At 44.1% G+C, this 57,671-nt stretch carries 47 protein-coding genes (1 of these 47 running past the window's edge); 16 read left to right on the top strand and 31 right to left on the bottom strand.

Annotated features, from left to right (window positions below; translation table 11 throughout):
- The 4 genes from PLE34_RS13795 to PLE34_RS13780 form a co-directional block, all read right to left on the bottom strand.
- On the bottom strand, nt 1-16 hold the 5' portion of the coding sequence (locus PLE34_RS13795; RefSeq protein WP_324557890.1) for a DUF1501 domain-containing protein. It extends 1,439 nt beyond the left edge of the window; the window shows 16 of its 1,455 coding nt (coding positions 1-16); its start codon is at nt 14-16; its stop codon lies off the left edge, out of view.
- A gap of 6 nt (nt 17-22) precedes the next feature.
- On the bottom strand, nt 23-2,344 hold the full coding sequence (locus PLE34_RS13790; RefSeq protein ID WP_324557888.1) for a PSD1 and planctomycete cytochrome C domain-containing protein: 2,322 nt from the start codon (nt 2,342-2,344) through the stop codon (nt 23-25).
- 325 nt (nt 2,345-2,669) lie between these two features.
- Nucleotides 2,670-4,460: a DUF1549 and DUF1553 domain-containing protein gene (locus PLE34_RS13785; protein WP_324557900.1), complete on the bottom strand. Its 1,791-nt coding sequence runs from the start codon at nt 4,458-4,460 to the stop codon at nt 2,670-2,672.
- A gap of 8 nt (nt 4,461-4,468) precedes the next feature.
- The gene (locus tag PLE34_RS13780; RefSeq protein WP_324557887.1) at nt 4,469-4,978 is read right to left on the bottom strand and encodes a c-type cytochrome domain-containing protein; all 510 of its coding nucleotides are present in this window, start codon (nt 4,976-4,978) and stop codon (nt 4,469-4,471) included.
- Nucleotides 4,979-5,303: 325 nt separating this feature from the next.
- Between PLE34_RS13780 and PLE34_RS13775 the strand changes: the two genes are divergently transcribed.
- Nucleotides 5,304-5,531 carry a hypothetical protein gene (locus PLE34_RS13775; RefSeq protein WP_324557885.1) on the top strand — a complete coding sequence of 76 codons (228 nt, stop codon included), beginning with the start codon at nt 5,304-5,306 and terminating at the stop codon, nt 5,529-5,531.
- 84 nt (nt 5,532-5,615) lie between these two features.
- On the opposite strand, the gene PLE34_RS13770 is transcribed toward PLE34_RS13775, so the two are convergent.
- The 4 genes from PLE34_RS13770 to PLE34_RS13755 form a co-directional block, all read right to left on the bottom strand.
- Entirely contained in the window at nt 5,616-6,260 is a 645-nt protein-coding gene (locus PLE34_RS13770) for a hypothetical protein (protein WP_324557883.1), read from the bottom strand.
- 331 nt (nt 6,261-6,591) lie between these two features.
- Entirely contained in the window at nt 6,592-7,002 is a 411-nt protein-coding gene (locus tag PLE34_RS13765; protein WP_324557881.1) for a hypothetical protein, read from the bottom strand.
- A gap of 59 nt (nt 7,003-7,061) precedes the next feature.
- On the bottom strand, nt 7,062-10,142 hold the full coding sequence (locus tag PLE34_RS13760; RefSeq protein WP_324557880.1) for a PVC-type heme-binding CxxCH protein: 3,081 nt from the start codon (nt 10,140-10,142) through the stop codon (nt 7,062-7,064).
- Nucleotides 10,143-10,155: 13 nt separating this feature from the next.
- Complete coding sequence (locus PLE34_RS13755; RefSeq protein WP_324557879.1) at nt 10,156-11,742, bottom strand: 3-keto-alpha-glucoside-1,2-lyase-like domain-containing protein; 1,587 nt, start codon at nt 11,740-11,742, stop codon at nt 10,156-10,158.
- A gap of 620 nt (nt 11,743-12,362) precedes the next feature.
- Between PLE34_RS13755 and PLE34_RS13750 the strand changes: the two genes are divergently transcribed.
- Nucleotides 12,363-13,232 (top strand): serine hydrolase, encoded by an 870-nt coding sequence (locus PLE34_RS13750; RefSeq protein WP_324557877.1) that lies wholly within the window; start codon nt 12,363-12,365, stop codon nt 13,230-13,232.
- A gap of 81 nt (nt 13,233-13,313) precedes the next feature.
- On the opposite strand, the gene PLE34_RS13745 is transcribed toward PLE34_RS13750, so the two are convergent.
- From PLE34_RS13745 to PLE34_RS13735, 3 genes are all read right to left on the bottom strand, one after another.
- Complete coding sequence (locus PLE34_RS13745; protein WP_324557875.1) at nt 13,314-16,508, bottom strand: efflux RND transporter permease subunit; 3,195 nt, start codon at nt 16,506-16,508, stop codon at nt 13,314-13,316.
- A gap of 80 nt (nt 16,509-16,588) precedes the next feature.
- On the bottom strand, nt 16,589-17,710 hold the full coding sequence (locus PLE34_RS13740; RefSeq protein ID WP_324557874.1) for an efflux RND transporter periplasmic adaptor subunit: 1,122 nt from the start codon (nt 17,708-17,710) through the stop codon (nt 16,589-16,591).
- Nucleotides 17,711-17,862: 152 nt separating this feature from the next.
- Nucleotides 17,863-19,182, bottom strand: a complete 1,320-nt coding sequence (locus tag PLE34_RS13735; RefSeq protein ID WP_324557872.1) for a TolC family protein — start codon at nt 19,180-19,182, stop codon at nt 17,863-17,865.
- A gap of 316 nt (nt 19,183-19,498) precedes the next feature.
- On the opposite strand from PLE34_RS13735, the gene PLE34_RS13730 reads away from it, so the two are divergent.
- From PLE34_RS13730 to prmC, 4 genes are all read left to right on the top strand, one after another.
- Entirely contained in the window at nt 19,499-19,708 is a 210-nt protein-coding gene (locus PLE34_RS13730; RefSeq protein ID WP_324557871.1) for a hypothetical protein, read from the top strand.
- 131 nt (nt 19,709-19,839) lie between these two features.
- Entirely contained in the window at nt 19,840-20,187 is a 348-nt protein-coding gene (locus PLE34_RS13725; protein ID WP_324557870.1) for a hypothetical protein, read from the top strand.
- Nucleotides 20,188-20,208: 21 nt separating this feature from the next.
- A complete protein-coding gene (locus PLE34_RS13720; RefSeq protein WP_324557868.1) occupies nt 20,209-20,685 on the top strand; it encodes a UPF0236 family transposase-like protein in 477 nt (158 codons plus the stop codon).
- 120 nt (nt 20,686-20,805) lie between these two features.
- Complete coding sequence (prmC, locus tag PLE34_RS13715) at nt 20,806-21,720, top strand: peptide chain release factor N(5)-glutamine methyltransferase (protein WP_324557866.1); 915 nt, start codon at nt 20,806-20,808, stop codon at nt 21,718-21,720.
- Here the strand turns inward: prmC and PLE34_RS13710 are convergent.
- The 4 genes from PLE34_RS13710 to PLE34_RS13695 all read right to left on the bottom strand — a co-directional run bounded on the left by PLE34_RS13710 (nt 21,713) and on the right by PLE34_RS13695 (nt 24,355).
- Nucleotides 21,713-22,108 carry an ExbD/TolR family protein gene (locus PLE34_RS13710; protein ID WP_324557865.1) on the bottom strand — a complete coding sequence of 132 codons (396 nt, stop codon included), beginning with the start codon at nt 22,106-22,108 and terminating at the stop codon, nt 21,713-21,715. The genes prmC and PLE34_RS13710 overlap by 8 nt on opposite strands.
- A gap of 173 nt (nt 22,109-22,281) precedes the next feature.
- The gene (locus tag PLE34_RS13705; protein WP_324557863.1) at nt 22,282-22,983 is read right to left on the bottom strand and encodes a MotA/TolQ/ExbB proton channel family protein; all 702 of its coding nucleotides are present in this window, start codon (nt 22,981-22,983) and stop codon (nt 22,282-22,284) included.
- Between the two features lie 144 nt (nt 22,984-23,127).
- Complete coding sequence (locus PLE34_RS13700; RefSeq protein WP_324557862.1) at nt 23,128-23,643, bottom strand: DUF7935 family protein; 516 nt, start codon at nt 23,641-23,643, stop codon at nt 23,128-23,130.
- A 211-nt stretch (nt 23,644-23,854) separates the two neighbouring features.
- Nucleotides 23,855-24,355 (bottom strand): Lrp/AsnC family transcriptional regulator, encoded by a 501-nt coding sequence (locus tag PLE34_RS13695; RefSeq protein ID WP_324557861.1) that lies wholly within the window; start codon nt 24,353-24,355, stop codon nt 23,855-23,857.
- Between the two features lie 156 nt (nt 24,356-24,511).
- Between PLE34_RS13695 and ahcY the strand changes: the two genes are divergently transcribed.
- Nucleotides 24,512-25,837: an adenosylhomocysteinase gene (ahcY, locus tag PLE34_RS13690; protein WP_324557859.1), complete on the top strand. Its 1,326-nt coding sequence runs from the start codon at nt 24,512-24,514 to the stop codon at nt 25,835-25,837.
- A 96-nt stretch (nt 25,838-25,933) separates the two neighbouring features.
- On the opposite strand, the gene ytxJ is transcribed toward ahcY, so the two are convergent.
- From ytxJ to PLE34_RS13650, 8 genes are all read right to left on the bottom strand, one after another.
- The gene (gene ytxJ / locus PLE34_RS13685; protein WP_324557857.1) at nt 25,934-26,269 is read right to left on the bottom strand and encodes a bacillithiol system redox-active protein YtxJ; all 336 of its coding nucleotides are present in this window, start codon (nt 26,267-26,269) and stop codon (nt 25,934-25,936) included.
- 152 nt (nt 26,270-26,421) lie between these two features.
- A complete protein-coding gene (locus tag PLE34_RS13680) occupies nt 26,422-28,101 on the bottom strand; it encodes a RagB/SusD family nutrient uptake outer membrane protein (RefSeq protein WP_324557856.1) in 1,680 nt (559 codons plus the stop codon).
- 12 nt (nt 28,102-28,113) lie between these two features.
- On the bottom strand, nt 28,114-31,095 hold the full coding sequence (locus tag PLE34_RS13675; protein ID WP_324557853.1) for a SusC/RagA family TonB-linked outer membrane protein: 2,982 nt from the start codon (nt 31,093-31,095) through the stop codon (nt 28,114-28,116).
- Between the two features lie 427 nt (nt 31,096-31,522).
- The gene (locus PLE34_RS13670; RefSeq protein WP_324557851.1) at nt 31,523-32,332 is read right to left on the bottom strand and encodes an N-acetylmuramic acid 6-phosphate etherase; all 810 of its coding nucleotides are present in this window, start codon (nt 32,330-32,332) and stop codon (nt 31,523-31,525) included.
- A gap of 57 nt (nt 32,333-32,389) precedes the next feature.
- A complete protein-coding gene (locus PLE34_RS13665) occupies nt 32,390-34,894 on the bottom strand; it encodes a DNA gyrase/topoisomerase IV subunit A (RefSeq protein WP_324557849.1) in 2,505 nt (834 codons plus the stop codon).
- Between the two features lie 77 nt (nt 34,895-34,971).
- Complete coding sequence (locus tag PLE34_RS13660) at nt 34,972-35,337, bottom strand: DUF4260 domain-containing protein (protein ID WP_324557847.1); 366 nt, start codon at nt 35,335-35,337, stop codon at nt 34,972-34,974.
- 1 nt (nt 35,338) lies between these two features.
- Nucleotides 35,339-36,172 carry a DUF1835 domain-containing protein gene (locus tag PLE34_RS13655; protein ID WP_324557845.1) on the bottom strand — a complete coding sequence of 278 codons (834 nt, stop codon included), beginning with the start codon at nt 36,170-36,172 and terminating at the stop codon, nt 35,339-35,341.
- A 104-nt stretch (nt 36,173-36,276) separates the two neighbouring features.
- Nucleotides 36,277-38,178 carry a toprim domain-containing protein gene (locus PLE34_RS13650; RefSeq protein WP_324557844.1) on the bottom strand — a complete coding sequence of 634 codons (1,902 nt, stop codon included), beginning with the start codon at nt 38,176-38,178 and terminating at the stop codon, nt 36,277-36,279.
- Between the two features lie 427 nt (nt 38,179-38,605).
- Here PLE34_RS13650 and PLE34_RS13645 point away from each other — a divergent pair, with 427 nt between their 5' ends.
- The 6 genes from PLE34_RS13645 to manA all read left to right on the top strand — a co-directional run bounded on the left by PLE34_RS13645 (nt 38,606) and on the right by manA (nt 43,966).
- Complete coding sequence (locus PLE34_RS13645) at nt 38,606-38,923, top strand: peptidase associated/transthyretin-like domain-containing protein (protein ID WP_324557842.1); 318 nt, start codon at nt 38,606-38,608, stop codon at nt 38,921-38,923.
- Nucleotides 38,924-39,259: 336 nt separating this feature from the next.
- A complete protein-coding gene (locus PLE34_RS13640; RefSeq protein ID WP_324557841.1) occupies nt 39,260-39,640 on the top strand; it encodes a Dabb family protein in 381 nt (126 codons plus the stop codon).
- Nucleotides 39,641-39,668: 28 nt separating this feature from the next.
- Nucleotides 39,669-41,297: an acyl-CoA carboxylase subunit beta gene (locus PLE34_RS13635; protein WP_324557840.1), complete on the top strand. Its 1,629-nt coding sequence runs from the start codon at nt 39,669-39,671 to the stop codon at nt 41,295-41,297.
- 98 nt (nt 41,298-41,395) lie between these two features.
- Complete coding sequence (locus tag PLE34_RS13630) at nt 41,396-42,184, top strand: PhzF family phenazine biosynthesis protein (RefSeq protein ID WP_324557838.1); 789 nt, start codon at nt 41,396-41,398, stop codon at nt 42,182-42,184.
- 60 nt (nt 42,185-42,244) lie between these two features.
- Nucleotides 42,245-42,718, top strand: coding sequence for a ribonuclease HI (gene rnhA / locus PLE34_RS13625; protein ID WP_324557837.1), 474 nt, complete (start codon nt 42,245-42,247; stop codon nt 42,716-42,718).
- 21 nt (nt 42,719-42,739) lie between these two features.
- Nucleotides 42,740-43,966 carry a mannose-6-phosphate isomerase, class I gene (gene manA, locus PLE34_RS13620; RefSeq protein ID WP_324557836.1) on the top strand — a complete coding sequence of 409 codons (1,227 nt, stop codon included), beginning with the start codon at nt 42,740-42,742 and terminating at the stop codon, nt 43,964-43,966.
- A 326-nt stretch (nt 43,967-44,292) separates the two neighbouring features.
- Here the strand turns inward: manA and PLE34_RS13615 are convergent, their stop codons facing one another.
- The 5 genes from PLE34_RS13615 to PLE34_RS13595 all read right to left on the bottom strand — a co-directional run bounded on the left by PLE34_RS13615 (nt 44,293) and on the right by PLE34_RS13595 (nt 49,773).
- A complete protein-coding gene (locus PLE34_RS13615) occupies nt 44,293-44,874 on the bottom strand; it encodes a pentapeptide repeat-containing protein (protein ID WP_324557834.1) in 582 nt (193 codons plus the stop codon).
- A 392-nt stretch (nt 44,875-45,266) separates the two neighbouring features.
- On the bottom strand, nt 45,267-47,462 hold the full coding sequence (locus tag PLE34_RS13610; RefSeq protein ID WP_324557832.1) for a phosphocholine-specific phospholipase C: 2,196 nt from the start codon (nt 47,460-47,462) through the stop codon (nt 45,267-45,269).
- Nucleotides 47,463-47,768: 306 nt separating this feature from the next.
- Nucleotides 47,769-48,158, bottom strand: a complete 390-nt coding sequence (locus PLE34_RS13605; protein WP_324557831.1) for a hypothetical protein — start codon at nt 48,156-48,158, stop codon at nt 47,769-47,771.
- A gap of 388 nt (nt 48,159-48,546) precedes the next feature.
- Nucleotides 48,547-49,086, bottom strand: coding sequence for a YceI family protein (locus tag PLE34_RS13600; RefSeq protein ID WP_324557830.1), 540 nt, complete (start codon nt 49,084-49,086; stop codon nt 48,547-48,549).
- Nucleotides 49,087-49,185: 99 nt separating this feature from the next.
- The gene (locus PLE34_RS13595; protein ID WP_324557829.1) at nt 49,186-49,773 is read right to left on the bottom strand and encodes a Crp/Fnr family transcriptional regulator; all 588 of its coding nucleotides are present in this window, start codon (nt 49,771-49,773) and stop codon (nt 49,186-49,188) included.
- 331 nt (nt 49,774-50,104) lie between these two features.
- Here PLE34_RS13595 and rbfA point away from each other — a divergent pair, with 331 nt between their 5' ends.
- The 3 genes from rbfA to PLE34_RS13580 all read left to right on the top strand — a co-directional run bounded on the left by rbfA (nt 50,105) and on the right by PLE34_RS13580 (nt 53,711).
- Nucleotides 50,105-50,476: a 30S ribosome-binding factor RbfA gene (rbfA, locus tag PLE34_RS13590; RefSeq protein WP_324557827.1), complete on the top strand. Its 372-nt coding sequence runs from the start codon at nt 50,105-50,107 to the stop codon at nt 50,474-50,476.
- 147 nt (nt 50,477-50,623) lie between these two features.
- Complete coding sequence (locus PLE34_RS13585; RefSeq protein ID WP_324557826.1) at nt 50,624-51,844, top strand: FtsX-like permease family protein; 1,221 nt, start codon at nt 50,624-50,626, stop codon at nt 51,842-51,844.
- A gap of 58 nt (nt 51,845-51,902) precedes the next feature.
- The gene (locus tag PLE34_RS13580; RefSeq protein WP_324557825.1) at nt 51,903-53,711 is read left to right on the top strand and encodes an ABC transporter ATP-binding protein; all 1,809 of its coding nucleotides are present in this window, start codon (nt 51,903-51,905) and stop codon (nt 53,709-53,711) included.
- A gap of 356 nt (nt 53,712-54,067) precedes the next feature.
- Here the strand turns inward: PLE34_RS13580 and PLE34_RS13575 are convergent, their stop codons facing one another.
- The 3 genes from PLE34_RS13575 to rocD all read right to left on the bottom strand — a co-directional run bounded on the left by PLE34_RS13575 (nt 54,068) and on the right by rocD (nt 57,364).
- Nucleotides 54,068-54,640 carry a hypothetical protein gene (locus tag PLE34_RS13575; protein WP_324557823.1) on the bottom strand — a complete coding sequence of 191 codons (573 nt, stop codon included), beginning with the start codon at nt 54,638-54,640 and terminating at the stop codon, nt 54,068-54,070.
- The gene (locus PLE34_RS13570; protein ID WP_324557822.1) at nt 54,640-56,055 is read right to left on the bottom strand and encodes an FAD-binding oxidoreductase; all 1,416 of its coding nucleotides are present in this window, start codon (nt 56,053-56,055) and stop codon (nt 54,640-54,642) included. Before PLE34_RS13570 ends, PLE34_RS13575 begins: the two co-directional genes overlap by 1 nt.
- A 73-nt stretch (nt 56,056-56,128) precedes the next feature.
- Nucleotides 56,129-57,364 carry an ornithine--oxo-acid transaminase gene (gene rocD / locus PLE34_RS13565; protein WP_324557821.1) on the bottom strand — a complete coding sequence of 412 codons (1,236 nt, stop codon included), beginning with the start codon at nt 57,362-57,364 and terminating at the stop codon, nt 56,129-56,131.
- Nucleotides 57,365-57,671: the final 307 nt, after the last annotated feature.

The raw sequence follows: 57,671 nt of genomic DNA, 5'->3' as shown, positions 1-57,671 counted from the left end.
ATAATTCTTTATCCATCACACTTTAGGTTTTTGTAATTGCTTCATCCATATTATAAATTACCTGCACCAGGCGCGCAAGGGCAGCTACTTCAGGGGCAGGGGCGCTCTTTATTTTGTATTCTCCTACTTTGGTAACTTTTTCTATAGTGGCAGGATTGGCTTTAAACCAGGCCTGCTGCTCACCCAGATATTCTAATAAAATAGCCTGTTCCTGTTTATCGGGGTGCCGGTTAATGATGCGTAAAAAAGCGTCGGTAACGGCGGCTTCAGGTTTTTCTTTCTTTTGTACTAATTGATCTGCCAGCGCAACCGATGCTTCTAATATAGTAGGATCGTTCATCATGATCAGGGCCTGCAAAGGCGTATTGGTCCTTGATCTTTTTACTTCGCACTGATCGCGGTTGCTGGCATCGAAGATCATCATTGCAGGCGGGGGAACCGTTCTTTTAATAAAGGTATACATACCTCTCCTGTACAGCTTGTTGCCATGATCCTGCTTGTAGGTGGCCAGCAAACCTCTTCCCGATGTTGCCAGTTCCCACAATCCAGGAGGCTGGTAAGGTTTAACGCTTGGTCCGCCTATGATGGGTTGCAATAAGCCGCTGCTGGCTAATGCCATATCGCGGATCATTTCTGCGTTCATACGGATGCGTGGCGCATAGGATAAATAAATATTCTGGGGATCGGCTTTTAATTTCTCGGGTGTTATTACTGACGACTGGCGATATGTAGCCGACATATATATTTGCTTCACTAATCTTTTGATATCCCACCCGTTTTCCCGGAAATCAACTGCCAGCCAGTCTAATAATTTAGGATTGACAGGTAATTCTCCCTGCATGCCAAAGTCATTGGATGATTTTACAATCCCTCTTCCAAAAATTTCCTGCCATACCCGGTTTACAAAAACCCTGGCGGTAAGCGGGTTTTTTGCATCAAAAAGCCATTCCGACAATCCCAAACGGTTTTCAGGAAGCCCGGAAGGGAAGTCCATGATCGCTTTAGGTGTGCCCGGTTTTACTTCTTCTGCATGCTGGTCGTACACGCCGCGGGAGAGGATATAGGTTTTTCTTGCCGTGTCCATATCCTTCATTACCGATACCTGCAGTCCCACCGTATCCGAGCTGGTTATAAAGCTCAGCACGCCTTTCAGGTCTTCCTGTGTAATATCAATCCGCGGATTTTTGGCAAAAGTTTCATGTCCTCCAACGGTAGATTCCAGTCCAACTTCTTTAATACTATTGAAGAAAGCCGAAAGCTCGAAAAAATCCTTTTGTGAAATGGGGTCGTATTTATGGTCATGACATTTGGCGCATTCAATGGTCATGCCCAGTATGGCTGTACCCAGTGTATTGGTTCTGTCTACCACATATTCCACGCGGTATTCCTCATCAATTACGCCGCCTTCTTCGGTAATTTTATGGTTACGGTTAAAGCCAGTTGCCAGTATCTGCTCTTTTGTAGCATCCGGAATTAAATCGCCGGCTAACTGCCAGGTAACAAATTTATCATAAGGTAAATTTTCATTAAATGCATGAATGACCCAGTCTCTCCATGGCCATTGCGACCTGTAATTATCATCCTGGTAGCCATGCGAATCGGCATAGCGGGCCACATCTAACCAGGGAATGGCCATGCGCTCTCCGTATGCCGGTTGCTGTAACAAAGCGTCAATCGTTTTTTCATACACATTGGGGTCTGTGCTGTTTATGAAGCTGTCTATCATACCGGGCGTTGGCGGCAAACCTGTAATGTCTAATGCAATACGCCGGAGCAGTCTTTCTTTATCAGCTTCCTCATTAGGTGTAAGGCCATGCTCCTCCATCTTGTTTAAAACAAAATGATCAATTTCATTTTTGGGCCACGTTTCATTTTTTATTTTCGGGAGCGCAGCTTTCTGCGGGGGCACAAAGGCCCAGTGCGGCTCATATTTGGCGCCTTCTTCGATCCATTTTTTAATAATACGAACTTCGGCTTCGGTAAGCGTGGGTAAATTGCTTGAAGCAGGAGGCATCATGATGCTGGTATCTGTGGTGGAAACGCGGAGATAAACCTCAGATAGGTTTGGTTTGCCCGGCACTATGGCATGTGCCTGCGGGTTCTCTTTCAGCGCCTTGTAAGCTTCTTCCTCGATGTCTAATCTCAAACCTGCTTCGCGTTTATTGGCATCGGGTCCATGACAGGCATAGCATTTATCGGACAGGATAGGACGAACCTGGAAATTATAGCTAACGGTTTCTGCATTGCCATCTTTACCTGTTTTGTCATTGTAAAAGTATCTGAAAGTAAACAAAACTATTGCACCGGCTATGCAGAACAGCGCAACTATATAAAACTTCTTCATAATGCAAGTTTAACAACCGGGTTTAGTAAGTTGTTTAAAAAGATGGGGCTGTCTAAAAAGTGATATTTTGCCACGAAGTCACGAAGAAAATAAAACCTGAAGATCAGGACTTTGTGTCTTAGTGTGTTAGTGGCATATCTTCCATATCGGCCCTTTTGAAACAGCCTCATTCCTTAACTGATATTGTTTAAGGATGAATTATCATGGTAAGACCAGGTGCTTTACAAAATAAGCCTAAAGTTAAAGAATTCTTTGCAGTATCGTTAAGATTTTAAAAGTAGTATAACCTTGTTTGAACGAATTGCGATAATCCATTATCTGTTACTTATGTTTTTGTTATAGCTTCTTCCATATTATATATAACCTGCACCAGCCGTGTTAATGCAGCTATTTCAGGGTCAGGTTTATTTTTCATTTTATATTCCCCCGCTTTGGTAACTTTTTCTATATTGGCGGGATTGGCCTTGAAGTAAACTTCCTGTTCTTTATAATATTGCATTAGAATACCCAGTTCCTGCTTGTCGGGCTTGCGGTTTATGATGCGTAGAAAAGCATTGGTAACAGCCGCATCCGAAGTCATTTTCTTTTCGGCCAGGTCATCGGCAAGGGCAACAGATGCTTCCAGTACAGTAGGGTCGTTCATCATGATCAGGGCCTGTAAAGGTGTATTCGTTCTTGATCTTTTTACTTCACACTGATCGCGGTTGCTGGCGTCAAACATCAGCATAGCAGGAGGCGGCACGGTACGTTTAATAAATGTATACATTCCCCTCCGGTAAAGCTGCTCGCCATGATCCTGCTTATATACTGTTAGCGTACCCCTGCCCGCTGTAGCCAATTCCCAGAGGCCTGGAGGCTGGTAAGGTTTAACGCTTGGACCGCCTATTGCGGGTTGTAATAATCCACTGCTGGCCAGCACCAGGTCGCGGATCATTTCGGCATTCATACGGATACGCGGCGCATACGATAAATAAATATTTTGCGGGTCGGCTTTTAATTTTTCAGGTGTTATTACCGATGACTGGCGGTAGGTGGCCGACATATAGATCTGTTTTACCAGTCTTTTTATATTCCATCCGTTTTCCCGGAAATCTACAGCCAACCAGTCTAATAATTGGGGGTTGGTGGGTAATTCGCCCTGCATGCCAAAGTCGTTGGATGATTGTACGATGCCTCTCCCAAAAATTTCCTGCCACACCCTGTTTACGAAAACCCTTGCAGTAAGTGGGTTTTTTGCATCAAAAAGCCATTGAGATAACCCCAGCCGGTTTTTAGGAAGATCAGCCGGAAAGACCATGATAGCTTCGGGGGTACCGTGTTGCACTTCTTCTGCATGCTGATCATATGCGCCTCTTGAAAGGATATACGTTTTTCTGATGGTATCCATATCCTTCATTACAGACACCTGCAATCCTGCCGTATCTCTAAAAGTGGTAATAAAGCTCAGCACACCTTTCAGGTCTTCCTGTGTAATATCCATTCGTGGATTTTTGGCGGGAGCTATGGCATCTAATCCAACTTCTTTAATACTATTGAAGAAAGCCGAAAGCCTAAAAAAATCCTTTTGTGAAACAGGATCGTATTTATGATCATGACATTTGGCGCATTCAATAGTCATACCTAAAATAGCTGTTCCGAATGTATTAGTCCTGTCTACTACATATTCCACGCGGTATTCCTCATCAATTACGCCACCTTCATCGGTAATTTTATGGTTGCGGTTAAAGCCTGTTGCCAGTATCTGTTCTTTAGTGGCTTCAGGCATTAAATCGCCTGCCAGCTGCCAGGTTAAGAACACATCATATGGTAAATTTTTATTAAAGGCATAGATCACCCAATCTCTCCACGGCCATTGCGATCTGTAAAAATCATCCGTGTAGCCGCCCGAATCTGCATAACGCGCCACATCTAACCAGGGAATAGCCATACGTTCGCCGTAAGCCGGTTGCTGCAGCAAGCTGTCAATCATTATTTCGTAGGCCCCGGGATCTGTGCTTTTTACAAAACGGTCTATTTGAGCAGGTGTTGGCGGAAGTCCCGTAATGTCTAATGCAATACGCCTGAGTAATCTTTCTTTATCCGCTTCTTCGTTTGGCGCAAGCCCGTGTTCTTCCATTTTACTCACTACAAAATGATCAATTTCATTTTTGGCCCACGCTTTTTTTTTACTTTAGGGACCGGTGATTTTTGCGGGGGCACAAAAGCCCAGTGGGGCTCGTAGCGGGCGCCTTCTTCAATCCATTTTTTAATAATGGCAACTTCTGTTTTTGTAAGTGCAGGTAAATTACCGGATGCGGGTGGCATCATTATGGCAGTATCTGTAGCTGATACCCGTATATAAAGTTCAGATAAATGAGGCTTGCCCGGAACAATGGCATGAGCTTTGGGGTTGTTTTTCAAAGCCTTATAAGCTTCTTCCCGGATATCCAATCTTAGCCCTGCTTCCCTTTTATTGGCATCGGGACCATGGCAGGCGTAGCATTTATCGGACAGGATAGGACGAACCTGGAAATTATAGCTGATGGCATCTTCCTTATTAAGGCTGATGGGTTTTTTGCCGGACAGGTACATGAAAGCGAACAGCGCTATTCCACTAACCAAACAAAATAATACAACTATATAAAGATTTTTCATTGATACAATTTTAACAACCGTTTCCTAAGTTAATCTCTTTTTTTGGTGCAACACTATTCAGTTAAAAGTTGTCAGGAGAAATGCAGTACATTTTTTTAAAATATGAAAAAAATGAATTAAAAGTAACGGTTCATCCAAATAATCGCCTGCCGGAGAAATGGAACAGTAATTGTTGCGATAAATAAAATAAGTAAAACCTCATTGCACTGCCATAGGGTTGTCAGCAGCCTGTTTTAAGTTTGCATGCTACAGGTTGATTTCAAAGGCAAATTAACCTTTTTAAGCCCGGGAGAATATTTTACCTGATTTAAAAAATGCTAAAACAATGGAACAGTTGGTAGAAGTATTCAAAACAAATGTTGAGCAGGAAACACAGGCAGCAAAGCTGTTGGCCGCACTTGTAGATTATTTCCCTTCCTATAAGATTAATTTCGATTTGCAGGATTGTGATAAAATATTACGTGTAGAAAGCCGTAACGGCGCCATAGATAATAACCGCATCATAGAAGCTATTGGCGATTTTGGATATATTATTGAGGAATTGACGGATTAAGTGAATAGGATTTGAAATTTTAGATTTAAAATTTGCAAGTATTCCGCCGTAGTTGCATATTGTATGCTGACTTGGTTCGTTGGCTCAGGTCGCTGTGCGGAGAGCAACTGCTTTGTTATATAAATTGTCGAAGCGGTCAATTTGTCTTGTCCAGTTAACAATGTCTGCATTTATCCAGTTGAGAATTTCTAAAATATTATTGTGGTTTGTGGCCAATGCAATAAGGTCATTACAAACAGGCTCATAATGAAAGATGCGATTTCTGAATTTGCGAATGTGATTGAGTTTATAAGAAATTTTGTCTCTCTGCTTGTTGGCAGTTTCAAGCAGTGGAAAAGCATACATTAAAGGTTTCCAAAAATCTTTAGCATATTGCTTATTGAAAAGAGTTGTCCAAAACCCGAAGGTCAATTCTGCAACCACTTTGTCGGCTGTCATCTGGTTGTGCCCTGTAAGTATTTTTCTTTTGGCAACATTAACCTGGTCAAATAATTCGGGTTGTTTAAATTGTGAAAACCAGTCTGCCGATTTATAGTGTATGGCAAACGAGTTGTGTATAGAATTTCTCAAAGCTATTTCCAGATTGGAAAGCAAAGGATAAAACGATTCTGAAACTTGGGTGTTAAGCCTGTAATACTCAATAGCTTTTTCTTTGTCTGTAGGGAACAGGTTGTAATAAGTACTAAGCCTTTTTGCTGAAAGAAGCTTTTCTAAGTCGTCAATATTCATCAAATTGCCTTTAAAACAGTTGTTACAAATGTAAGTTTAAAGACGTATATTTGCAATGCGATACCCGGTAAATCCTCTCTCCCGCATGGGATGATGAAACCGGGTTTTTGTTTTTAAAGAATTTTGATTGATTTCTAACCCTACATTCCTTTCCTTTTGTTGTTGCGCTTATTGGCCTGATAGTTAGCGGCAATGTATTGTCTCGCGTGTCATCGCGGAAAAATTCCGATAGCGATAATGAACGTCAATAATTTCTTCCAGCGCATCTGCAACCAGTTCTTTGTTGTCCCAATTATTAAGATGTTCTATTACAATTTTTAAACAATCCTTTTTATAAGCAATTTGCCCGATAACGTGGATCCCATTTTTTTGACAGAACCAATAACTGCATTTCGTGGAGAATGATGTGTGTCAAACAAACCCTTATCAAAAAAAGTTGCACAACTCCAAAGTCTCTTTTCCCAATCTCTACTGCCGCATTAATAACCGTCTGCCGTATTTTAAAATCATCCTGCAACAGGAATATATCAAGCATTTGAATGACTTTTGGCTGTAATCTTTTATTGCTAAAATAAAGTCGTCCAATAGATAAGTACGCTGATTTTCTTATGTAGGTATCTTCGTCTGCAAAATATGAAAAAGTGTTTTTAAACTTCCCGCTTTCAATTTCACTTAAAATATCGTTGCTCATTTTTGCAACAACATGTATACGTTCTTGCTTTGGTAAATCATAAAATGCCATTATTAATTCCTTTTAGCAACCCAATACAATAAATGTTTCTAAATCAGTTTGTCGTAATACTAATTATTATCCCGCCCCAGCATGCTTAAATATTTGATAAGATCCGCCAGTTCTTCCTTTCCGGCGCCATCTAACAAACCACCTGGCATTAAGGAACCCTCTTCTTCAATATGTTTCAGCGATTTTTTGCTGACACTCACATTTCCCCTTGTGGCCGTTTTAATCTGGATATTGTCTGCATCTTCAGCCAGTTTGATCCCCTGTATGATCTCCCCGTTAGCCGTTTCTGCCGTTACGCGGCTATACCCTTCTTTAATGTTTTGCGAAGGCCACAATACTTCAATGGCTATTTCCTCCGGCGACAAGCCCCTCCCCAGCGCAGAAAGATTGGGACCAATATTGCCGCCTTTACCATTAATGGTATGACAGGAAGCACAGGAAGGCAGGCGCAGGTACAACTGCTCTCCCCGCGCTGCATCACCCCTTTCCTTTACTGATTTTATCAATTCGCTTATATAATCACTGTCGTAACCGGCGGGTACAGTAAATGCCCTGCCGGCAATTGCATTTAACTGTGTGCGCAAATCCGGCGCTTCCGTTCCATTATTGGCCAATGCTTCCAGCATAAGCCTGGCAGTTTCAGCAGAAATGGTTTGACCTTTTATTTGGCTTGTGATCAGTGCAAGGCCGCCCTGTTGTTCTATAACAGGTGAAATGATCTCCAGCATTTCTTCAACCGTTTTTGCTGAGCGCTGTATTTCATCAACCGTCAGACCGGTTGCCAGGTTTAAATCCAGCCCGCTCAGGCTTTTTAGCGCTGCCAGCTTTATTTCGCGGGGATTGTGTTCGGTACCGACCTGTGTTTTGAGCAGCGGCACAGCACTGATCCCTTCCAATTGAGCGAATGCCTGTATGGCTGCAGCCCGGATTTCAACCTCCTGCGATTTGTCCTGCACAAGCTGACCCACCGTAACACCCGCCTGTTTGATCTGCCAGCTCTTCAGCAGCTTCATTACAGCTAATTTAAGCGGTGTTGCATTCGCCGCATTCAGCACTTCCGTTAAATAACCTGCAGTCTTATCTGAAAGGGATTGCGGACCGAGAGCGGATAACTTGTCAAGCAGCGCAGCGTCTTTTAATTCGGTTCCGCGTTGGATCACATCGTCTATATAAGCACCGCTGTCTGCCTGCGCCAATGCCAGCAACAACCCTGTTTTTTCTGTTGCCGATAGATCTTTTAATGCTATCAGTTGGATAAGTTCCTTTGCAGGAAACCAGGCTGGCGGGTCGTCGGCGATAACGTGGGCCAGGTGAGCGGGTTTACTGAAACGGATATTTCCCTGGCGTAGTGCCCTTTCCCATACAGGACGCAGGGTGTATACTGTTTTTTCCCACGCATAATGAATGAACCTGTCTGTGGGATGGTTAAATATTTCAGCGGCTATCGCTATGGACTGGTCTTCCTTTATATAACTTAAAGCTACCAGCGCGTGTAGCCTTACCCGTGGGTTGCTATCGTTTACCAACAGGCGAAGTGCATGCAGCGGATCCGCCATACGGTCGTGCCATTTTGAAATTACCTGCGCCGCATAGCCTCTTGCTCCTGGCTGTATCCCTTTCATCAGACGGGCAACGAGGCTTTCATTCACGGTATCGTGACTTTCGAGCACACCTGCTGCTTCCACCAGGTGATGCTCATATGCGATATCGTTCGGATCAAGCTTTTGGATCCATGCATTTACTGCAGCAATAACCGTGTCTCTGGGGAGGGTGGCAAGCAACCGCTTTACCTGGTATCGTACCCAAAATTCGCGTGACTTCAGATGGTTAAGCAGTTTAGCAACCGGTTGATCTGCCAGTTGCGGTGGTTTTATAAGCGGCCTGCCTTTGGCTGTAATACGCCATATGCGGCCACGCAGCTTGTCTCTGTCCGGATGACGTAAAGATGCCTGGTAATGACCGATGATCGGGTCATACCAGTCCAATACATAAATCGCGCCGTCGGGCCCCACATGCACCTCTATCGGGCGAAAGCTTCTGCTAGCGGATATGACCAATGGTTCAACAAGCCGGGCTTTGAATCCTGAAGCATCATCACTTACCTTCATACGCTCTACCCTGTTATTGTAATAGCCCGCCATTATAAAATCTCCCTGCAGATCTTCAGGCATGTGTCCGGTACGAACGATCGCCAGGCCCGAGCCTTTGATCTCGAGGCTTCCGATTTCCGGCAGGTAGGTACGTTTGGAGTTTTCAATTAGCCCCGGAACGGAATAATACAGCGGCGGATCATTGGCTTTGTGAAACATATTGCCCCAATCGTCAAAATTCATTCCCCATGGGTTAACACTTGCGGTAGACCAGTCGAAGAAATTGTCCAGCTTACCTGTATACGGACGGTATCGCCATATCCCCGCCCGGTTTTGCCGTTTTATTCCCCAGGGGGTTTCAATACGGCTGTAGATATTATGACCCTGCGAAAAGAACAGGTCACCGCCAGGGCTCCAGCTAAATGAATTGATCGTTTGGTGGAGATCGCCCGTGCCGAACCCGGAAAAGATCACCGACCGTTTATCGGCTTTCCCATCATTGTCGGTATCTTCAAGAAATACAAGCTCCGTTTGTTGCCCCATATATACGCCGCCATGGCCGAGCTCAAAGCCAAGCGGAATGTTCAGGCTGTCGGCAAACACGTCTGAAGTGTCCGCTATTCCATCGTTGTTTCTGTCTTCAAGAATAAAAAGCTTGTCGTTTGGTTTTTTCCCCAGTTCCGGGTGAGGATAGGTGGTGGTACACAAAACCCAAAGCCTGCCACGCTCATCCCAGCGCATCGCTACCGGGTTGGCGATACCGAGTGATTCAGATGCATATAGTTCTATCTTATATCCATCAGCAACTTTAAAAGACGCCAGCTCCGCTTCAACCGAATTATCTGTTTCCGATGGCGCTACCGACATAATATTTTGCGGTGGTACAGGATCCGGTATTTCCGCAGCTTGCTGCTTACCGGGCACGGGAGCCTGCTCCGGCTGTTTGCAGGAGCAGGTGCCAATTATTGCAGCCAGCAATAACAACATTGCAATGTGGGAATACAGCACCCGGTTGTTTTTTAACCGTGTTGTTTCAGAGATATAATTCATGTATGCTTTTGCGTTATAATTTGTCGCTTTCCTCCCGGATACGCTGCTCCGCTTTTTTGAGATACGATTCCAGGACGGTTCTTTCTTCCGGCAGTATCCTGTGGTTCCTGTCCTTCCAATCGCGGCTGAAGGGTTGCACCAGTTCACTGCCGTAAATAAATGCCCAGTTACCTGCCCTCCAGTACTGGAACCACAAACTATTCATTTTCTGTACCTGTTTGCGCAAAGGTTCATAAGCGTCTTTGTAAACAGAAGGCAGGTTCAGCTCCTTCATAATAAGCGTTGCCGCCAGTTGCTGCGCTTTTGCAGTAAGCTGTATGCCATTTGTGGTATAGTGTTCCTGCAAACCGGGTACCCTCATCCGGCGAAATAAATCTACATACACATAACCTTCTTCTTCAGCCATCTGTTTAATGGCCATGGCGTATTTATCTACAGGCGCCTGAACTACAGGTATACTCTCTGCCCGTTTTCCGGATAATTGAAGCGCTTTGGCTTCGAATGGAACAGGAGACACAACAACGATCTTCCTGCCGTCTTTACGGACGCTATCCAGCAGGCGTTTGTAATCGTTGATAAAGCCCGGCAGGGAATCTTCTCCCTGTATAGATTCCATTTGACCGAACTGCACAAATAACACATCACAATGAACACTGTCTAAGTTGCTTTGCCATCCTCCAAAACCTGTTTCGCGATATTGTTCTGCCGCTACATCTCCTTCCCATGCCATATTGCGGAAATGCAGAGCTTTGCCGGGGTTGGCAGCGATCAATAACGTTTCTAAGTAACCGCTTTTACGAAAGTTGGCCATATTGGTACCCCCTGTAAAAACCACCACATCATTATTTTTAAGTTCCAGTTTCCGGTTGCCCAATGTTTTTCCATCCGGAATGCTCAAAGGTGTCCGCAACTTTTCTTCCAATTGCTTTTCATTGAGCCCGGCCAATTCTATTTTGGGGTGATGCACCAGCTTATTAAAGCGGTAGTGTACTGTTATGGGAGGACCGCTATGCATTTGCACCGCGATCCGCCCTCTTTTTTCACCGAAGAGATCTTCTACCGCAACGGATAAAACACCGTTGATGGCTGTCCATATCCGGTTGCCCGATGCCAGTATTTCGTAGTGGTTCCAGTCTCCCGGGCGTACAGCCTTTTCACCCTCGTCGGGCCAATCTATATAAGTGCGGTCATGCTCATGGTAAAGCCTTCCCCAAACATCTTTCCCTACATCTGCCTGGTAGCCTACGGCTTGTCCCGATTCATCGAACTTTTTTGAGCGGAACTGGATGCCGGCATTACCGTCATTGGGCTCAAGCTTAACATCTACGCTCAGGTAAAAGTCAGTCACTTCTGTGTTCGACCATAAAAATTCGTTTCGCTTCACTTCGTGAGTGGAATGTCCTACAATAGCGCCATTCTGTACCGACCAGTAGCTGCTGTCGGAGGCAGACCATCCATCCAGGCTGGTACTGTTGAAAAATCCGGGATCTGTTTGGGGAGAAGAATTACAGCCGCCGGCCAGTAGCATTATTCCTGCGGCGTAAAAAAAGCTGTATATAAAACGGAAATGAAACAGTTTATTGAAAATTGACCATTGCATGATTATCCAAATATTTTTCTGAGCTTTTGCCAGGCTTCAAATTAATAATCTTTATCGTGTCAACAGGTCTGTAATATTAACGGATTAATCTAATATATTAACCAACATGTTGTTTCGCAAAGACGGGCCTTTCATGAACGTCATTGCGAGACCCTAAACTGATCAGGATAATGTATACTATTTTTAAGGGTCGAAGTAACTCCCAATTGGGATACGAGTTTTTTTAATTTACCGTTTATAGTTGCATTTCGCTTCGGATTTGCGGGAATAAGGCATCAGGTGAGTACTAACGATAGGATGAATACTCCTTCTGCTTATAGCTGACGGCCTTCTTCGAATTTCGAAATTCCGGCTTCGGATTTCTCAATTTATGGTTTATCGTACCATTGGGATTCGCTTCGGATTTAAAATTTAATATTTGAACTTTATTTGTTTCTTGTAATTTGTTTCTTGATGCTTTGCATTTTTCCTGTATTCCACTGTGTGCTTCTATGTGTCACTGTGTCTCTGTGGTTCATTGTTTCAAGGCTTTCCGGCTTCGGGTTTTGAATTTTGCCGTCATGCTGATTAAAACCGGGGAAGCAAAAAACCGTTTTTCCAAAAAATCATTACATTCATACATGAGAATTGCTATAACCATTTTACTCGCCGTATGCATTTGTTCAGCGCATGCGCAGCAGGTTGATAAAAAATTACAAAACCGCATAGCCGACGCCGTTAGCGGATTTAATGGCACCGTGGGTATATACGTGCACGATCTGAAGCATAACAAAGTAGCATTCCTCAATGCCGACACGGTATTTCCCACTGCCAGCATAGTTAAGATCCCTATCCTCCTGGGCATCATGCAAAAAATAGAAACGGGTGAGCTGAACTACCACCAGCGGCTTATGTACAGGGATTCGCTTTTTTACGATGAAGGCGACGATATCCTTTCGCGTTTTAAAGACAGTGCTACCATTGAGCTGAGCAAGGTAATGATGCTGATGATCACCATCAGCGACAACTGTGCCAGCCTCTGGCTGCAGGCCCTCGCCGGTTCGGGAACAAGGATCAACGAGATCATAGATAGCATTGGCTATACTTCCACAAGGGTAAACAGCAGAACAACAGGCAGGGAAGAAAACAGGCGCCTATACGGCTGGGGACAATCATCACCGCGTGAGATTGCCGGTATTATGGAAAAAATCGTTCGGGGGGAAATATACAGCAAGGCAGCAAGCGATAGAATGCTCCGGCTATTGGGCCGACAGTATTGGGATGAGCAGGCCCTGTCGCAAATTCCTGCCGGTGTTTTTGCAGCCGATAAAACCGGCGCTGTAAACGGCAGCCGCAATGAAGTGTTGTATGTAAACGGTAAAAGAACGCCTTATATCTTCAGCATATTCACCAAAAACAATAAGGATCAAAGCTGGAATGAAAACAATGAAGCATGGATAATGACGAGAAAAATATCGGCGCTCCTGTGGGAATATTATAATGGTAAGTAATTCATTCACGCACTTATACAGGCTCGGATATATAACAGGAAAAGCCACCCCGGAGGATGGCTTTTGCAAAAGCGGTTATCATTATCCTATTCTCCCGTCAAGAATAGCTTTATCAATAGCTTCTTCCTGCATGGATTGTTCTTTCAGCTTCCGGAGCTTCCTTCCATAAGAGAGCTTTGTGATGAGTACAAACAATACCGGAACCACAAATATAGCCAGGGTAGTGGCCGACAGCATGCCACCAAACACTGTCCATCCAATGGTTTTACGGCTCTCCGCCGCCGCGCCGGTGGCAAAGGCCAGCGGCAGCACACCCAGTATAAATGCCAGCGAGGTCATAACGATGGGGCGTAAACGCAGTCTCACCGCCTGTAAAGTGGCATGCACCACATCAATGCCATGGTCTACCCGCTCCTTCGCGAACTCCACGATGAGTATTGCGTTCTTGGCGGCAAGTCCTATCAGTGTTATTAACCCGATCTGCGCATAGATGTTATTAGACAAGCCGGGCAGCAATATCAGGGTAAGTATGGATCCAAAGGCGCCGATAGGCACAGCAAATAATACCGAAAAAGGAACCGACCAGCTTTCATACAACGCCGCCAGGAAAAGGAACACAAACACTAAGGAGATGGCAAAAATGAGCGACTGCTGGCTGCCCGCCGCTATTTCTTCCCGGCTCATGCCCGAAAATTCGTAGCCATAACCGGATGGCAGCGTTTCCGCCACTTCCTTCAGGGCTTCAATAGCCTGCCCGCTGCTGTAGCCGGGCGCCGGCGAACCATTAATTTCAATGGTACGGTAAATATTGTAGTGCGATATTACAGCGGGTGCTTCTATGGTTCTGGTAGTCATCAATGAGCCAAGCGGTATCATATTTCCCTGGCTGTTGCGCACATAAAATTTCTCAATGCCATTCAGCGAGCTCCTGTAGCTGCTGTCGGCCTGTGTCATCACGCGGAAGTTTCTTCCGTACAGGTTAAAATCATTGATATAGCTGCTTCCCAGAAAAGTAGACAAGGTGCCGTACACATCTGAAATGGATACGCCTAATTTTTTTGCCTGCTCCCTGTCCACATCTACCTGGTAGCTGGGTGTACGTGCGGTAAAAAAAGTATAGGCCATAGCTATTTCCGGCCGCTGGTTTACCTTGGCCAGGAAGTCACGTGAAATTCTTTCAAATGTATTAATATCGTCTGTGCTGCTGATCTGCTGCAATTCAAATGTAAACCCTGATGTGGCGCCTAAGCCCGGAATAGCAGGCGGTGCAATAACCAGGATCCTGGCTTCTTTAATATCGGCGGTAGCGGCGCGTATTTTATTCATCACATCCTGCGCGTGCTGCCCTTCGCCTTTTCGCTCATCCCATGGTTGAAGACTGATAAAGAGCGTGCCGGCATTAGATTTAGTGGAAAAGCTGATGATATTCAGTCCGGCCAACCCACCGGCTACTTTTACTTCCGGTATCTGACGGATGCGCTGCGCGATGTCGCGCAGCATGTCAACACTGCGTGTGGTAGAAGCGGCTTCAGGCATTTCATAGGTAACCAGCAGGCGGCCTTCATCTTCAATAGGAATAAAACCCGTTGGCTTGCTTTTAAAAAGAAAGAATAAGCCCACAAAAAGCACCACCAGCATTACCAGCACATAAGGTGTTTTTTTGATCCATTTACCCACGCTAAGGGTATACCCGGTGGTTAGCCTGCCGAATATGCCGTTAAACCATACAAAGAATTTTTCAAGCAGGTTCTTTTTTGCATCCGCAGGTTTGGAGGGCTTCAGCATTACCGTACACAAAGCGGGAGTAAGCGATAAAGCCACAAATGCCGAGATAAGCACGGAAACGGCAATGGTAATGGCAAACTGCTGGTACAATCTTCCTACTATACCCGGTATAAAACCCACCGGTATAAATACCGCTGCCAGTATGAGCGCAATGGCAATTACCGGCCCCGAAATATCTTTCATCGCCTTGCGGGTAGCTTCTTTGGGCGACATCTTTTCATGGTCAATATTATGCTGTACCGCTTCCACCACCACAATGGCATCATCCACCACAATACCGATTGCCAGTACAAAGGCAAACAGGGTGAGCGTGTTGATGGTAAAGCCCAGCGGACCAAATAAAATGAAAGTACCGATGAGCGAAACCGGGATTGCCAGCACGGGAATAAGCGTAGCGCGCCAGTTCTGCAAAAATAAAAATACCACCAGCACTACCAGTATCATGGCTTCCACCAGCGTAAACATCACCTCGCTGATAGAAGCTTTTACCACCGAAACGGTTTCCAGCGGAATAATAAAATCAATATCCTTCGGGAAGCCTGCTCTCAATCCTTCCAGCGTTTTCATCACGCCCTCATAGGTATCCATGGCATTAGCGCCCGGCGCCTGGTATATGAGCAGGAAGGCAGCGGGCTTGCCGTTGGCAAAGGAGCTGATGCCATAATCAAAACGGCCCAGCTCCACCCTTGCCACATCTTTCAGGTAAACGATGCTGCCATCGTTTGGCCGCGTGCGTACAATAATATTTTCAAAATCTTCCAGCCGGTTCAGGCGGCTGTTGGTGAGCACACTGTATTCAAAGGCCTGCGCGCCCGGCTGCGGATTGCCACCCACCGTACCTGCCGCCACCTGCAGGTTCTGCTCCTGCAAAGCGGCATTTACTTCCGCAGGCGTCATATTTAATGCAGCAAGCTTTTCGGGGTTCAGCCATATGCGCATGCCAAACTCATCGGCACGTGAAAACACATCGCCCACACCTTTTACACGGGTTATGGCATCTTTAACATAGAGGTTCACATAGTTACCAACGAACTTCGAATCGTGTGATCCGTTGGGCGAGTAAAAAGCCAGCGCCATCATAATGCTGGGATTCCGCTTTCTAACGGTAAGGCCCAAACGTTTTACTGCATCCGGCAGCGTAGGCTCCGCCACGCTTACCCTGTTCTGCACGTCTAATGTGGCAATATTAATATCGGTGCCCACTTCAAAGTTCACTGTAATGCTGCTCTGCCCGCTGCTGGTGCTGTTGCTGCTCATATAGGTCATGCCAGGCGTGCCATTTACCTGGGTTTCAATGGCAGTGGTGGTGGTTTGCTCCACGGTTTGCGCATCGGCACCCGTAAAATTTCCGGAGATAGATACGGTTGGCGGAGAGATATCGGGATACTGGGCAACAGGTAAATTGATCATGGAAATAATACCAACCAATACAATTACGATGGATATTACCATTGCCGTTACCGGCCGTTTTATAAAAGTTTCTGCTATCATGCTGTTTGCTAATAAAATATTCAGGTATGAGGGATCGGGTAGCAGCTGTCAGCTATATACTGTCAGCCCATCAAATTAACCTACTGCGCGGCCTGATCAGGTATGGTTACTACCGCACCTTCTCTCAGGTTCTGGAGACCTTCCACTACAACTTTTTCACCCGCTTCCAACCCGTCTTTTACAATGATATCCGCCCCTATCTGCCTGCTCAGATTTATTTTACGCTGGGTTACTTTACTGCTGTCGCCTACTACGTATACAAAGTGTTCTCCCAACTGCTCGGTTACCGCCTTATACGGTATCAGTACCGACTGTTCAGCCGAAGTATTCAGCACTTTTACCGTGGTGCTCATGCCCGCCTTCAATAATTTTTTATCATTGAGGAAAACCAGGCGCACTTTAATGGTTCCGGTTTGCGCATCCACCGCCCTGTCAATAAAGCTGATGCTTCCTTTATATGGATATATATCTTTGCCGAAAGCAATGGTAAAAGTAGAATCGCCGGGGCGTTTTTTATCCTGCTGCAATTGCGAAAAGCGGTATATTTCTTTCTGATCCACGGTAAAATCTACCGCTATCGGATTGTCGGTAGACACCACGTTCAGCAGGCTTTGACCGGCCACTACCGCTGTACCTGTTTTCACCTGTGAGATCCCTATCGTACCATCAAAAGGAGCGAAGATAGTGGCAAAATGAACATTGGATTGTACGGCATTCACGTTTGCACGGGCAGCCTCTACCTGCTTTTTAGCGGCTTCCAGCGCGGCATCGGCGTAATCTACCTGCTGTTTGGCTATGGCATCCTGCCTGTCTAACTCATGATACCGGTCGGCATCTTTCTGCGCCTTCAGCAAATTGGTTTCCTGCACCTGCAAATTGGCCTGCGCCTGCTGCACATTGGCACTGTATACCTGCTGGTCTATGGTATATAACCTTTGCCCCTTTCTTACCCTGTCGCCATCCTTAAAGTAGATACCGGTAATATAACCGCTTACCTGGGGCCGCAGCTCTACATAGTTAAGCGCGGTAACAATGCCAGGATACTCATCGTAGTACACTGCATCACTAACCCTGGCTTCCTTAACGGCTACGGGTACTGCAGGCGGGGCACCCTGCTGCTTTTGTTGCTGCCCTACGCCGCACGACATCATGAACAAGGAAACGCTGATCGCGGAATAAGATAAAACAGATCTATATATCATTGAACTTTACATTATATTTTTAAAAATAAAAAAATTCGAAGCCTGAATTTTGAAACCCGAAGGAAGCCAAATTTCAGAAACCAAATAAAACTTGCGATGGTAAACCTGTGAGGACTGCCAAAGCTGCCCTGCAGTCCTGACAGGTTTTCACATTAATCCCTTATCTCTCCCAGCGCCTTCTGCACATCAATTTTACTTGCCAGTAATTCATACAAAGCATTATAGTAATTGATCTGTGCCGAACGGAGATCCGTTTCCGATGTAATTACTTCCAGATAAGTTTTTATACCGGATTTGTACTGCAACTGAATAATATCATATACTTCCTTTGCCAGCACCATATTTTCCTTTGTTGCCATATAGCCGGCATAGTTACTTTTATAATTAGCCAATGCGGCATTGTATTCTGCATTTACTGCATTGCGCAGGCTTACTATATCAAGATTTGTTCTTCTTAGCTGCCACTGTGCCTGCCGGATCTCATACTTTCTCTTCCCTCCCTGGAATATAGGAAAAGACAACGTGAGACCTGCATACGAGGCAGGATAGGACTGATTATATAATTTATTGAAATCATTATTGAGATAATTCAGGTTATAGGCGCCATTAGCGGAGAGCTGCGGCAAAAAGCTCCATTTATTGTATTGCACATTCGCTTCCTGCAATTTTTGCTGTGTACTCAGCAACTGGTACTCAATACGCTTTGTATAATCAGGGGTTTGTGAAGTATCCAGGAGTATTTCTTTTTCCATGTGGGTACTGTCGTACGCTATTTGCAGCGGGGCATTTACAGGATAGTTCATCTGCGCTTTCAGGTTTTCTATCCGTGCCTTTAATAATACCTCATAGCTTTTTTTTGCGGCCACCGTATTATTGAGCGCGATAGCTGCCCGTTTATAGTCTGTTTTATCGGTTATGCCTGCCTGGTACTGATTGTAGGCATCTTTGTAGCTGCGTTCGAGGCGAACAATATTTTCATCCGATACTTTAATCTGCTGCTCCGTTGTGAGCACATCATAAAATGCTTTGGATACATTGGCCACTACGTCTATCTTAACACTTTCCGTATTTTGCTTGGCCTGCTGCCTCACATCAGCGCGGGTGCGGCTTGCCAGCAATACATCCCGGTTAAAGATGGCCTGGTTAAGGGTAAACATTAAACCGGAAGTATTATCAACCCCCAGCTTAACAGGATTACCGCCAATAACACTGGTTTGCACTTCGAAGTTGTGCTGAAAAGTATAATTGAAATTAACCTGCGGGAACCATTCGGAAAGCTTACTTTTAATGGCCGCTTCCGTTATTGCTTCATCTATTTGCGCCTGCTGCACAACAGCCTGCTTTTCTACAGCATACGCAATGCAGTTTTCCAGCGTGGCCTCCTGCAGTAAGGAATCAGCTTGTTGCTGTGCGGCTGAGTGAAAAGAAATAAAGATCAGGCACGTTAAAAATAACAGAACTCCTTTTCTCATAAATGTATTATATATACTATCCGTTAGTGAAATATCAGCCGGGTACAGCATTTAGTCTACCTGTATTATTCCCGGTTAATCCAATGTGCAAGCAATAGTAAAGTACAGGGAAAGGAAATCAGGCGGCGAAGTTAAAATTAAATACACCAATAAATCAAACGTTTGTTTAATTTTTTTGTTAATGAATCATTAACGCGGCAGGAGCAGGGCAGGGTCCAGGGTCCAGGTTACAGGTTACAGGGTGTGCAGGCAGCAGGGTGCATTTAAAATTGTCGCGATAAAAAAGGTAAATTTAGAGAACCAAATCAATATTGCCATGACAGAGTCTGCTTTTATGGCTTTGGCGCAAAAGCGTTATGCCGAACTTCAAGCCCTCAACAAGATTAATAGTTTTTATGATTACGAAAAGGAGTTTGATAAAATATGGCGGGAGTTAGGCCGGGAAGTGTTAGAAGCAACTATAAGTGAGGTGCCCGACAACAGGCGTAAAAAAAAACACTTACCAAATACGGGAAGATCAGTATAAGCAAGCAGCATTGTTTTTGTGAAGGGGGAAATGGTTTTCAGATAAGCCCGCATTTACAGGAGTTGCTGGTATATGCAGGGCAGTTGGATTGTTATGAAAGGAGTAATGAGGTTTTGCGAAAATTTATTGATGTGGAAGTAAGTGTCTCGCAGGTGTATTTGGTTACAGATTGTTACGGGAAATTGGCAGAAACGGAAGTAAATGTAAGCCGCTCCTTAGAGCCTGTAAAAAAGGATGAAGTGTTGTATGTACAAGCAGATGGCTCTATGTTGTTAACCCGTGATGAAGGCTGGAAAGAAGTAAAAGTGGGCAGAATGTTTACGAGTGGATCATGCATTGACCCCAACGGGAAATCAGGCTGGATAAGACATTGCCAGTATGTGGCTCATTTGGGAAATAGCAAGGATTTTACCCAACAGATGGATAGCTTTATAGAATCCTATGGAAGGTTGGGGACATCGCCTGGTGTTTGTTTCTGATGGTGGAATTTGGATAAAAAATTGGATAGAACTTGCCTGCCGGCAGGCAGGGATGCCTTTCCCGAAGCAATATCTATATTAGATTATTACCATGTTTGCGAACACTTGCATCAATTTGCGAACATTACTTTTAGTGAGGAGGCTGCGCGAAAAAAATGGGTAACCAAACAAAAGGAACTTTTATTGGATGGTAAGGTAAAAAAAGTAATTGCCAATATACAAAAACAAGATAAAGAAAGTGAAGCGGCTATAGAGCTGATAAATTATTATACCAGTAATGAATACCGGATGGATTACAAAACGTATAAAAAGATAGGGGCAGGTATAATAGGCTCCGGAGCGATAGAATCTGCTCATCGAACAGTAGTTCAAAAACGAATGAAACAATCAGGGCAGAGGTGGACTAACACCGGCGCACAAAATATGCTCAACCTTCGGGTGCTTCAAATGAACGGACAATGGAGCAAAGTCGTTATGATGATAAAAAAAGCTGCTTAGATAGCCGCGACAATTTTAAATGCACCCAGGCAGCAGGATGCATTCCCTGGAATTTGTAACTTGCACACCTTCCACCTTATACCTTGAAACTTGTAACCTGCATCCATCCTATCTTTGCGTATGACCATTTACGAAGGTTACCGTTTCGTTTGCGAAGCATTATCTAATATATACGATCAACGGGAAGCCGGGAATATTGCGGTAATGGTAATGGAAAAAATTACCGGACTCGGGAAAATGGACCGTATGCTGCATAAAAATCAAATCTTAACGGAAGAGCAGGAAGCCCCGCTTACTCATTATACCGCATTACTGATACAACACCGGCCTGTGCAATATGTACTGGGTGAAGCATGGTTTTACGGTATACCGCTATATGTTGATGAAAATGTGTTGATCCCCCGTCCTGAAACGGAAGAGCTGGTAGAATGGGTGGTGAGGGATGAGAGGAGAAGGTTACAAGTTACAGGTTACAGGGAGCAGGTTACAGGTTACAGGTTACAGGGAGCAGGGGGCAGACCTGCTATATTGGATATAGGTACCGGCAGCGGTTGCATTGCCATTGCCTTAAAAAGAAACATTCCCGAAAGTGAAGTATATGCAATAGATATCAGCAACGAAGCTCTGGCGGTTGCCCGTAAAAACGCTCATAGCCAGCAGTGTCCTGTTCAGTTTTTTAATATGGATTTTTTAAATACCGGGCAAAGTAAAGGATTGCCACAACTTAACATTATAGTAAGCAACCCGCCTTATATCCCACAAAAGGATAAAGCAGATATGTATAAAAACGTGCTTGATTTTGAGCCCCATACGGCCTTATTTGTGGAAGACAATAACCCCTTAATTTTTTATTCGGCTATAGCGGATTTTGCCGTACAACATTTACAGCCCGATGGGTGCATCTATACCGAAATTCATGAAACGATGGGTGAAGCGGTAAAAAATATTTTTATCCAAAAAGGATTTACGCATATCATTGTGCGCAAAGACATGCAGGGGAAAGACCGTATGATAAAAGCTGCGAAAGCTAATTAGCGCTTACAGAAGCCACGGCTGTGGCGCCTAATTTTTTTGCGGTTTGCAGCACTTTATATACATCGCCCCAATGCCCGGCCGTGTCGGCATTTACCACTACGGAAGGCTTTTCGGGAGCTTTGGACAATACAAGCTGCAGCTCACTTTCCAGGTCATCTAATGAAATTCTTTTTTGACCAATATAAGCCTGGTTGTTTTTATCTATGGATACTACCACCGTTTGCTTTGATTGGGTATCGCTCTTCCCTCTGGGAGCCGACACTTTTATTACATTAGGGTTTGCCAGTGTAGATACAATAAGAAAGAATAACAACAATATAAACAATATATCGTTGAGCGCATCGGTATGCACCCTGGCACTATCCCTTAATTTTTTTCTCAGATTCATTGCTTCTTTTGTTGTTATGTAAGTGGGCAAGTTAAGCTACCCGGTTAAAAGCGGCATGTTTAATATTTTACACGCGATCAGCTATCAGCTATCAGCTATCAGCGAAAATCAACTTTCCAGACAGCGGTCTGACGACACTCCTTCGTTGTGTGCCGACCGCCACTATTTTCACATTATTTAGTTGGTTCCTGCAGCACATCTATAAATTCGGCGCTGGCGGATTCCATCTGGTTTACATTTTTATCAATTTGTGCATTCAGGTAATTATATCCTACATAGGCCAGCAGTCCTATGATCAATCCACTGGCTGAAGTGATCATTTTTGTATAAATACCGCCGGCGATGGTGTTGAGCGTATATTCACCCGTAGAGGAAATACCGTAAAATAACTGTACCATTCCTATAATGGTGCCCAAAAAGCCAAACATGGGCGCTATGCCCGCTATTAATGACAGCACCGAAATATTGCGTTCCATTTTATAAATTTCCAGCTTTCCTACATTTTCCATGCTTTTTTCAATGGCTTCAATAGGTTTGCCTATGCGTTGCAATCCCTTGTCAATCATCCTGGCTACAGGGTTAAACGTGTTTCGTGCCAGCGACCTTGCCGCTGTAACATTGCCGGTAACAATATGATCGCGGATGATGCTCATGAAGTTATAGTCTAACTTACCGGCATTACGAATAGCGATCAGGCGTTCAAAAAAGAAAAATATGGCAATTACCAATAGTAATGCAAGGGGCAGCATAATCCAGCCTCCCGCCAGCAGCAGTTCCCAAAGATTCATTTGGGTACCCGGCTCGGGGATACCATGCTGGCTGGCTAACGCTTTATTAAGAGAATCGGGAGCAAGCTGCAGGAAAAATAATCTCATATTATAGTATTATTGAAAGTGCGACAAATGTAATGACAAATAAACAAATTTATCACCCCGTTTGCCGAACGTGAAAATAGTGTGATTATTTTCTTTATAAGTAACCACCCCGGTCTATTAACAATTTATATAGAAAGCAAATAATCATGCGCCGGCCATCAGCTGCCGCGCTTCATACCGCAACGCATCCAGCACAATGCTATGCAACGAGGTTTTAGGATCGGCATCCAGCAGTTCCAGGATGCGTTTGCTCAAATCCATACCTGTGGCTGTTTCGGGCAGGGTATGCGCCAACTGGTGTAAAATAAAAATATTCTGTTCTTTAAGATTGGTTACAGCCTGCCATGCCTGGGCAGATACATATAATTGCTGTGAAAGATTGTATTCATATTCCTGTTTGATGCTTTCCACCAGCAGCACATGATAAGCCGACGCTTCCATATGGGCAGGCGAAAGTCTTGATATCAGGTTTTTCAGGGAGATGCGTTCGGCCAATATGGTGAGCCGCTCATAGGCCTGTAATTGCAGTGACGCATCGTAAGCGGGCTTTTTCCTTTCCTTTTTAACGCCTCTTGTTTCACGGAAATAGAATAAAAAATACACCCCCAGAACTCCCACAATAATTATGATAGCCAGAATGATGCTGCTGTTATTGTTCATGTTGCAAATTTGTACTGCTTATAAAACAAAAATAAGCGTATTGTGTTGTGTTAAAGAAAAGAAGAAATAAAAGTAAATCTTTTTAACTGCTATGAGCTTTCAACCGTCAGTGCTGTGAGGTGTCCGTTATCGCCTATCAGCCACCTCTCACAATTCACTACTCACCTCTCACTTTTCACGTCTTACCACTTACTACTTACTACTTACCACTCTAATAAACCATCTGATGTGTTTGTTTAACAATCCCCATTACAAAAACACTTTGAACGTGTCCTATATTCTCTGCTTCGCTTAATTTATTTACATGAAAATCATAATAAGCGTCCATATTCTCCACCATTACTTTCAGCATAAAATCGAAATCCCCTGAAATATTATAGCATTCTGTCACTTCCCGCATGTCCTGTATGGCCTTAATAAATTTAGCGCCTGCTGTTTTATTATGCTGTTTGAGCGATACATAACAAATTACGATTAGTCCTCTTTTTATTTTAGTATGATCGAGCAGGGTGGCATACTGGCGGATCACTCCCGCTTCTTCCATCCTTTTAATCCGTTCATGCACCGGTGTGGTGCTCAGGTGTATGGCATCCGAAACTTCACGTACCGTAATCCGGGCGTTTTGCTGCAGGAGCCGTAAAATGGCGATATCCTTATCATCTAATAAAGGAACCTGTACAGGCAGTTTTTCTTTTTGCTGCGTTTTTTTCATGCTACACTATATAAATATCCTTTAAAATTAGAAAAAACATATTTTTTTCCCAAATATGAGCCATGCGCTAATATTCTGTTCTATAAGCGTAGTTTTGCATCAATCATTATGGCATAAGCTAAAAACGTATTCATACATCATTAAATCATTCAACACATGTCAGCCGTTTCCAAATCCATTGATTTTTCATTGCCGAATAAGGTAAAAGATATCAGCCTTGCCGCATGGGGCCGTAAAGAAATTAAATTAGCTGAGGCAGAAATGCCGGGGCTTATGGCTATCCGTGAAGAATATCGAGCACAGCAGCCTTTAAAAGGCGCCCGTATAGCAGGATGCCTGCACATGACCATTCAAACCGCGGTATTAATAGAAACATTGATTGAACTGGGTGCGGAAGTAAAATGGAGCTCCTGCAATATTTTTTCAACACAGGATCATGCCGCCGCAGCTATAGCGGCAGCAGGTATTGGCGTATACGCATGGAAGGGACAAACCAACGAAGAGGCGGAATGGTGTATTGAACAAACCCTGTTTTTTGGCAGCGCCGACCGCCCGTTGAACATGATATTAGATGATGGCGGCGACCTGACGAATATTGTATTTGATAAATACCCTGAGCTTATTCAGCATGTAAGAGGACTGAGTGAAGAAACCACAACAGGCGTCCACCGTTTATATGAAAGGATGCAGAAAGGCACATTGCCTGTTCCTTCTATTAATGTAAATGATTCTGTTACCAAGTCGAAATTTGATAACAAGTACGGATGCAAGGAAAGCCTTGTGGATGCTATACGCCGTGCTACGGATGTGATGCTGGCGGGTAAGGTGGCCGTTGTGGGTGGTTATGGCGATGTGGGCAAGGGTTCCGCCGCTTCCTTATCGGGCGCGGGTTGCCGTGTGATCGTTACCGAAATTGATCCTATTTGTGCTTTGCAGGCTGCCATGGATGGCTATGAAGTGAAGAAAATGATTGATGCGGTAAAAGAAGCCGATATTATTGTTACTGCCAGCGGCTGCCGCGACCTGATAACAGGCGAGCATTTTAAATTAATGAAAGACAAAGCTATTGTTTGTAATATAGGGCATTTTGATATTGAGATTGATGTGGCCTGGCTAAATAAAAACTATGGCAGCACCAAAGACACCATCAAGCCGCAGGTTGACCTGTATACTATTGACGGCAAAGACATTATTTTATTAGCGGAAGGCAGGCTCGTAAACCTCGGATGCGCTACCGGTCATCCCAGCTTTGTGATGAGCAATTCTTTTAGTAACCAAACACTGGCTCAGATTGAGCTCTGGACGAACTACAAAAACTACGAAAACAAAGTATATGTGTTGCCCAAGCACCTCGATGAAAAAGTTGCCCGCCTGCACCTGAAAAAAATTGGTGTTGAGCTGGAAGAGCTTACCACAACGCAGGCTGAATATCTCGGTATTCCAAAAGAAGGCCCTTATAAAGCGGAACAGTACAGGTATTAGGAGGGAGGGTGTAAGGTATGAGGTGTGAGGTATAAGGTATAAGGTATGAGGTATAAGGTACTTCCACCTGATACCTGAGCGTTCACACCTCCTGTATCAGGCGCGCATGCTTCGGGCTGCTATATCTTCCATATAAACAGCATAATGACTTTCGTGATATACGCATTCGCCGTTCCGAATAAGCAATACCTGCGGTGATTCATGCCGTACACCCAGGTCTTCCGCTATCTTATTGGAAAGCGCGCGGTAAGTAATCAGGTCAATAAAATGAAAATCTATCTCCGGTGGTACAGGTCCTCTTTCCAGCCTGTTCTTTATCATAGAGCTGGTACCACAGCGGGTAGAATGTTTGTAGATTACCTGTGGATTTACTTTTGATTTCTCGAGCAACTCCGTTAACTGAGCTTCGGTGGTGAGCACATTCCAGTTCATAATTACAGATTTGAGATGCAGTGTTTGTTCCTTGCAAAGTGCAAAAAGAAACCAATGGCGCAAAGATAAGCACAAAAAAAATCCGGAGATCAATCCGCGCATTGAGCGTTTAATCTCCGGAAAGGAACTATGTTTCTAATTATAAAAACATTTTAGTAGCTGTCGTTCTGCACCAGGTATCCCGGCAGGTTGGATGCCCCGTCAATGGCATTTTGCGGGATCGGGAAGATCCTTTTCTTAGGATCTGAATTAGTTTTCTCCGTCCATGTGCCTTCGTATTTTCCAAAACGGATCATATCTGTGCGGCGAATATTTTCCCAATACAGTTCAAACCCTCTTTCACGATATAATAAATCTAAGTTCATTTCTGTTAAAGCCGGAGGAACTATTCTTGCCGTTCTGGCAGCACGAATGGTATTTACATCATTAAGCGCTGCGGCTTCGTTACCCGCGCCCTTACGCAATTGAGCCTCGGCACGCATCAGGTAAATATCAGCCAGGCGTAATATAACAATATCATGTTCACCAAAGTTTCTGCCACTCACGGATCCACGGCTGAATTCATATTTTTCTACCCGGTAGCCATTGTTATAGTTGCTGAAGTCCGAAAAGTTGATTTCCTCCGTAAAGAAAACCGGCAGGTCGGGCCTGTTGCGGGTATTATTGTACAGCTTGCCCACTTTCATATCTCCATTGGGACATGTTTCAAACGCACCTCCTGTTCTTATCAATCCATACTGTTGCCCCCTTAATATACCGCGGTCTATATGAAAATTGTTACCCGGAATACAGGTAATAGTGGTATCCAGGTTTCTTTTAAAAAACCGGCCATCCATGTCAGCCGGGTCGTTGGGCGCATAGGCCTGTTTCCAGGTTTGATAAAAATCAGATGTAATGCCTGGTCCGTCTGTTCCATTAGCTCCGGGGTATGCAGCCAGGGGAAACTGGTCACCAGAAAGAGAAAAATATGCCATACGGTTGTGCCCATTAAGATCTGCTCTCTGGTCAACTGCAAAAATCAACTCTTTATTGGTGTGATTGGCATCATCAAATATTTCAAAATATTCAGGTGACAATGCAAATTTCCCTGAATTAATGATCTGGTCGCAGTATTGAATCACCTTGTCCATATCATCAGTGGTAAAGCTGAAAGAAGAGGCATAAATATCGCGATATACAGCAGACTGCAGGTGCAACCTCGCGAGTAATCCCCATACCGCCTGTTTGGAAATTCTGCCGGGGCCCGTATCATCTCGCAGCAAAGGTTCAATAGCCAATAATTCCGATTTAATATATTCTATGGCATCATTACCTCTTAAGATCACAGAGTTGGTCTGGGGATCGTCTTTTTGAAATGCTATGCCAAATAAATCGAGGCAAAGCAGGTTGTAATAAGCACGCATTCCCCTGGCTTCAGCCAGGAACAATGGTGCATTAGGATCGGTACTGGACGGCAGCGCGGTAATTGCCAGTATGGCACGTGAAATGCCTTGTGTTAAGTTATTCCAAACATTTCTCACGTTGGGATCGGCACTGGTAGTTTCATGCCTGAGCAATGAAATGTAAATACCATTATCTCCCCAATCAGTACCCCCCCTGTAAGGCAATATTGCCTGATCAGTAGAAATTTGCTGCAAAGCAAAATACTGTGTGTGCTGAAATAATCCCGGTAAAATCGCATATACTGGAGCGATCAACCCTTCGGTTACTTCTTTTTCGGTAGAACCGGTACTGGAAGTTTCATCCAGCACCTGTTCATGCAGCTTGGTGCAACTGCCAGCAAGACTTGCTACAGTATATAATGACAGTATATAAAATATCTTCTTAACCATAACAATCAGATTTTAGAATGATAGATTTAATCCAAAAATTATTGACCGCGCTTTCGGGTAATTCAGGTAGTCAATACCATAAGAAAGTGCTCCGTCAATAGACCTGTCTGCATTGATTTCCGGATCATAACCATCATATTTGGTAATTACAAAAAGGTTTTGGGCAGTTACAGAAATGCGCAAATTGGAAACCCAGTTTTTTACGCCCAGTTTGTCGGTATTAAAATTATAGGCCAATACTGCATTGTTCAGTCTCAAATATCCTCCGTCTTTCAGGTACCTTGTACTGATGCTTGCAGCATTATTGATAGACTCGTTGGGATACTGTGTGGCCTCAGTTGTTGTGTTTAAATTTTTTGCAATTCTGGCCCTGTAAAAATTACCGGTGGCCGTGTTATCATAAATTTTATTGCCGCTTACGCCATTAAAGTTTACACTAAGATCAAAGCCTTTGTAATTAACGTTACCCCAAAATCCATATACCGATTTTGGTACTGCTGATCCGGCAGAGATACGATCCTTGGGCGTAATAATACCATCTTTGTCTGTATCAGCGTACTGGCTTGTTCCGTCGCTGCCGATCCCGGTAAATTCAAGCATATAGAAAGTACCGATAGGCTGACCATTGACATAGCCATTGATAGTGGCGCTGGTTAACCCTGAACCACTGGCAGAGCCTGAGAATATTACCTGGTAAGGAGATCCGCTAACCCTGTTTTTAATAAATGCGGCATTTCCACCGATGCCGAAACCAAGATTAGGGGATATTTTTTTTCTGTAGGCCAGATCGAGCTCAATACCACTGTTTTTAATAGACATGCCGGGGATATTGGCGTAATATGTGGCGCTTGGCTGAACAGGATCCTGCGGAGGAATAGAAAGTAGGATGTTATCTGAAATTTTTTCAAATACGTCTATCGCACCGGTAAGCGCTCCATTCAGCAAGCCGAAATCAAGCCCCACGTTTGTGGTTTTGGAAGATTCCCACCGCAGATCGGGATTTGCCAGGCGGGAATAAAACGTACCCGGAGGGTAGCTCCCTGTAGGATACAGGGGATAGCTTACCGAAGCGTTCACTTCGGTTCTGAAAAGAGGTTGGGTAAGTTTAGGACCAATTTCCTGGTTACCGGTTATACCCCAGCCTCCTCTTAATTTAAGTACATTAAAAGCGGAGTTTTGCATAAACGATTCTTCAGCAATATTCCATCCTAAAGAAAAGGAAGGGAAATAACCATACCTGTTGTTTTCCCCGAATTTGGTTGACCCATCCATTCTGAAGTTTACCGTTACCAGGTATTTGTTGTCGAACCCATAATTAATACGGGCAAAATAAGACTGAATTTCGTTGATATTGGCGTTACCATAAGGGCGGTTATTAGCCATGGTTAATTCCTGCCCGATACCAGGATTGTATATGGGATCCAGGTCGTTAAGCGGCAGCTTGTTAATGCTTGATCCCCTGAACTGGTACAGGATATTCTGATAAGAATGACCTGCCAGCGCAGCAATACTGTGATAACCAATATCGGTGGTATAGTTAAGATAATTTTCGATGATCTTGTTACGCACCAGTGTTGACTGTGTTTCGAATCTTCCATCACGCTGCGGTACCTCATTGGCGTAATTAACATAATCGCGGGTGCCGGTTGCGTTATCAATACCAAAATTCAGCTTATAGGTAAGTCCTTTTATAATTCTTAAAGTAGGTGTAATATTCCCCAGCACACGATTGATGCTGGCAACATCTTTATACAGTTCGAGTTCAAGCAGCGGATTGCTAACGTTCTCAAATTTTGCCGGGTTGCCGTCTGCATCGCGTGCCGGTAATGTTGGGTTATTGGAAATAGCACTTCCGATCATACCATCAATGGGTGGCCTGCGGTTGCCGGTATTGCTTGCAGTAAGGTTGATATCAATGGAAAGGCGATCATCCCATAATTTTTGGGTAGCGTTAAAACGACCGGTATACCTTTTCAAATTGCTGCCTTTCAAAATACCATCCTGGTTTAACGCATTTAAAGAAGCGTAATATACCAGCTTGCTGGTGCCTCCGCTTAAGGTAAGGTTATTATCATAAGTGTTAGCGGTTCGGAAAATTTCATCCTGCCAGTCAGTAGAAGCACCGAAATCTTCCAAAGTACCCCCTGCGGCTACTACCTCCTTTTTAAACTCTTCAGTTGAAAATATAGGCAGTTTGTTGGCCGGGCTGGCAATGCCTACAGCAGTGGAATAATTGAGTGCAGAAGTACCCGCCTTGCCACGCTTTGTAGTAACAAGTACTACGCCGTTTGCACCACGGGAACCATAAATAGCAGTAGCTGATGCATCTTTCAGCACATCCATTGATTCAATATCCTGCGGATTTAAAAAGTTGAGGGGGTCACCGCTACCGGTTCCGGCATTGTCGAGTGGCACACCATCTATTACAAAAAGAGGGGAACTGCCGCTTCTAACGGTACCGGACCCGCGAATAACGATATTCACGCCTGCACCGGGCTCACCACTGGATGATGTTATATTCACGCCGGCAACCTTTCCCTGCAATAACTGCTGGGGGTTGTTTACAATCCCTTTGTTAAAAGCCTCGGCTTTTACAGATTTTACGGATCCGGTTACATCTCTTTTACGTTGGGTGCCATAACCTACCACTACCACGTCTTCAAGGCTTTGAGCAGCTACTTTTAGCACAGCAGCCAGTTGTAAGCCGGAAGCCCCTACGGTACCCGTAAGCGTTTCAATACCATAGCCTACATAGCTTACCGTAAAAGTATAGCTGCCATTGGCAAGGCCTGAAAAAATAAATACCCCTTCCTCATTGGAGGTAACGGTTGTTTTTGATTTACTGGAGGAATGCTCTGCTGTAACAGAAGCGCCGGCAACGATATCGCCGGTTTCTGTTTTAACGGTTCCGGTAACGCTTCCCTGGGCTTGCGCCGAAAGATGCAGATACGATGGTAATAACAATACCATTAACCATAGCAATCGTTGTCTCATACGCGTAGTTAATTTTGGGTTGTATAAAATATATTGCAGGTAAACATAGTACTATAATTTTACTTAAACATACCCCGGCCAGTGCAAACGTTTGAAATTTTTTCCGGTATAACCATGCTATCTGCCTTCTATAGCTTACATACAGACAAACTGCAGCAGGAAAATGATGCATCTCAGTAGCAAGTGGTGAGTGGTGAGTGGGAAGTGGGAAGTGGGAAGTGGTTGCAGGTTGCAGGTTGCAGGTCGCAAGGTACAAGGTACAAGTTCAATCCTCCCTACAACCTGCGACCGGAGATTAGTGGAGAGTGGCTTGCCTGTTTCAAGTTACAGTTACAGGTTACAGGATGGAAGTTATAAGGGTGCCGTTCCCTTGAAACCTGTAACCTGAAACTTGCACACCCTGAAACTTGCAACCTGCAACCTCCCCCTACCCGCCGAGCGCGTCCATCGCTTTTTTTACGCTGCCATGCTGCAGCAAAATGGCTTTGGCATTATCATAGTCTTTCAGCCCGGCTTTTTCCATCAATATTTTTACCGCCCGGTCGGTGATCTTATCATTGATCAGCAATACATTTACCATGCTGTTGTCTTCCACCCTGCCCAGGCGTATCATAGTAGTGGTGCTGATCATATCAAAGATCATTTTTTGTGCCGTACCGCATTTCATCCGGGTGCTGCCCGTAACGAACTCGGGGCCGGTGATCACTTCCACCGGCAGTTCTGATGCCGCTGCAATGGGCGACCCGGGATTACTTACTATACAGCCGGTAGTTACGCCTGCAGAGCGGCATTGTTTTAAAGCTGCCAGCACAAAAGGGGTTGTGCCGCTGGCGGAAATACCCACCACTATATCTTTATCCGAAATAGCATATGCTTTCAGGGCATCCCACCCCGCTTCCGTATCATCTTCCTTTTCTTCAGGCGCTTCAATAAGATGTTCCACACCACCGGCCAATATCACGTTTACCATGCCTTTTGGAATACCATAAGTGGTAGGCAATTCAATAGCGTCTAATACCGAAAGGCGTCCGCCGCTACCGGCGCCTAAGTAAAACATCCTGCCGCCAGCCTCTAATTTTTCTGCAATGGCGGTGATCAGCCTATTAAGCTGCGGCAATGCTTTTTCTATTGCCGGCGCTACCTTTTTATCTTCGTTATTGATGTGAGCGGTAAGCGCTTCTACGGTCATTTTTTCAAGGTGCCGGTACAAAGAGGGCTGTTCTGTAATTCGTATCATAGTAGTGTTAAGAGCAATTAAATGATGGCTGATACCCATTGGCCATATGGCTGTTTATTAAAATAGCTCAGGCTGCTGATTATCCTCAGGCTTCCTTTTTTCCCATTCCATTTCCGTGCTTTTCGTAAAATCGGCAAGCCTGGCGCCAACGGCTTTCCAGCCCATTACTTCCACCATTTTGTTCACCTTAATTTTGGCTTTTCTGATCTGGGCGCCCTTTCCACTCTGCATTACCAGCACAGGTGAGGCTTCTGTAGTAACCGCTTCCAGCAGGTTTCCTTCTCCTTCCTTTATAAAGAAAAATTTATTACGCAGCGTAGTGGTCTCAATCTTAAATCTTTTGATATTGTATTGCAGCTTTTCTTTATCAAGGTACACGGCTGTTACTACTTTTTCAGGATCAAATTTTTCAATCAGCACTACCTTGTCCCCGTCAAAGCGCTGGCTCAGCTCCGTATCAGAAATTTCATAGTTACCATTATTGTAAATGATCAGTAACCGGTCTTCACTATCGAACATCCCCAGGTATTGCCCTTTTTCTTCCGCGTTAAGCCTTCCAAAGGTATCATCAAACCATAGCTTTCTTCCACTCAGTGTTGAGCGCCCGGCTTCCTTGAACTTCACAGATTTAACAGGATATTTTGTTACCTGGTTACCCATGCTGCCCCTGCCTTTGATCTCTAATTCTTCAAAATAAAATTCGAGCTCCTTATTGCGGGCAGTTGACGAAGGGCTGAGCATAATCTTAACAGCTTCCGCTTCACCATTGGGATTAACAGAAAAATAATGCACTTTACTTTTGTCTGATCCTTTGGTCAGGTCATACTCCTTATCACGGGTAATGCTGGTAACGTTAAACCGTTTGGCGTAGCTGATCCCCGTTTTCCCATCCATGTAGATCATATTATAAGTAGTACGCTCATCATTTTTCTTAAAAACGGCAACATGCAGAATGTCTTTCCCGATAAACACTTTATCCGCTACCTTCACCACCTTCATTTTACCGGCTTTGGTAAAGGCTATAATATCATCTAAGTCTGAGCAATCATCTACAAATTCATCCTTCTTTAACCCTGTGCCTATAAATCCTTCTGAACGGTTTACATATAATTTGGCATTGGCAATGGCTACCTGCTTGGCCTGTATAGACTCAAACAGCCTGATTTCCGTTTTGCGTTCCCTGCCTTTACCGTATTTTTTTAAAAGGTTATCATAGTAGGCTACAGCAAAGTCTACCAGATTCTCCAGGTCGTATTTTACCTGTTTGATCTCTTTATCAATGTTCCTGATCTGCGCATTCAGCTCATCAATATCCAGTTTATAAATTCTGCGTACCGGTTTCTCCGTCAGTTTAACAATGTCTTCTTTAGATATTTCCTTTTTCAATTGTTTTTTAAAAGGAACAAATGCTTTATCAATAGCCATTAATACCTTTTCCCAGGTTTCATGCTTTTTTTCTAATTCTTTATATATTTTTTCTTCAAAGAATATTTTTTCGAGTGAAGTATAATGCCATTTTTCCTGCAATTCCGCCAGCTTAATTTCCAGTTCCTTTTTCAGCAACTCTTTGGTTAAGTCGGCTGATGAACGGAGCAGGTCGTGTACGGTTATGAAACGCGGCTTTTGTTCAGCGATCACGCAGGCATTCGGTGAAATGCTTACCTCACAGTCGGTAAACGCATACAATGCATCAATGGTTATATCAGTGGAGATACCGGGGGCGAGGTCAACATGCACTTCCACATTGGCGGCCGTATTGTCGGTAACCTTTTTTATTTTAATCTTTCCCTGGTCATTCGCTTTCACAATGGAATCCATCAGCTGCGCGGTAGTTACACCATAGGGCACATCGCGTATGACCAGCGTTTTTTTATCTAATTCCTCAATGTGTGCACGCACTTTTACCTTCCCCCCCCTTTTACCTTCATTATAATTCGTTGCATCAATCATTCCGCCGGTTTGAAAATCGGGGAATAATTCAAATTTTTTGCCGCGTAAATGTTTGATAGCCGCTTCAATGATCTCGCAAAAATTATGTGGTAATATTTTGGTTGATAAACCAACCGCTATGCCTTCCGCTCCCTGGGCCAGCAGCAAAGGAAACTTCATAGGAAGCGTTACCGGTTCATTTTTTCTTCCGTCATAGCTGAGCTGCCATTCAGTGATTTTGGCGTTAAAAGCCACTTCCAGCGCAAATTTGCTTAACCGGGCTTCAATATAGCGGGCCGCGGCTGCATCATCGCCTGTGCGCACATCACCCCAGTTGCCCTGCGTTTCAATGAGCAGGTCTTTTTGTCCCATATTTACAAGCGCATCACCAATAGAAGCATCTCCATGCGGATGGTATTGCATGGATTGCCCGATAATGTTAGCTACCTTATTAAACCGCCCGTCATCCATTTCCTTCATGGCATGAAGGATGCGGCGCTGTACCGGCTTCAGCCCGTCTTCAATTGCCGGAACAGCCCTTTCCAGGATAACATAGGAGGCATAATCGAGGAACCATGTTTTATATTGGCCATGAATGCCGGATTCATTTCCTAAAAAATTGTCTTTACTCATATAAATATTTCCACAACCTTATGTTATGGGATAATAAACTGTTTTTTAATAATGCTATCACCGGAATATCCGTATTACTATTTACTGTCTTCCTGCTTTCCTATTAGGCCAAGGTGCGTAAACTTAAAACCCGTGAAATACTTTAATCCATAGCCAAATGTCCTGTCCATGCAGGAATGCCCGAATAATATGATACCGGTAACCTGTAAAGTCCAGCTACCGGGTAACCAGCCTGCAATAAAAAATATAGCGGCAATACCTTTATGATGAAAAAGGTTATACGAAATGGCGCCGGCCCTGTTACCCGCGGCATATCCCAGCATGCTGATATCCGGCCCCAAAAACAGCAACAGGTATATCCACCATTGTACCTGCATATCGTATAAGGCATATATGCTCAGTGCAAATAAAGCCAGCTCTTCCCATTTTAAAATGAATTTCATCTTATTCATTTACCTGTTCTGTAATACCGGCTTTGCGCCTGATCTCAAAATCTTTCATATTCTTTAATGCACCCTGTATCTCATATTCTCCGCCTGCTATTATTAACTTCAGCCTCCACAACAGGTACGCGTCACCGGTAGTATGCTTGTTTTTTGATAAAAACTGGGCGATGAGCTTACCTGCCTTTTGCCAGTCCTTTGTAATGAAACTTTTCAGATCCGCGTCATAAAAATCATAATCATACTGCACTAACTTTTTTCCGCCTTCCAGTATACGTACCCCTTTATTTTCATTGCAAAGCCTTATCCATTCATCGGGATCAACTTCAAATTCGCTTAATGTAATGGGGCGCGCCAGCTTTTTTGCTTTTAAAAATTCTTTCGGGGGAATGGTGTGCAGCCAGGAAGGATAAAAAATATTTCCTTTTTCGTTGAAAAAGGGAAGGTTATTCAGATAAAGGATGAACACCCTGCCCTGGAATTCTTTTAGAAAATGCAGCAGCCAGTAGTAACCGCTCACATCATGCTTATTCTGCGCGGCCCAAATCCATACTATCTCTCCCGGATTACGGCGCAATTCCCCCACCAGCTCTGCTATGGTTTTATAATCGTCTACAGAACCATCTTCCGTTTTCCCGTCATAATCGCCGCCGGCCAATACCTGCATCCACCAGGTCTTTCGTGCTGCTATACCTTCGCCAATATATATGTTAGCTAAAGGACCAACCGCATAATCATCTTTTATCTGTACCACTTCACCCTGAAGGGTTTCGTCCAGTTCAATGGCCTTTGTTAAAACGGCGGTGTCTGCTTCATTAAAAACAATGTGTATCATGTAACTGTTTTGGAATTAAACCTATTGTTATATTAATGATCATTATGCTGTATCTCATCGTAAGAAGTGAAACGGGAGAACTTCACGCGGAAATCCGACACTTCTTACCCGGCTTTCACATCCTCTGCAATATCTATTTCTACCCGCAAATTATCAATAATAAACTCCTGCCTGTCCTGTGTGTTTTTGCCCATATAATATTCCAGCAGCTGCTGCAAATGCGTTTCGGGCATCACCATTACCGGCTGCTTGCGCATATCCGAGCTGATAAACCGCCCAAATTCATCCGGTGAAATTTCACCCAGCCCCTTGAACCTCGTAATCTCGGGTTTAGCCCCTAATTTTTTAACAGCAGCCTGCTTCTCCGTTTCATCATAACAATAAATTGTTTCCTGTTTGTTACGTACCCTGAACAGGGGCGTTTCAAGAATGTATACATGCCCGTTCTTTACCAGGTCGGGAAAGAACTGTAAAAAGAAGGTAAGCAGCAGCAGCCTGATGTGCATGCCATCCACATCGGCATCTGTTGCCACTACTATATTATTGTATCTTAACCCTTCAATACCGTCTTCAATATTTAAAGCGTGCTGCAACAGGTTAAACTCTTCATTTTCATATACCACTTTTTTAGTGAGCCCGTAACAGTTCAGGGGTTTACCCCTCAGGCTGAATACGGCCTGCGTTTCCACATCGCGGGCCTTGGTAATGGAGCCACTTGCCGAATCGCCTTCCGTAATAAAAATAGTGCTTTCTAACTGGCGCTCATGAAAGGCTTCCCTGCTCTTATTATTTGGCGGATCATCGTTGAAATGGATACGGCAATCGCGCAGCTTGCGATTGTGCAGGTTGGCTTTTTTTGCTCTTTCGTTAGCTAATTTCTTTATGCCCGCTAATTCTTTGCGCTCCCGCTCACTTTGCTCAATCCGCTTTTTTAAGGCTTCAGCCACCGCCTGGTTTTTATGCAAAAAATTATCCAGCTCCTTGGAAAGGAATTCATGCACGAAATTCTTCATGCTCATGCCGCCTTCCTGCATGTACTGGGAGCCCAGCTTGGTTTTGGTTTGACTTTCAAATACGGGTTCAACCACCCTTACCGCCACGGCAGCCACGATGCTTTGACGGATATCGGTAAAATCGTAATCCTTTTTAAAAAAATCACGCACCACTTTTACAAAGGCTTCGCGGAAGGCCTGGTGATGGGTTCCGCCCTGTGTGGTGAACTGTCCGTTTACAAAACTGAATATCTCTTCGCCGTAATCGTTATTGTGCGTTATAGCCAGCTCAATATCTTCACCTTTGAGATGTATAATGGGATAACGGATCTCATCGGTATTCGTTTTGCGCTGCAGCAGATCCAGCAATCCATTTTTGCTGACATACTTTTTACCATTGAATGTTATTATCAAACCGGCATTCAGGTAACAGTAGTTCCATAACAGGTTGTCAATATATTCCGGCTGAAAATGGAAGTTGCGGAATACGGTTTCATCAGGAATAAAGGTTACCAGCGTACCATTGGTTTCATCCGTTTTCGATTCTTTATATTCCTTTACCAATATGCCCTTTTCAAACTCCGCCGTTTTTTGTTTGCCTTCCCTTATCGCCATCACCTTAAAATAATTACTCAGTGCATTCACCGCTTTGGTTCCCACACCGTTTAAGCCCACCGATTTCTGAAAAGCTTTGCTATCGTACTTGGCGCCGGTATTGATCTTGCTCACTACGTCTACTACCTTACCTAACGGGATGCCTCTTCCAAAGTCGCGAACCGTAACCGTTTTCCCTTCCACCACAATGTCTACCTGCTTTCCATATCCCATCATATGCTCGTCAATGCAATTATCCAGCACCTCTTTCAGCAACACATAGATGCCATCATCGGGGCTGCTGCCATCGCCCAGCTTTCCAATATACATTCCGGGACGTAACCGGATATGTTCGCGCCAGTCTAACGATCTTATCGAATCTTCTGTGTAGTCAAACAGGTTTTGTTTTGCTTCAGCCATATATTATTTCTATATTCAGCGTATGAGAAACGGGCAAAGGTATACTAATTATTTTAGTAATTACAGGACGCCGCAAATATAATAAAACGAAATCAGAAGCCCCCAGGCAGAATATGCACGCCTGTGTATAACCCGTCGGATATTAGCCTTCAGCAATCAGCTATCAGGTTTTACAGGCCAATACTTCTCATCCTACATACTATCTTCTCACCCTATACCCTATACCTCACACCTTATACCTGACGCCTCATACCTCATATCCGGAGACTGACAACTAACTTCTACGCTTCTGTTAATATACCTTAACATAGTGCTGTTATATTTTTTGGCATAGTAGTTGTTTTGATAGCGTATCCCTCCTGATTTTTATATCCCCTGGAATAAGATAAAGTTGTAACCAATTACAAAATCAATAAATTCCAGCGTTATGAAAAAAGCAAGGCTCACATTGACGGCATTAAGTATTGTTGCCGCAGGATTATTCGCGTTTAACGTGTTTACAAACGGTTCAGTTAAGGGTACAGTTAGCCCGGCGGATGCTGCTGTTAGAGCATGGGCCATTTCAGGCACAGATACGCTCAAAGCAGATATTGCAAACGGCGCGTTTGAAATTACTGATGCCAAGCCAGGAACCTATAAGGTAATCATCGAAGCTAACGCTCCCTACAAAAACGCATCTAAAGAGGGTGTGGAAGTGAAGGAAGGAGAAGCAACAGACATCGGTGAAATTACTTTAGAACAGTAGTAACAAATTACTAATTCCATTTATTGCAGGATGTATTAGTAGTTTAGGCTGCAAAAATTAAATTACAGGAGCGGTATGCGTATGCATACCGCTTTTGCATTTATTATTGCCTGTATTATCATTACTGCGGGTGAGGGTTACACATCTTCTTCTTTACTGTTCTTTAAAGCGGTACCGGCATGCCGCTTTGTTCCACTTTCTTCTTAATAACCACATTACTTTACGAAAAGCAGGATAAATATTTCATAAACCATGAAAAAGAAAAAATGTGATCTATAGATTATATTTGACCGGTATTTAAAAAATCTTAAAATAACGCTACCTAAAACAAAGCAAATGAAAAAATTAATTGCTATTATCGCCATCGGCATTATTGCAGGCACAGTTATTTCAGCCACAAACAAAGAACAGAAAATGCTCAGACACGTTGTTTTATTTAAATTTAAAGATGACGCTACTGCCCTGCAGGTAAAAGAAGTAGAGGATGCATTCAGGGCGCTGCCATCAAAAATCAAAGAAATTAAAGCTTTAGAATGGGGCACCAACAACAGCCCGGAAAACCTTGCGCAGGGATTTACACATTGCTTTTTTGTTAGCTTTAAAAGTGAGGAAGACAGGGCAGTATACCTTCCGCATGCTGCGCACAAGGCATTTGTAGACGTGCTGACACCTCACTTAGACAAGGTTTTGGTAATAGACTACTGGGCAAAAAACTAAACGGGTTATTATTTAATACGCTGCTTAAATGAATATAGAAAATAATAAAAATGAAGACGCCCTGAAACTGGCATTAAGCCAGGTAAAGCAGGAGCGTGAGATAATTTATGCAGGCGGCGGCAAAAAAGCAATACAAAAGCAAAAAGAAAAGAACAAACTGCTTGCACGGGAACGTATTGAATATTTGACGGACACCGGCACACCTTTTGTAGAAATTGGTGTTTTTGCCGGCTATGAAATGTATGAAGCATACGGTGGCTGCCCTGCAGGCGGAACGGTTGCCGGCATTGGTTATGTAAGCGGAAAGCAATGCGTAATTGTAGCCAATGATCAAACCGTAAAAGCCGGTGCGTGGTTTCCGGTTACCGGTAAAAAAAATCTGCGCATGCAGGAAATTGCCATGGAAAATAATCTCCCGGTCATTTACCTGGTAGACAGTGCCGGCGTTTTTTTGCCCATGCAGGATGAAATTTTTCCGGATAAAGAACATTTTGGCCGGATATTTCGCAATAATGCACGCATGAGCGCTATGGGTATTACCCAGATTGCCGCGGTAATGGGCGCCTGTGTGGCAGGTGGCGCCTACCTTCCCGTAATGAGCGATGAAACGCTGATCGTAAAAAACCAGGGCTCTATTTTTCTTGCCGGACCTTACTTAGTGAAAGCCGCCATTGGGGAGGAGGTAGATGCGGAAAGTTTGGGCGGCGCGGTAACACATACCGAAATTAGCGGTATAGCCGACTATAAATTCGATACCGAACAGCAATGCTTAGATGAAATAAAAAAGATATGCGCTAAGCTCGGCACAAAAGAAACGGCAGGATTCAACAGGATAAAAAGCAAAGCCCCAAAAAAAGATCCCGCAGCCATATATGGCATTCTGCCTTCAGATGCAACAAAGCCATATGATATGCTCGACATTATAGAAAGCATAACAGATAATTCGGAGTTTGACCAGTACAAACGCGATTACGGTCAAACGATCTTATGTGGTTATGCCCGCATTGAAGGATGGGCAGTTGGCATAGTGGCCAACCAGCGTAAAATAATTAAGAACAAACGGGGTGAAATGCAGATGGGTGGCGTTATTTATAACGACAGCGCGGATAAGGCTGCCCGTTTTATCATGAATTGCAATCAAAAAAATATTCCCCTGGTTTTTTTGCAGGATGTAACGGGGTTTATGGTGGGCAGCCGCAGCGAACATTCGGGCATTATTAAAGACGGCGCTAAAATGGTGAATGCCGTAGCCAATTCTGTTGTACCCAAAATAACGATCATTATTGGCAACTCATACGGAGCCGGCAATTACGCCATGTGCGGCAAAGCTTATGATCCCCGCTTTATTTATGCATGGCCCTCTGCAAAAATAGCGGTAATGGGCGGCGAGCAGGCCGCTCAAACCTTATTGCAAATACAGGTGAATGCCCTGAAAGCAAAAGGAGAAACCATTGATCCCGCAGCAGAGAAAAAATTATTAGATGACATAAAAAACCGCTACGAAAAGCAAACTACCCCGTTTTATGCCGCCGCACGGTTATGGGTAGACGATATCATTGATCCGGCAGATACCCGTAAACTAATTGCAGAAGGGATAGCCGCGGCCAATCATAAAAAAACAACAGACAGCTTTAGCACCGGTGTTTTTCAGGTGTGAGGTATGGGGTATGAGGTATAAGGTGTGGGGTATAGGGGGTGAGGTGTGAGGTAGCAGGTATGAGGTAGCAGTTAGTTTTAAACAATCAATCAAGTCAAATGACAATTTCTATATACCAGGCAGATGCCTTTACACAACATATCTTTGGAGGAAATCCCGCCGCCGTATGCCCCTTGGAAGAATGGCTGCCGGACGCTCTCATGCAAAATATAGCGCTGGAAAACAATCTTGCCGAAACGGCATTTATTGTTCCTGAAAATGACGGATACTACATTCGATGGTTTACGCCGGCAGTTGAAGTAGATCTTTGCGGACACGCCACACTGGCGGCTGCGCATGTTTTTTTCACCCATCTAAATTACCCGGGAAAAGAGATCAGCTTTCATTCAAGAAGTGGACTGCTAAAAGTTACACGGCAAAAAAACGGGCAGCTTACTTTGGATTTTCCGGCAGACCGTTTTGAAAGCGTAACCGATATACCTGCAGCCATTGGCGAAGGCCTGGGGATAACGGTAAATGAAGTATACAAAGGTAAGTTTGATTACATGGTGGTGGTAAACGACCAGCAAACAATTGAACAATTACAGCCCGATTTTAAAATTTTAGCTACCCTTAAAAGCCGTGGCGTACTGGCAACGGCCCGTGGCAATGAAGCAGATTTTGTTTCGCGCTGTTTCTTTCCGCAAAGCGGAATTGATGAAGACCCGGTTACAGGATCGGCGCATACTTTGCTTACACCTTACTGGGCAGGCGTATTGGGCAAAAATACGCTCAAAGCCATACAACTGTCTGCAAGAAAGGGATATTTGGATTGTGAACTATCGGGCGACAGGGTATTAATGAGCGGCTATGCCGTTACGTATATGAAAGGAGAAATAATAGCATAAAATCCGAAGTATTTAAATTCGAATTTCGAAATTTAATACTTCGGACTTCCGGCAACAACTATGACTCAATCAACACTGATCATTTATACCGATGGCGCGGCAAGAGGAAACCCCGGACGGGGAGGGTATGGCGCTGTTCTAAAATGGGGCGCCGCTGAAAAAGAGCTATCGCAGGGCTACCGGCTCACTACCAATAACCGTATGGAACTGATGGCAGTGATTGCGGCGCTGGAAGCATTAACCAAAAACAACATGCCCGTTACCATTTATTCCGACAGCCAGTACGTGGTGAGAGCCGTAAAAGAAGGCTGGCTTAAAAAATGGATCGCAACCGATTTTAAAGGCGGCAAAAAAAATAAAGATCTCTGGAAGCGTTATTACCAGCTTTCACAAAAACATAGTATACAATTTGTATGGGTAAAAGGCCATGCAGATAATCCTTACAATAATCGTTGTGATGAACTGGCTACAGCAGCGGCAGACGGCAAAAACCTGTTAATAGATGATATGTATGAAAATGGAATCAATGACTGATTATAATCAAATTAATAAATTATGTATAAGCTCACGGGCAAAGTACAGCACTATGCATGGGGTGGAACAACATATATACCACAACTGTTAGGTATAAATAATAGCACGCAGCAACCCTATGCCGAATACTGGATGGGTGCACACGCCAGCGCGCCTTCCCTTGTTGAGCAAAATGCAAATCACCACATCGCCTTAAATGAACTGATCGGGAATAACCCTGCACAATGGTTGGGCGAAAAAACTGCCGCCCGGTTTGGCGGATTACCCTACCTGTTTAAAGTATTGGATGTAAAGGATATGCTTTCTATACAGGTACATCCTTCCAAAACAGAAGCGGAAAAAGGTTTTGCCAGGGAAAATGAAGCAGGTGTTGCGCTTAACGCACCACACCGCAATTATAAAGACGATAACCACAAACCCGAAGTAATGCTGGCATTAAGCGATTTTTGGTTATTGCATGGCTTTAAAGAAAGCGCATTGCTCCTCCAAACCCTCCGGGAAACGGAAGCTTTTCAAACCCTGCTGCCTGTATTTGAAAAGGAAGGTCATTATGGATTGTATAAACAGGTAATGGAGCTACCGCAGGCCGCCGTAGATAACCTGCTCAGCCCTTTACTTCAAGAAGCTGAACCTTTATATAAAGTCGGCCGGTTATCAAAATCCGGCCCGGCATACTGGGCATGTAAAACATTAGCCGCTAATAACGGTAACTATAACAATATAGACCGCGGGATATTTTCCATTTATTTTTTTAACATCGTACAGTTGCACCCCGGGCAGGCCATATTCCAGGGGGCAGGCGTGCCTCATGCCTACTTAGAAGGGCAGAATATTGAGCTGATGTCTAATTCTGATAATGTACTGCGCGGCGGATTAACGCTTAAGCATATAGATGTGCCTGAACTCTTAAAACATACTTTGTTCGAAGGTATTATCCCGCAGGTCATGAATGGAGAAAAAAACGGGGCGGAAACCGTGTATCATTGCCCTGTACCGGATTTTGAAGTAAGTAACATTACGGTTAACAAGCTGTCTGCATACCGGCATACCGCTTTTTCGGTAGAAATATTATTGATTACAGAAGGCGAGGCTGAGATCACAACCCCTGTACAAACACTTCACGTAAAAAAAGGAGAAGCTGTGCTGGTAGGCGCTTCCGAAACCTATACCATAGGCGCCGGCACAAAGGCGGTATTATATAAAGCGGGCGTACCGGAGCAGGATGCAATCATAAACAACAAACCATAAACTACAGACTAAAAATCCGAAGCCGGGAATTCGAAATCCAGGGGAAATACAAAGCACCAAATAGCAAATAACAAGCACCAAATAAATTAAAAAATCCGAAGCCGGTAATCCGAAATCCGAATATAAAGCATCAAGAAACCAAATGACAAAAACCATAGAAAATTCAAAATTCAAATCCGAAGACAGAAATCCGCAATCCGAAGCGAAATGCAACCATAAACTGTAAATTAAAAAGCCCCGAGGAGGCTGTTAGCTATGAGCAGAAAAGGAGTATTCAGCCTGTCGTTAGTAGTTACTCACCTGATTGCTGATTACCGGAATACCATTTAACCCGCCGGGTCTATCTCTATATCATATTTATCTAAAAGTCCCGGAATGCCGGAAAGTGAGAACCTGGCTTTTTTAATACGGTTTACTTCCGGGTTAATGGAATAATGGAAAGAACTGCGGAAGTCGGCTTTCTCCAGTATGCTGTTCTCGAACTTCGCATCGGTAAGGTCGCATTTATCAAAAACAGATTGGGTTAAATCGCATTCTGTAAAATCCACTTCTTTGAGCTGTGTATTTTTAAAAAGCGTTTTTTTGATCTTGGTCTTATAAAAAGAAGAATGACTGAGATTACAATTATCAAAGCTGAATGATAAGCCAAACTGGCTGCAGTTTTCAAAATGAAGGCCCAGCATTTTGCAGTCGGTGAATTGTATATCCCTGAATGCGGTTGTTGCAAGGTGTGCCATACTCAGGTTACAGCCTTTAAATGCGCATTCCAAAAAGCGTATATCGTTAAGCCCGGCGTTGGAAAAATCGCAGCCAGTAAAACTACAGTTTTCATATTCGCCTTTAGCCAATGCTTGTTGTGTAAAATCTTTTTTATCAAATGTTTTGTCTTGTATGACTAATGCTTCCATGCCAGTTGTTTAAGATGTTGCAATGTATAGAATGCAAAGCACCAGGAGCCAAATAATATACAGCTGCTTCGTTCCCCAGCATGACAGGCAAAATTCAAATCCGAAGGTTTAAATTTCGAAATCCGAAGCAAAATCCGGAACTCTCCCTCTCCCCGCCCCGCAGCGGCGGGGGACGATGCTTAATGACAACGCTAAGCGTAGGATCTTCCATTCCAACTATTGAATAAAAGTGAACAACGCTATAGCTGGCTGATCAAAACAGGTTCAAAATATTACTTTGCGTTCTTTGCTCCTTTGCGCTCTTTGCGTGAAACAATCCGAAGCGAAATCCCAACGGTAAACTAAGAACGATAAACCCCAAATTGTATATCCCGAACGAAATCAATTCAATCTCAAATTTCAAATCTCCCAATTCCCATTGCCGGATCACTGATACTATGTTTTTCCGTTTCTACCCTTCCGGCAAAACGATGCAGGAAGCCGTTGCCGGATTGTATAGAAAAGTCGTACCAGTTGCCGCTATTGGCCAGCAGCCATTGTATGCGCCTGGTTTTTCCGGGTGCAAGTTCAAATGCAGCCGGTACATTATATCCATAGGCATTGGAAACCATGCTAACAGGAATTGCAACGCTATGGGGGTTATGCAGGCTAACTGCTATCCCTCCTTTCCTGTGGTTGTATTTTAGTTTTATTTCGGGTTCCGCTGCTGTAATATTCCCCGAAAATTTATGAAAATAGCCATTGGTTCCATATACTTCCAGGTCGTAGGCGGCATTGTCTTCCGCTACGTTCCATTCATCTGTGAGCGATTTTCCGGCTTCTACGGTATAACGGCGGGGGATACGGTCTAAGTGCTTAAGATCATATACATGATATACCGCACCTGCCTTGCCGTCGTTTTCAAACAACAGCCTGATCTTTTGCTCCTGTTGCAGCAGTTGAAGGTGTGTATACAGGCGGTAGGGCAGGGCTCTTGAATAGCGGGTTCCTTTTTCCTGGTACAGCGGGGAGGGCGTTTCCGGCGCCACGGCTTTGGGCAGTAATTTGGAAGCTTCATCGAGCGCGGCGTGATTGGCTGTTTCCGGCATTGGAGGAAATACAGGATCATTAGGGGTTTCAAAATCAAACGCGGATAGCAGGTCGCTGCATACCGCACGGTGCCAGGGGCTGATGGCAGGAATGGTAACGCCAAAGCGTTTTTCAATGAACTGTCCCACAGAGGTATGATCCGCCACCTGCGAATCTACCCAACCGCCTTTGCTCCATGGAGAAATGATATACAACGGCACCCGCGGGCCTAATCCCCATGGACGAATATTACCGCTGATGGTATCGCGTTTATCCTGGTAGGTACGGGTTCTTACCGGGCCGCCCTTGCTCATCTCGCTGGCAAAATAAGGATTTGGAAATTCGGATGTGCCTTTATCGTTGTGGAAATACATTCCTGCCAGGTCAAGCGTTGATTTGCCTGCCATTGTACTATCTGCATTATAAGAAGGCACAGCCGGCGCCGGCAGGTGATCAAACAAACCATCGTTCTCATCAAAGGTGAGGAAGAAAACGGTTTTGCTCCATACTTCGGGATTAGCAGTAAGCGCTGATAAAATTGCGTGCGTAAAATCGGCGCCACGGTAAGGGCTGGAAGGGGCTCCCGGATGTTCCGAATCTATTTGCGCAGGCAGCACCCAGCTTACCTGGGGCAGGGTATTGTTTTTTACATCTTCCGCCAGTTTTTGTATTGTCCAGTGGCGCATGCCTTTTTCATAAATGGCTGAACCTGGTTTGGCTGATCTGAAACTTTCAAACGCAAGGCAGCCGTGCATGGCTCCGCTCCAGTTATCATTAGGGTTTTGGTAAATGCGCCAACTGATCCCCGCTTTTTCCAGTACATCGGGTATAGTGGACCATTGAAACGCATTACCCCGGTAGGTATAGCCGGGATCGGGCATTTTGTTGTTCACCCAGCAACGGAGATTTACTGGCTCCGAATCTTCATCGGTGCAGTTAATGCCGGCCGCTCTTTTATCAGGATTGAAATTGCTGCCCGACCAGAATACGATCCTGTTGGGATCCGTGCCGGTTGCTACGGAGCAATGGTGTGCATCGCAAATGGTAAAAGATTCGGCTAATGCGTATTGAAAGGGTATCTCTTCACGGGTATAATAGGCCATGGAATAAGGCGTTTTGAAAAGCGGCCAGTGGCCGTATTTCCCCTGGTTCCAGGCGGCCTGCATGTCGGGGAAGTCGTGGGGCGTGCCGTTGATGAGGGCAGCGTTAGACTTCTTTTTGCTGGCGTGGTAAGGTGGAATGATCTTTTTACCGTTCGACTGAAAGAATGCCCGTTCACCGCTTTCGAGGGGAATGGGAAACCTGTCGCCAAATCCCCGTACTCCTTTCATGGTACCGAAATAGTGATCGAAGGACCGGTTCTCCTGCATAAGAATTACAATATGCTGCACATCGCGGATAGAACGGCTGGCATTATGAGCTTCTACTGCCAGCACTTTTTGCAGCCATGTTGACCATACCGCGGCCGTGCCGGCCGTGGCAGACATTTTAATAAATTTTCTCCTGTTAAGATTGGGCATGAAAGTAATGATTAACGGGTTTGAAAATGTATGTAGAGATGTTTATTCAGGCGGCACGCTAAAGATAAGCAATCTGCGTGGCAGTAGCTGATGTGGGAAATGTGGAAATATGAAAATTGAAAAATGACGGTTTGTTGAGCCTTGAAAGATGAGATGCTCAGCCTGGTTGGCGGTTCTTGTATTACCAGGAGTAATACGCGATATTATTACTTTCAGCATCCGGTGAATAACGTAACCCAAAATGAAAGAACCGCCACGGCAGATAAGTTCTGCAGTAGCGGTTCATAATGCGATATCTTTTCTGGCTTATGCTCCAATAACAACAGCGGTTATAGCCCCGGTTAAATCCCTTGGACCTTCGCCAACCGGTTCTTCATTGGTAGATACCTGGAACCATTGCACTTTATTGGCAGTGTCGGCATACCAGTTAAAATGCACCGGTCTTTCACTTTGCAAAATATGATACATGTCTGCAAAGTCAGAAATGGGCGCATAAGCAACCACGAATTTGGTGGTGCCTGGCGTTACATAGCCAATATCCGTATCGTTGATGATCGTTTCTCCGACAAAAAAATAAATTACGATATTTTGTACTGTAGCGGTGGGCGTTTTAGGTACCAGTGAAATCCACCTTCTGTGATAATTTGAGGCATTCCGTTGCCTGTTGGAACCCACATAATACGATTTGATTTCCATGTGCTGTTTATTTAAAAGGTTACAAAAGTTGCTATCATGTAAAAGATCATATAAGACAGTTATTTGTTACCCTTTGAAAAAACATTCGCCCCTGGTGAACTGTTTGCGGAAACCGGCATTCATCAATACCCTATTTCGGCCGGTGTGCTGAGCTGTTTTCCTAAATGGATCAATACAACAAAGGTGAACCCGTTACAGGTTCACCTTTTACATTCTACAGTTCCCTTTTCTTAAAACAAAGCATCAGGAACTGTGTGCAGGCTTCTCATGTGCGCTCTTATTTATTTTGTGGTGTTGCCGGCTGTTAAGTTAAAACGCCGGCTGTTCATTATTCATGGGGTGCTGCAACGGCAGTATACAACTATCTGTACTTCCTTAATTGTAGTTATTAAGCGGCTTCCTTTACAAATTGTACTTCAGCGGTGATCCTCACCTCATCGCTCACTAAAACCCCGCCTGTTTCAAGGGCAGCGTTCCAGTTTAATTCCCAGTCTTTCCTGTTGATCTTTCCGTTCAGTGAAAAACCGGCTTTCATATTTCCCCAGGGATCTTTGTTGATGCCCCCGAACTCCACATCAAAGCTTACTTCCTTTTCAATACCTTTTATATTCAGTAAACCTTTCAGCAGGTAATTATCTTCATCGAGCCGGGTAAAGGAAATACCTGTAAATTTCAGCTCTTTGTGATTTTCAACGTCAAAAAAATCAGCGCTCTTTAAGTGTGTATCGCGGTCTGTGCTGTTGGTAAATACAGAATCTGCTTCAATAGTTACTTCAACGGTGCCTTTGCTGAAATCATCGTCTTCTGTTAAAACGGTAGCGTTAAATTTTCTGAACTCACCTTTTACATTGGTTATCATCATATGCCTTACCTTAAAAAGGATTTCACTGTGTGCGGGGTCTAATACCCATTTGGTTTGATTTGCCATGTTATGATCTTTAATTGTTTTGATTTAAGAATGCAAAGATCATACAACCATTTTTAGCAGGCATTCACCTGTGTTAATAAATGAAAAAACGGTACAGCACTATTTTTTTAGCGCTATTTCCTTTCGTATGCGGCTGAGCGACTGGGGTTTGATACCCAAATAAGAGGCAATGAGGTATTGGGGAATGCGTTGGGTAAAGTTGGGGAACTGTTGCGAAAATTCCATATACCGGGATTCGGCGTCTTCGCTGTTGGTTTTGGCAAGCCGGTATTGCAACGCAACAAAAGCGTTCTGGATCAGTAAACGGAAAAAACGGTCTATTTCCGGGCAGAGATCGCATGCTTTACGGAAGCTTTGCCTGTTCAGCAACAGCACACGGGCCGGTTCAAGCGTTTCGATGGTATAGATTCCTTTCCTGTCGGAAAAAAAGCTGTAGAGATCAGATATCCAGTGTCCTTCAAGCGCAAACTGCATGGCATGTTTATCGCCCTTTTTGTCAACAATATAAGAATAGCAGGCGCCCTGTTCTATGAAGTAAATATACTTGCAGGATCGGCCCTCTTCGGCAAGCAATACTTTTTTATCAAAAGATTTGGGAAATACGCAGTCCAGAAAAGCGTCGAAAGCAATGTCGGTAAGGTGGTGACCTAATGTTTTTTCTATATGCTGTCTTAATAAAGATTGCATCTGGTAAAGTATGTGCTGGTTTACGCCTCACCTTTCCTCTGCATATTAGGTTATTTATAGCAAATCCGGAAGTGTGGTTATATTAAACCATTGCAAAAGCGGCTGTGGCTGCTGTTCATCGAAGAAAAAAGATCATTCGCCGAATACCGCCACCGTGGTTGCGGAAACACTTACAGGGAAACCTATATTTGCAAAGGTTTTTCATAGGATATTGGATTTAAAACGGGGTGCATTTCTATGCTGCCCCTTTTTTTATGCTTTAAATTAAAAAAGAAAAATTTATTGAATCTCTGCCTTTGGTCTAAATTTGCGGCCACTAAAATTGAGTGAAATGCAGGAAGGAAAGCGTCAGAAACAGGTAGCGGGCTTATTATATGAGGAATTTAATGAAATATTTCAACGGCTGGGGCTGACTATGCTTGAGGGTGGAATGGTTTCCATAGCATCGGTAAAGGTTACGCCCGATTTGCTGGAGGCCAGAATATACCTGAGCTTCTTTCAGTTAAAAGACCCTAATGAAGGCCTAAAGAAAATTGAGGATAAAGCCTGGGAAATTAAAAAGGAATTAACAGCAAGAGTGAAGCACCAGTTGCGCCGCATACCCGAATTGAAATTTTATATAGACGATACACTCGACCATGTATTCAAAATGGAAGCGCTCTTTAAAAAGCTCAATTCGGAAAGAGATGAGAAGAATCAATAATTTGTGAGCTGCTTTCCGGCCGGGTGCATCCCCCACCGTGGGCGGTGTCTGCACCGCCCACAGAAGAAAACGCAATGCTACAATTTGGAATGCACCCCCTGTTTCTATAAAATCTTTTTATATATTACATAATATAAGCCATTTATATTGTACCTGATCTTTGCCTGGAGATATTTTAAAGCAAAAAAATCTACCAATGCCATTAACATCATTGCGTGGGTAAGCGTAACGGCCATCGCTTTTGCCACAGCGGCCCTGTTGGTGCTATGGAGTGCTTTTAACGGGTTTGAAGGCCTGGTAAAATCGCTGTACTCAACGTTCTATACCGATCTTAGGGTAACGGCTGCATCCGGCAAAACCATTATGCTCACATCTTCGCAAATAGCTGCGCTTAATAAATTAAACAATGTAAGCAACCTTTCACTGGTGGCGGAAGAAAAAGCCCTCCTGCAGAACCAGGACTACCAGGCTATTATTGAGCTAAAGGGAGTTGATGCTAACTACACCAAAGTTACCACAGTTGAGCAAAGCCTTGTAAGAGGTAAGTTTTTACTGGGAGATGCCGAACAGCCGGGGGCGGTAATGGGTGTAGGCATAGAAAACGCGGTAGCCATCTTAAGCGACAGGGCCATTGGCGCGCTTACTGTTTATTTGCCCAAAAAAGGAGCAGACGATATCAGCAATCCTTTATCCTCATTTAATGAAGGAAAGATCATTCCCAACGGCGCTTTTGCTGTTGAACAGGGATTTGATAATAAATACGTGCTTACCAACCTTGATTTTGTAAGGCAGTATATGAATTTTAAGCCCGATGAATATACGGCTGTGGAAATAGCGCTTACTAATACAGATAAGGAAAAAATAACAAAAAATGAAATTCAGCAGCTATTAGGCCAAGGTTATCTTGTTCAAACCCGTTATGAACAAAACAGCAGCTTATACAATGTAATGCGCCTGGAGAAGTACGCCATTTTCGGCATCTTTATTTTAGTGTTGATAGTAGCGGCATTTAACATGATAGGCGCTTTGAGCATGCTGGTGCTGGAAAAGCAAAAAGACATTCAGATTTTACAATCTATGGGAGCCACGAGGGGCTGGATACAAAAGGTTTTTTTAACGGAAGGCATTGTGCTGGCTGCTGTGGGCGCCGGAATAGGAATCATACTGGCATTGCTGCTCTGCTTTTTACAGTTGCAGTTTAAGCTTATTCCGCTGGAAGGCAGTTCTTTTATTATTGATTACTACCCCGTTAAACTGGTACTTTCCGATTTTATAATTGTTGCCGCCACCGTTTTTATCATTGCCATCACCGCATCATGGCTTCCTTCCAAACGTGCGGCCGGCCAGCCGTTTGAACTGAGAAATTAGGTAAATCGCTTTTGGGCTAATTTACTTACTTTGCCGTTCAATTTGATCAGCAAGCATAATGAAGAAATATTCGAGGATTTTCAATTACCTGAAGCAATACCAATCGCAGATTGTTCTTTACTTTATTTGCATCATACTTTCCATTGTTTTTTCTGTTGTTTCCCTGGGTATGCTTGCTCCTTTTTTTGATCTTATTTTTATGGGTGATGGTGTGGGTGCGGTACCTAAAGCCGACAGCCCGCTAACAGCATATATTCGCGAATTTTTAATATTATGGGTGGGCGATTTGAATCCCAAAGGGGCATTGGCCTTCATTTGTATTATTATTGTAACCTCCATTTTGCTGAAGAACCTGTTCCTCTATTTATCTTTTAATATTCTTAACCCCATAAAGAACCGGATCGTTAATACCCTCCGTTCGGAATTGTATACTAAAATCCTGGGGCTGCCTATCGGCTATTTTACCGAAAAAAGAAAAGGCGACCTCATCAGCCGCATCACCAATGATGTATCGGAAGTGGAGGTTTCGCTGGTAGGTGCCCTGGAAGGCTGGATACGCGATCCTTTGACCATTGTTATCAACTTTGCGGTTCTGTTCTATATCAGCCCGCAGTTAACGCTTGCCATTCTTGTTTGCATTCCGATCGTAGGGTTTATTCTGGGACGGATTTCCCGGTCGCTGAAAAAGCAATCCAATGCGGCCGCTGTAAAGCTGGGCGAATCGCTTTCAGTATTAGATGAAACCCTCAACGGGCTGCGGGTGATCAAGGCATTTAATATTGAAACTTTGCTTAAGGGCAGGTTTGGCAAAATAAATGATGAATTGTTGTATGCTAAGAACAAGATCAGCCGCCGCCGTGACCTGGCATCTCCCATGTCGGAATTTTTAGGCGTACTGGTTTTTGTAGGTATACTATGGTTTGGCGGGCAGCTGGTGCTGGGTAAGCAGCTTTCGCTTTCTCCATCCATGTTCCTGGCCTATCTCGCCATGTTTTATAATATCATCAATCCTGTAAAAACATTATCTACCTCTTTCAGTAATATGCAAAAAGGCTCTTCGGCTATCGTGCGGATAGAAGAAATATTAAAAACGAAAGTAACGGTAGATGATAATCCTAACGGGAAGCAACTGCTTTCTTTCAATAGCCACATTGAGTTCCGTAATGCATGCTTTGCGTATGATGATGCTGTGATACTCAAAAATATCAACCTTACCATTGAAAAAGGGAAAACAGTGGCCCTTGTAGGATCTTCCGGCGCCGGTAAATCTACCCTGGCCGACCTGGTACCCCGGTTTCACGATGTAACCAGCGGGGAAGTGTTAATTGATGGCATCAATATCAAAGACTATTCACTGCATTCTGTGCGCAGCCTCATGAGCATCGTTACCCAGGAGCCCATACTTTTTAACGATACCATCGCCAATAATATAGCGCTGGGGCACCAGGATGCTACTGATGAAGCCATCATTCATGCGGCAAAAATTGCCAATGCCCATGATTTTATTACTAAAAAGGAAGGTGGATATAACAGTAATATCGGCGACAGGGGTACAAAGCTGAGTGGTGGTGAAAGGCAAAGGCTTACGATTGCACGGGCGGTATTAAAAAATCCGCCTATTCTTATATTAGACGAAGCCACCTCTTCTTTAGATACAGAAAGCGAAAGGTTAGTGCAGGATGCGATCAATAACCTTATGATTGACCGCACTTCTATCGTTATTGCGCACCGGCTGTCTACTGTTCGGCATGCAGATGAAATTCTGGTGCTGCAAAAAGGCGAAATAGCCGAAAGAGGAACGCACGACCAGTTGCTGGCCGTTAACGGCATTTACCGCAGGCTGGTGGAAATGCAGGAGGTGAGATAGGGGTGCAGGTTACAGGGTGCAGGGTACAGGTTGCAGGTTGCAGGGTGCAGGTTGCAGGGTACAGGTTGCAGGATTCAGAAGAGAAATGTGGGGAATGTGGAGATGTGAAAATGTGAGGAATGTGCTGGTTTGAAAATGAGGCGATTAGCTAGTATTTATTCCATCATATAGTACTTACCCGGCTATAGCTAATGGCTAATTGCCACAGGCATCAAGATCCAAATGACAAGAACCAAATATAAATTCAAATCCGAACCCTCAAACTCGAAATTCGAGGAAAAGAGATGTGAAATGAGAGAAAGATCACAGATACCCGATAGCTGATCGCTCACACCCGATCGGAATCTACTTCAGACTCAAAAATTATATCCCATGGTAAAGAACGGTTTGTTGCCGTAAGGCGAGCGCGACTCCTGCAGTACATCGTATTGGAGCATAAGGAGCAATGCACCGTTTCCCCCGGTTGGAATAGCTGCACCACCACCAATTAATAAGGAAGGAACAAATTGGCCTTTTAATTTTTCAGTAGGACTGTTATCGGCGTATTTTATAGAGCCCCAGCTATAATTAACTTCGGGTTGTGCCTGTATTAATATATAGGGAATAGGGTACACCCTGCCAAATATATTTAACCCTGTATAGCCTGACCTGGTTTTTGCTTCAACGCTACTCCAATAGGTTGTGTAGCTGTAATAATTAAAATTAATGCCGGCGCCTGCCGCAAAGTGTGTGTTAAACCTGTAGCCTGCCTGGGGTGAAACGATTATGGACGAAGTGTTGCTGCCAAATCCCAATCCAAAATTGCCTCCGAAAAATAATTTTGATTTATCGAATCCTTTGGATGATGGCTCTTCCGGTTTATCCTGTGCATACGTTGTTTGTGTTAGCGCTGTTGTGATCACTACTAACAGCATCATTATTTTTTTCATCAGTCAAAAATTTTACCCGCGTTTAAAATGTTATTGGGGTCAAATACTTTTTTAATACCCTGCATCAGTTGTAATTGGGTTGCGTTCATAACAATATCCATATAACTTTTCTGCACCAACCCTATACCATGTTCCCCGCTGATGGTTCCTCCCAGGTCCTTTACCAGTTCAAATAAAGCGCGTAAACCTTCAACCATCGCCGGTTCGGTTAAGCTGTTAGCGGTGTCTTCTTTTTTAATGCGGATATGCAGGTTGCCATCGCCCGCATGTCCATAGCACACAGCATGAAAATGATGCTTTTTGCCTAATGCTTTTACACCTCTTATAAGGGCAGGTAAAGCGGCACGTGGCACCACCGTGTCTTCCTCAATCATATAGCCTTTTATTTTTACGGCTTCTGCTACCTGCCGGCGGAGCTTCCACAAAGCGTTTTTTTGCTGCTCATCATCTGCAAAATAAATCTCTCCGCAATCATAACTTGTTAAAACTTCACTAATTGCTTCCATTTCCGCCATTAAAGTTTCCATATGGTTGCCATCCACTTCAATAATAAGATGGGCTTCCGTTCCGGCTGTTATAGGTATAGTGGCATCCCCGGTCATGCTGCTTACGATCAGCAATGCATCTATTTCAACCAGTTCAAGGGCGCTGGGCGTAAACCCTGCCCTGAATATGGCGCTTACGGCTTCGCATGCTTTTTCAAGCGACTGAAAGGGCGCCAGCATCAGCAGATCATATTTGGGAAGCGGGATCAGCTTTAATACTATTTTAGTAACAATGGCCAGGGTTCCTTCGCTGCCAATGATTAACTGGGTAAGATTGTAGCCGGTAACATTTTTAAGCACGTTGGCTCCCGTCCATATTATATCGCCATTGGGCAGCACAATTTCAAGGTTGAGCACATAGTCTTTTACCACCCCGTATTTCACCGCTTTGGGTCCGCCGCTGTTTTCCGCTATATTACCTCCTATAAAACAGGAGCCCCGGCTGGCAGGGTCGGGAGGATAAAACAAGCCTTTAGCCTTAACCGCATTCTGCAATACTTCCGTTATCACTCCGGGCTCGGTAGTTACCTGCAGGTTGCTTTCATCAATGTGCAGTATACTGTTCATCCTTTCGGTAGAGATCAATACGCCGCCAAGATGCGGCAGGGCGCCTCCGCTTAAGCCCGTGCCGGCGCCTCTCGGTGTTACCGGGATCCGTTCGGCATTGCAGATTTTAAGTATCTCACTTATTTCAACCGCTGTACGCGGCTTCAGCACTACTTCCGGAGGAAAGGATAAGGCCTCGGTTTCATCATGCCCGTAATGCAGCCGGGTTGCTTCATCCTCCAGCACATAAGCAGCGCCAACAATAGTTTTAAACCGATTGATATGTTGTTGTGTAAGCCTGGTTTTTTCTGCGAAAGCTTCCATCAGGGATATAATTTTTGCAAAAATCGGTAATCGCATGCATATTCCATAAACTATAAGCTACGCATCGGCAATACTAAAAAGCGGCAGCAAGACTTTTTGCTATGATGCCGGCGCATTCTTTTATTTGATCTGCCGTAATCACCAAAGGCGGCGCCAATCTTATTTTATCTCCATGCGTGGGTTTAGCCAGCAAGCCGTTTTCTTTGAGCTCAAGACACAATTGCCATGCCGCATCGGAATGTGTGTGCTGAATAACAATGGCATTCAGCAAACCCTTTCCACGGATGGTATGAATATGAGGAGAATTTATTTTTTTTAATTCTGATCGCAGGAGCGCTCCCATCTGGTCTGCATTTTCAGCCATTCTTTCTTCTTTTAAAACGGATAACGCTGCAATGGCAACGCTGCATGCGAGCGGGTTTCCGCCATAGGTAGAACCGTGTTCACCAGGTTGTATGGTAAGCATAATTTCATTGTTAGCCAATACCGCGCTTACAGGTAAGGTGCCCCCGCTCAATGCTTTTCCTAATAAAAGGATATCCGGCTTAACATTTTCGTGGTCGCAGCATAGCAATTTACCGGTGCGGCATAACCCGGTTTGAATTTCATCTGCGATAAATAATACATTGTTTTCTTCACAAAGCTGTTTTGCTTTTTTAAGATAGCCCTCATCCGGTATTACTACCCCGGCTTCACCCTGGATGGGTTCAACCAAGAAGCCGGCAACATTCTTATCCGCTAATGCGGTGGCAAGGGCAGCAAGGTTATTATAGGGAATAATTTCAAAGCCCGGCGTAAAGGGCCCAAATTGTTTGGCAGACGAAGGGTCTGTACTAAAGGAAATGACCGAAAGAGTGCGTCCGTGAAAATTACCGGCGCAAACAATGATCTTCGCCCTGTTTTCGGGAATGCCTTTTACCTTATATCCCCAGCGCCTGCAAAGCTTGAGCGCTGTTTCCACGGCTTCAACGCCGGTATTCATGGGCAGCACTTTATCATAATCAAAATATTGTGTTATAAATTGCTCATATGTTCCAAGGATATTGTTATGAAAGGCTCTTGAAGTAAGGGTGAGCTGTTGCGCCTGCAGCAGGAGCGCGTTAATGATGCGCGGATGGCAATGCCCCTGGTTAACCGCCGAGTACCCGCTTAAAAAATCGTAATAGCGTTTATCATCCACATCCCATACAAACACGCCTTTTCCCCTGTTAAGCACTACAGGAATGGGATGATAATTGTGCGCGCCATACTTTTCTTCAAGGGTTAAATAATACGTTGTTTTTTCAGTGAGTGATACAGTAGCTGACATAATAAATATTGTTTTAGGGGTTTAAAACAATTGGAATGATTAAATAATTTCGGATAAAAGCAAGGAATGCTGTTAGTGGCAGCGTTGTTAGCTAAGCAGGATAGCATGAAAGCTATTGGTGATCGAGAAAATCAAGGTTACGATCAAGAAAGGATAATATGTGTGCCCGGTTTAAGATAACAATAAATTGTGCTGCAAGATACGAATAGTTTGGAAGTTTGTAGGTTACAAGTTACAGGTTACAAGTTGCAAGGTGTGCATGCCTAAAATAGGTTGACAAAAAACAGTCACTTATGATGAGGCAAAT

Source organism: Agriterribacter sp., from assembly GCF_035445465.1.
Classification (GTDB): domain Bacteria; phylum Bacteroidota; class Bacteroidia; order Chitinophagales; family Chitinophagaceae; genus Agriterribacter.
The sequence above is the reverse complement of the archived record's forward strand: the minus strand, read 5'-3'. Positions and strand labels throughout refer to the sequence as shown.

Bases quoted from the DNA above. Each gene is read 5' to 3' on its own strand.
- PLE34_RS13785 (WP_324557900.1), bottom strand. From the start codon at position 4,460: ATGGAAGAACACGGGCTTGCGCCAAACGAAGAAGCGGATAAAGAAAGA.
- PLE34_RS13695 (WP_324557861.1), bottom strand. From the start codon at position 24,355: ATGAAAAAAACGCAGCAAAAAGAAAAACTGCCTGTACAGGTTCCTTTA.
- prmC (WP_324557866.1), top strand. From the start codon at position 20,806: ATGACCATTTACGAAGGTTACCGTTTCGTTTGCGAAGCATTATCTAAT.
- PLE34_RS13665 (WP_324557849.1), bottom strand. From the start codon at position 34,894: ATGAGTAAAGACAATTTTTTAGGAAATGAATCCGGCATTCATGGCCAA.
- PLE34_RS13600 (WP_324557830.1), bottom strand. From the start codon at position 49,086: ATGGCAAATCAAACCAAATGGGTATTAGACCCCGCACACAGTGAAATC.
- PLE34_RS13570 (WP_324557822.1), bottom strand. From the start codon at position 56,055: ATGGAAGCTTTCGCAGAAAAAACCAGGCTTACACAACAACATATCAAT.
- PLE34_RS13710 (WP_324557865.1), bottom strand. From the start codon at position 22,108: ATGAATCTGAGAAAAAAATTAAGGGATAGTGCCAGGGTGCATACCGAT.
- PLE34_RS13790 (WP_324557888.1), bottom strand. From the start codon at position 2,344: ATGAAGAAGTTTTATATAGTTGCGCTGTTCTGCATAGCCGGTGCAATA.
- PLE34_RS13660 (WP_324557847.1), bottom strand. From the start codon at position 35,337: ATGAAATTCATTTTAAAATGGGAAGAGCTGGCTTTATTTGCACTGAGC.
- PLE34_RS13730 (WP_324557871.1), top strand. From the start codon at position 19,499: ATGACAGAGTCTGCTTTTATGGCTTTGGCGCAAAAGCGTTATGCCGAA.
- PLE34_RS13630 (WP_324557838.1), top strand. From the start codon at position 41,396: ATGACAATTTCTATATACCAGGCAGATGCCTTTACACAACATATCTTT.
- PLE34_RS13775 (WP_324557885.1), top strand. From the start codon at position 5,304: ATGGAACAGTTGGTAGAAGTATTCAAAACAAATGTTGAGCAGGAAACA.
- PLE34_RS13750 (WP_324557877.1), top strand. From the start codon at position 12,363: ATGAGAATTGCTATAACCATTTTACTCGCCGTATGCATTTGTTCAGCG.
- manA (WP_324557836.1), top strand. From the start codon at position 42,740: ATGTATAAGCTCACGGGCAAAGTACAGCACTATGCATGGGGTGGAACA.
- rocD (WP_324557821.1), bottom strand. From the start codon at position 57,364: ATGTCAGCTACTGTATCACTCACTGAAAAAACAACGTATTATTTAACC.
- PLE34_RS13700 (WP_324557862.1), bottom strand. From the start codon at position 23,643: ATGAACAATAACAGCAGCATCATTCTGGCTATCATAATTATTGTGGGA.
- ytxJ (WP_324557857.1), bottom strand. From the start codon at position 26,269: ATGAACTGGAATGTGCTCACCACCGAAGCTCAGTTAACGGAGTTGCTC.
- PLE34_RS13670 (WP_324557851.1), bottom strand. From the start codon at position 32,332: ATGATACGAATTACAGAACAGCCCTCTTTGTACCGGCACCTTGAAAAA.
- PLE34_RS13580 (WP_324557825.1), top strand. From the start codon at position 51,903: ATGAAGAAATATTCGAGGATTTTCAATTACCTGAAGCAATACCAATCG.
- PLE34_RS13755 (WP_324557879.1), bottom strand. From the start codon at position 11,742: ATGCAATGGTCAATTTTCAATAAACTGTTTCATTTCCGTTTTATATAC.
- PLE34_RS13705 (WP_324557863.1), bottom strand. From the start codon at position 22,983: ATGAGATTATTTTTCCTGCAGCTTGCTCCCGATTCTCTTAATAAAGCG.
- ahcY (WP_324557859.1), top strand. From the start codon at position 24,512: ATGTCAGCCGTTTCCAAATCCATTGATTTTTCATTGCCGAATAAGGTA.
- rbfA (WP_324557827.1), top strand. From the start codon at position 50,105: ATGCAGGAAGGAAAGCGTCAGAAACAGGTAGCGGGCTTATTATATGAG.
- PLE34_RS13780 (WP_324557887.1), bottom strand. From the start codon at position 4,978: ATGAAAAATCTTTATATAGTTGTATTATTTTGTTTGGTTAGTGGAATA.
- PLE34_RS13740 (WP_324557874.1), bottom strand. From the start codon at position 17,710: ATGATATATAGATCTGTTTTATCTTATTCCGCGATCAGCGTTTCCTTG.
- PLE34_RS13650 (WP_324557844.1), bottom strand. From the start codon at position 38,178: ATGGCTGAAGCAAAACAAAACCTGTTTGACTACACAGAAGATTCGATA.
- rnhA (WP_324557837.1), top strand. From the start codon at position 42,245: ATGACTCAATCAACACTGATCATTTATACCGATGGCGCGGCAAGAGGA.
- PLE34_RS13735 (WP_324557872.1), bottom strand. From the start codon at position 19,182: ATGAGAAAAGGAGTTCTGTTATTTTTAACGTGCCTGATCTTTATTTCT.
- PLE34_RS13675 (WP_324557853.1), bottom strand. From the start codon at position 31,095: ATGAGACAACGATTGCTATGGTTAATGGTATTGTTATTACCATCGTAT.
- PLE34_RS13615 (WP_324557834.1), bottom strand. From the start codon at position 44,874: ATGGAAGCATTAGTCATACAAGACAAAACATTTGATAAAAAAGATTTT.
- PLE34_RS13770 (WP_324557883.1), bottom strand. From the start codon at position 6,260: ATGAATATTGACGACTTAGAAAAGCTTCTTTCAGCAAAAAGGCTTAGT.
- PLE34_RS13640 (WP_324557841.1), top strand. From the start codon at position 39,260: ATGAAAAAATTAATTGCTATTATCGCCATCGGCATTATTGCAGGCACA.
- PLE34_RS13575 (WP_324557823.1), bottom strand. From the start codon at position 54,640: ATGAAAAAAATAATGATGCTGTTAGTAGTGATCACAACAGCGCTAACA.
- PLE34_RS13645 (WP_324557842.1), top strand. From the start codon at position 38,606: ATGAAAAAAGCAAGGCTCACATTGACGGCATTAAGTATTGTTGCCGCA.
- PLE34_RS13745 (WP_324557875.1), bottom strand. From the start codon at position 16,508: ATGATAGCAGAAACTTTTATAAAACGGCCGGTAACGGCAATGGTAATA.
- PLE34_RS13635 (WP_324557840.1), top strand. From the start codon at position 39,669: ATGAATATAGAAAATAATAAAAATGAAGACGCCCTGAAACTGGCATTA.
- PLE34_RS13595 (WP_324557829.1), bottom strand. From the start codon at position 49,773: ATGCAATCTTTATTAAGACAGCATATAGAAAAAACATTAGGTCACCAC.
- PLE34_RS13610 (WP_324557832.1), bottom strand. From the start codon at position 47,462: ATGCCCAATCTTAACAGGAGAAAATTTATTAAAATGTCTGCCACGGCC.
- PLE34_RS13760 (WP_324557880.1), bottom strand. From the start codon at position 10,142: ATGAATTATATCTCTGAAACAACACGGTTAAAAAACAACCGGGTGCTG.
- PLE34_RS13680 (WP_324557856.1), bottom strand. From the start codon at position 28,101: ATGGTTAAGAAGATATTTTATATACTGTCATTATATACTGTAGCAAGT.
- PLE34_RS13605 (WP_324557831.1), bottom strand. From the start codon at position 48,158: ATGGAAATCAAATCGTATTATGTGGGTTCCAACAGGCAACGGAATGCC.
- PLE34_RS13765 (WP_324557881.1), bottom strand. From the start codon at position 7,002: ATGGCATTTTATGATTTACCAAAGCAAGAACGTATACATGTTGTTGCA.
- PLE34_RS13655 (WP_324557845.1), bottom strand. From the start codon at position 36,172: ATGATACACATTGTTTTTAATGAAGCAGACACCGCCGTTTTAACAAAG.